This is a genomic window from Dyadobacter luteus (assembly GCF_003383615.1).
GTDB classification, from domain to species: domain Bacteria; phylum Bacteroidota; class Bacteroidia; order Cytophagales; family Spirosomataceae; genus Dyadobacter; species Dyadobacter luteus.
Genome location: NZ_QNUL01000001.1, coordinates 1 through 57,671, shown reverse-complemented (window position 1 = coordinate 57,671; position 57,671 = coordinate 1). Strand labels below are relative to the sequence as shown.

The following is a 57,671-nucleotide window of genomic DNA, read 5'->3' as shown; positions in this document are numbered from 1 at the left end:
AGTCTCTTTTTCTTCTACGAAAGCACCCGGACACCTTTTGGCATACATATTCAATATTGGTTTGATACTTTCTTTCCAGTTCTCTTCGTAGCTTTCATTGAGAGTCCATTCGTCATTACCCTTCGTTTTAATCAAAGCACCATGCTCAGCAATGATATGAACAGGCAAATCCTTGAAATGAATATCCAGGAATCTTCTGTCACGCCCGCTGATGATTACTACAGTATCCCGTTTAGCAATATCAAGAAGCAACTTTCTTATATCTTCGGAAATGATAGCTTTGGCCGGATCCGGAACGATCGGTGCCAGCGTACCGTCATAATCGAAAAACAATATCCTTCTGGATGTAGCTTCATAAGCCTTACGGATATTATCGATTCCTTTATTAGTCAGGAAGACTTGCTTTAATCTCTCGTGTTCTTGTTCTAACATAAGCATTTGGGTAAAAAAATCATTGGTCCATGCAAACACATCGTAGTCATGAATCCGCTCACGCATGGCTTTCATGCGTTTTTGTTGCTCCTCAGGCTCCATCAACAACGCCTCATTGATGGCATCTGCAATGCCCTGGTTATCAAGTGGATTTATAATAAGCGCTTCTCCCAGCTCTTCAGCCGCTCCGGCCATTTCACTTAGAATGAGTACACCCTGTTCGTCCTTGCGACTGGCAACATATTCCTTACATACCAGATTCATCCCATCTCTGACAGGCGTGATCAGTGCAATATCACTGGCAGTGTACATCCCCACCAGTTCATGATAACTCATAGAACGATACTGATAAATGATCGGCTGCCAATAGATATTACCAAAACTTGCGTTGATGGCTCCGACTGTCTGGTCAATTTCCATCTTCATATTTTGGTATTGTTCAATCGTATCTCTGGAAGGAACAACTACCATCACAAAGCAGACCCTCTCATGCCACTCCGGATGGTTTTCCAAAAACCGCATGAAACCTTGTAGTCGATGTAAAATACCTTTCGAATAGTCGAGCCTGTCCACCGAGAATATTATTTTCTCTTTGAGAGAACTTCTCGCTTCCTCCCGGGCTGATATCACCTCAGAGGTGTCATATGCATTATTGAATTGCGCAAAATCAATGCTGATCGGGAACGAATCGACCTTAACAATTCGGTTGCTCATGTTGATATAATGGAGCTTATTTCCATAGCCCGAAACGAGTCTTGCAGCTTTCAGGAAGTACTCGACATAGTCATTGGTATGAAAGCCCACAACGTCAGCTCCAAGAATTCCATCTACAATAGCTTTTCTCCAATTGACTGGAAGCATTCTGAAAAGTTCGTAGGAAGGAAAAGGAATGTGAAAGAAAAAGCCGATTTTGTTTAACGGATGTTGCTGGCGGATCATATCAGGTAATAACATGAGCTGATAATCCTGCACCCATACCACATCTCCCGGTTGGATGATTTCATTTACCTTATCAAAAAAGAGCTTATTGGCAGTTTGGTAGGCGTCGAAGTAGGCATCGTCGAAACGTGCCAGAGAAGGGAAATAATGGCAGAGCGGCCAAATAAGGTTGTTACAGAAACCTTCGTAATAATTTTCGTTAATTTCATCAGAGATGAATACCGGATGAGCCTGGAAAGATTCGTTTGTCATGGATTGCCCTTTCAGTTCTTCAGGAGAATTTTCACTAAAGCCAACCCATTGTATTTTCTCGGTTGCATTGAAGATCGAATCCTCTTGTTCACTCACAAGCGATAATACCGCAGAAACCAATCCCCCCGAGTTTTGCACAAGTCTGGATTTGTCTTCTTCCTGAACAATTTTAAAAGGTAGTCGATAGGCAACAATGATTAGTCTTCCGGAATTTTTTGAATTATTATAATCTTTCATAATGTTCAAAGTGCTTACAGAAGCAGGCACGTTTGATTAGAAATAGGATGAATGGCCCGAAAAGCAAGCTGGACCTTAAATAGAATTTGTTAGAGCGGAATGCACTCAGGTTAGTAACAGCACAAATCGTGCCATGACTATACGCGGCAATCTCAGCTGACTAAATGAAGAATATTAAAAGATTGATTTGTATCGGAATGATACGTTTAGCGCAGCTGTATTTGCTAAGGTCTAAAAGACAAAAACCTGACAAAACTTGCCAGGTTTTTCTTGATGAGCCTCCAGTCGGGATCGAACCAACGACCTACTGATTACAAGTCAGTTGCTCTACCAGCTGAGCTATGGAGGCCTCTATCTTCTTGATAATGAGTAACTTTTGAATCTAAAAAGTAAAAATTTGAGCCTCCAGTCGGGATCGAACCAACGACCTACTGATTACAAGTCAGTTGCTCTACCAGCTGAGCTATGGAGGCCTTTTACTTTTTGATACCGTTTGTTATTCCGTTATCATGGTGCAAAAGTAGGGTAACGGAATAACAAACGCAAGTATTTGAAAGGCTTTTTTACTATTTTTTTTTCGAATTTAGATAGCTTCCTGAATTATAGATAGTTGGTGTTTCAGCTCATTTAGCTGCTCCAGGGCATTATTTATCTTTCTTTCAAAATCTGCTTTCAATTTATCCGACGTTTTCGACTTCGCGAAGAACTCAATATTATTTTGCCATAAAGATATGTCATTTTCAAGTTGCGTAACTTTACGACGTATATCACCTTCTTTACGTACAAGGTTGCGGCTACTATCACCTCCGTCACGAACAAGCTCTACTTCGCTTTCCAGTACAGCCTGCTCCTTCTCTTTTGTTGAAAGTTGTCCAATCGCACTCACATAGGTATTTATTGCCCCAATGTAGCGCTTTTGAATCGTCTGCATATCCTTTTTCGGTACGAATCCTATAGAAGACCATTCGCTCTTGAACGCGGATAAGAGATTTAACGTTGATTCTACTTTATCGTTAGCAGCAGCCTCAATGCGTTCGATCAGGTCAGTTTTCTTTTTCAGGTTTTCTTCAAAGCCTTCTTCAACTTCCTTGTTTTTCGCACGTTTCTGGTCAAAGTAGGCATCGCAAGCCTTTTTGAAGCGATCGTAGATGGTATCCTTGAATTTCTCAGGAACCTGTCCTACTCCTTTCCACCTTTTCTGCAGCTCTATAATTTTTTGCGTGTTGGAAGCGCTGTCTTCGCCGGATGCCAATATAGCTTCAGCTTCTTCACACAATTGATTCTTTTGTTCCAGATTTTGCTCGCGCTTACTTTCCAGCTGACGGAAGAATTCTCCTTTATTGTTAAAGAAGGTTTTAAGACTCGCCCAGAATTTTTTACTCAGCTCCTTGCCTTCTTCTCTTGGCATAATGCCTTTCAACGCCACCCATTGATCCTGAAATGCCATAATTTCTTTTGTTTTGGCATTCCATTCTTTAATACTTCCGGAATTGTATGAGGTAAAAGGAACGATCTGATCATAGATTTTTGCCTTTTGCTCATAGTTTTCCTGCATGGATTTTTTCTGCTCGGCAAATTGCTCACGTTGTGCATCATAAAGCACATCCATAGCTACCTTAAAACGCTGCCATAGCTTTTCCTGATCTTCCTTCGGTGCAGGTCCAAGGTGTTTGTATTCCTCAAAAATATGGTTGGCATCATTAAGGATTTCACGGGACATCGGACGATTTTCCAGTGATTTACCCAGGTCTTCCACTTTCTCACAAAGCTCTGCCTTCAACTCAGCATTTCTTCTGCGATCGAGTTCTTTCAATTCAAAATAGATATTTCTATTCGAAAAGTATCTGTCTATCAATGCATTGTAGGTAGCCCAGAGTGTTCCATTGTGCGGAGAGGCAATATTACCTGCATTCTTCCACTCTTCCTGAATCTTCTTAAACTCTTCCCAGCTCGACTTAAGTCCGGATGCGTCGGTTTCTTTTGAGCCTTCGTCCTCAAGTAACTCACGCAACTTTTGCAACAGCGCAGTTTTTACATTGAAGTTTTTCTCTTTTTCTTTTTCCTGCCCCTGATAGTAAGCATTTTTCAATCCTCTTATTTCTCTTCCCAGCGCATCGATACGTTGTATATCTGCATCGTATTTAAATTCGAAACCATCTTCTTCTCCGTTCTCTTCCACAAATGATTTCAGGGCGTTTTCCCGTTCCGTTTGTTTAATCTGATCAAGTACCGGACGTATTTCACGAACCACGGATTCAGCTTTTTTGAGCAATGCAGGTTTGGAACCTTCACCCTGAACAGCAGCGAGTTCATTCTCCAGTAACTTCACAAGTTGTTCTTTGGATAGTTGACTGTAATCTACATCAGATGCAGATTCTTCCTCGTGTTCCTCAGCCAGCTCAGTGTTAAGATCAATATCGAGGGTATCAATAGTTTTAGGTGTCAGGTCTTCCTGCTCGTTGCTTTCGACCCCTTCGTTTTGTTCTTGTGCCATCGTGATTCGTGTTTCGTAAGTACGTGTCTTATTGATTACAAATCTAATAATCTTTCCAATGAATTGGCTACTTTTGGCATCCTAACATTGAACATATTCATCGGAAATGAACCATAAAATCGCAAATATCAGGAGTGACTACACTTTGAAAGGACTTCAGGAGTCAGATTTAGACACTAATCCGTTAAAACAGTTTGAAAAGTGGTTTGAGGAAGTGCTGGCTTCCGGTTTGGAAGAGCCGAATGCCATGGTGCTGAGTACCGTAAATGAAGGAAAACCATCGGCGCGTATAGTGTTGTTAAAAGACATAGATTCAGGCTTTAAATTCTTCACCAACTATGGAAGCAAGAAGGGCCAGGAAATAGAAGAAAATCCACAGGTGGCTTTAACTTTTTTCTGGAAAGAATTGGAAAGGCAGGTGCGGATCGAAGGGATCGTTGAGAAAGTAAGTGCAGCGGAGTCGGACGAATATTTTAGCAGCCGTCCGAGAGGCAGCCAGATCGGCGCGTGGGTGTCACACCAAAGTGCAGCTATTGCAAGCCGCGAGGTGCTGGAGGCTACCAATGCGGAGCTTGAAGCCAGATTTGAGGGTAAAGATATACCGCGGCCAGCGCACTGGGGTGGTTACAGATTGATTCCTACCTATATGGAATTCTGGCAAGGACGGCCAAGCAGACTGCACGATCGACTTGCGTACACAAAAAAAGAAGAAAATAATTGGAAAATTGAGAGACTTTCTCCTTAAACCGAACTATTGCCCCGGCTCATGCATACCCGGGGCGATGACTTATATTTCCTTCACGGCAAATTCGATGTCTGTTTTCCCGATTGAATTATTAGCAAATGATGTATGATCGGGTATCGGATTGATATTTACATTCTTTGCATCAAAGTATCCCGATTCTGCAAGCGCTTTTTGAGCTAAGATAAGCTTCGACCTGTTGAATGGTTCTCCTTCCTTGATACCGATAAGATTTAGAACCTCATTAGTTGTTATCTTCTGATTTCCTTTTACAATCACTTTACCGATTCTAGCCTTTTGGCCTTCATTTACTTCAAAGATTAGATTCACCTTATTTTGTACGGCACTGTCTGATACATCTACACGGAAAAACAAATATCCGTCATTCATATACCTGGCTGCAATTCCCTCATTGCTGTACGTCCAAATGCGATCATATATCTTCGTAGAATCATAGAAGTCTCCAGGCTTCACACCAAGCATGTCTGATAGCTCTGCCGCAGAAAATTTGGAATTACCCTGCCACGTTATTTTGCCAATTCTCATTGAATTTTCTAAGGCTGAGTTGTTTGTATCAGTTTCGAATGGCTTTTCGCTTTTGGACTCTTCATTCGGCTGCATAAAGGAACAGGCGGCTGTTAACAGTATACCTAATGGTAACATTGCGAGAAATTTGAGCTTTTGCATAGATCTGGATTTTGGTTTAGTTAACATTTCAATACGTTTTAATGTGCTTGTATTTGAAAAGGAGTTGATTACTCCTGGCCCTTTAGACTTCTGTGAGGCAAGTTTCACCAATAGTAAGCCATATTGGGATACAGGTTTTCCGTGCGATGCTATGTGGCTGTCTACCAGATATTCATGCAGTTCTTTTAATGCATCTGACAAATATTTGATTGCCGGATGAAACCATAAAACAATCCCTGTAATCTCATAAAGCAGAATGTCAAGTGTATGCTTCTGTCGTATATGTGTCTTTTCGTGAAGCAGCACGTATTGCTTTTCATGCTCATTGAGTTGTTCTATGTCTTCGTGCAGAAAAATGCTATTGGCAAAGGAAAAGGTAGGAAGTTCGTTCTGCAGGTATATTCGAATCTTGCCTTCGTGTGCGATTAGCCGGGAATTTCGTTGCAGTTCGAGAACTGACTTTAGTGCCGAAAGCAGCATGACCATTTTACGAATTGCCCCGGCAATGTACATTGACAACAGTAAGATTCCTGCAATACCCAGGATATCTGTTTTTAAGGAATGATCGTAATTACTGTCAACAGATAGGTCTGTATCTATATGTACGAGTTGATAAGGATTGATGATCAACTGATAGTGAGATACTGTCTCGTGATTGAAAAGACCAGCCAGTGACGGTAAAGGGATTAGCGGAATTATCAGGCAAAAGATTAGTCCGGCTATCAGTAAAAGGCGATTGAGGTTGAAAAAAGTAAGTTTTCTGAGCAGTAACTCATATACAACTGCGAGCATCCCGATACCCAACGAGGCTTGTAATAACCAGATGCTGTAGCTATTGATCATTTTTCTCTATGTTGTTATCGTTATTTTCCAACATCTTCAGCATTTTCTGAATATCATCAGGATCAATATTTTCCTCTTTCACCATAAATGATATCACATTTTCCGGCGCTCCCTCAAAATAGTTGGAAAGAAACCCTTGAAAGGTAAACTTTCGGTACTCTGCTTTCGAAATAACAGGAAAGTATTCGTGTGTTTTTCCGTAAGCTTTGTGCCCTACAAAACCTTTCTTTTCCAGAATTCTGATGAGTGATGAAATGGTATTATAAGGAGTAGGCTCTCCCAGCCTGTCGATGACATCCTTCACGAATCCGCTTTTCAGATCCCATAAAATCTGCATCACTTTCTCCTCTGTTTTGGTTAAAGCTTCCATATTTCAAATGTATAACGTATTTTTCAGTTATACAACGTATTTATACATTTATTAACTTAAAAATACGTTGATTGAGTAGATTTGAGGTTAATGTATTGAAAAATAAAGAGTTAAAATCAAAAAAAGCGCCCTGAAGATCTCAGGACGCTTTTTCAAGTATTTTGTATTTTTAATTATCTCTCATTGATCGGAATAAACGCTCTTTTTGGAGCTCCTGTATAAACCTGACGTGGACGACCGATTGGTTCCTTGTTGGTACGCATTTCTTTCCACTGTGCAATCCATCCCGGAAGACGGCCTATTGCAAACATCACTGTAAACATATTTGTAGGGATGCCCAAAGCACGGTAAATAATGCCTGAATAGAAATCCACGTTTGGATACAGCTTGCGTGACACGAAGTATTCGTCTTCCAAAGCTGCTTTTTCCAGTTGTTGTGCAATTTCAAGAACCGGATCATTAATACCCAGTTTGTTCAATACATCGTCCGCAGCTTTCTTGATGATACGGGCACGTGGATCAAAGTTTTTATAAACACGGTGTCCAAAACCAAACAGACGGAATCCGCTGGTCTTATCTTTTGCCATATCAATGTACTTCTGCGTATCTCCGCCATCCTGACGAATCGCTTCAAGCATTTCAATTACTTCCTGGTTAGCACCACCATGAAGTGGTCCCCAAAGAGCACTGATTCCGGAAGAGATAGATGAGTAGATATTTGCATGAGAAGAACCTACAAGTCTTACTGTAGAAGTCGAGCAGTTTTGTTCGTGATCAGCATGCAGAATCAGCAATTTGTTTAAGGCTGCTGAGACAACAGGATCTACTTCATAATTGGCTACTGGCAAAGAGAACATCATGTTCAGGAAGTTTGAGCAGTAGTCAAGGTCATTCTTAGGGTAATTAACCGGATGCCCCTGTGATTTTTTGTACGACCAGGTTGCAATTGTAGGAAGTTTAGCAAGCAGGCGGATGATATGAAGCTGTGTTACTTCTTCAGGATCCTGATCTGCATTTTCAGGATAGAAAGCGCTCATTGCACTTACCAGCGACGACAAAACGCCCATTGGGTGCGCATTCACCGGAAACCCTTCAAAAATTTTACGCATGTCTTCGTTAACAAGCGTATGCGTTTTTATTTCATATTCGAAATCAGCAAGCTGCTGTGTCGTAGGAAGTTCTCCGTAGATCAAAAGATACGATACTTCCAGGAATGACGATTTTTCTGCTAGTTCCTCAATTGAATAACCCCTGTAATTCAGTACGCCTTCTTCTCCATCCAGGAAAGTGATTGCACTTTTTGTTGCACCGGTATTTTTGTAGCCGGCATCAATTGTAATATATCCGGTTTGATCACGCAGTTTCGCTATATCAATCGCTTTCTCCTGTTCACTACCTTCTACAATCGGGAATTGGTAAGTTTTACCTTCAAGGGTTAATTCAGCTATTTGGGACATATTAATTAGATAAAATAAAAATGTTAATGTTAATAAAGTGTTGATGATTTCATGGTAAGACAAAGGAATAAAAACTCTGAAAATTACCTGCTCAACAAAATTAAATTTGTGTTAATTCGGATTATCAATACGAATAGAGATGCGGAAAACACAAGCTGCAATATCTTAAAAAACGCTGTACTTTCTATTATTATCTCCGTTTTATTTGTAAAAATTCAAGATGTTAGCAATTTTATTTCACAAATCAAAGGATTAATAATACTATTCTATTGAAAACCAAATTTCGTTCGCTTAACGAATTATGTGTGTGTTGCCAGGTAGCCCGGCCGGTTCCTGTACTTTTTCCTGCTCCGGCTTATTAAAGTTGTCGATAAATGCTTTAACAAGATATCTCGCATACATTCCACCCAGTATTACCGGCAGTAAATGAGCGCCATAGATGAAGGCTTTCCCCGTAATACGATAAGAAAACGTAGAAAACGTGTTGTAAACATAAGCCAGCCAGACGAGAGAAACAATTAAAAACAAGGAAAAACAAATTAACTGCGCTTTAAGACCTGCATACCTGCGAACCCCTTCGCATATTAATAATGAGATGCCTACAACCAAAAAAACGGTCATAAGTGCCGTTGGAAAATTCTTGATATAAGTGTGTTTGTAAATCAAAATACCCAGTCGTCCGATCAGATTTGGATGCGACAGCAGGTAAGCATCAGTTATGGTAAGGAGAAGAAGCAATAGTAAGCTGCTTATTTTTCGGTTCATTGAGTTAAAAATGGATTTTGGTTAAAGTACTTTAATGTAATCGGTTGATTGCTTCTTCATAATGTGAGACGACAAATTCGGACTGTTCCCCTGTCTCCATCATGGCATTGATCCAATGGATGTATAAACCATCTTTTTCCATCTTTCGGAAAAATGTCATTTGCCGTTTCGCAAAACGATGAATTTCTGTTTCCAGTCGGGCTTTCATCTCGGTAAGACTCAATTGACCGGTCAGATATAAGGTAATGTATTTGTATTCAAGACCATAATAAATCAGCTGCGCCGGAGTTAAACCGGAGGCCATCAAACGCTCTACCTCTTCAATCATTCCTTCCGCAAGTCTTGCATTGAGCCGGGCAGAGATTCTTTCTCTGCGAATCTCGACCGGAGGGTTCAAACCATAAATGACGGCTTCTGGTTTTTCTACGGACTGATTCCAGTCCTGAGCTAACTCAGGGTTTTGCGTCAGATATTGTGAAATTTCAATGGCGCGTATTAGCCGTTTATGGGTAGAAGTATCTGCTAATTTTTGATACTCGGTATTATAGGTGTGGAAACGATCGGTCAATTCTTCTTTTGATAAATTAATTAACAGTGATCGGAGTTCCTCATTTACAGGTATAGCGTTAAAAGCGTGGCCGGTCAGTATGGAATGAAGATAGAAGCCTGTTCCGCCGCAGAGCACTGTAGTTGAGCCGCGATCATCTAATTCGGCGTAGGCTTTTGAGAAATCGCGATGGAAATCATTTACATTATACTGTTCACCGGCATCACGAATATTAATAAGATGATAAGGAATATCAATTCTGTCAATCGTGTATTCATGCAGATCCTTTCCCGTTCCGATATCCATACCACGATAAATCTGTCGTGAGTCAACGCTGATTATCTCGCCATGAATAAGCTTGCTAACCTTCACGGCGAGCTTTGTCTTGCCCGAGGCAGTTGGTCCGAGAATGACTAATAATGGTTTCAATTTTTAGTTCTTTTTACAAATTTTTTGCTTCCTGCATTGGTGATGGGTAGAAAGACGCCAGCTGTTACATCGAGATTTGAAGTATGCCGTGTGTGCTCCTGCATGTTCAGGAAAAAAGATATGGCAGTTCTGTGCGAGAAGTACTCAAATCCCAGTTTTTGGTAGGAAGCACCATCGGACCATTCCAGATCTGCGTAGGTCATAATGTCATCCGGTTGGAATTCTGTAACAAACGCTTTGACCATTTTATCAATACCACCCACAACTGTGGTATCACAATGATTGGCGAACCTGATAAGTTCACAGGAACGATGAGAATATCCATCACGTGGAAATATTTTGGCATTACTATATGTTGCTACTGCCACCAGCAGATCGCTGTTAAGATCATTAATACTGAAATCCTCCGGTAACACTCTGAAGTAGCGGACGGGCAGGAATAATCCATACCTATACTTAGAGGATACGTTGCCTTGCAGATGATGTTGATTTAAAAATGAATCTGCCGAGGATTTATCAATGCGCGCCTGATAGGTAAGTCTGCCAGGAATACGTACCGAAATTCCAAGAAGCGCCTTGACTCTTGAAATAACAATCTTTTGAGAGTTAACCCATTGATCTTCCCATAAAATCACAGCGCTTGTCCCTTGTTGCCGTATGCCTGAGACATATTCAAATGCAACCTCATATCTGTTGAGAGCTTCGGAGAGTAACCAGTTATTGTAGTCAATCAGTACAATGGTAAGTACTTTCTTCGAGTGCCTGAACAAGGTAACAGCTTGAAATTTACTTTCCGCTACCGTACCGGATTCCCATGCGAATCCTATTCCGTTGCAGAACTGCGTGACCTGCTCAAAGAATGAACCGGAATGATAAAGATCCCCTTCGAACGACACTGGTGACATAATTGGACTTTCAATAATTGTTGCAGCAAAGGTATATTCCTTTCGTTGATTTGCCCAAAAAGAAAAGGATGCCCACGTTTGAGCACCCTTTTGTGAAAATGACGTTTTTCAGTGTCTACTTTCCTCCCAGACCGAAAATTAATCCGACATTAACACCTCCGAATTTTGAAGTGGATTCAAAATCAATGTTATTAGCCGATCCTGTGTTAGCGCTGTAATTTTTGTTTCCAAACACGAAGTGATAAATCCCCTCTACCTGAATTCCAAGGTTTCCAAAGGCAAATACGAAACCCGCCCGCGGCGCAGCTCCAAAATTGCTGTGTTTTTGTGATTCCAAAATGGTATTGCCGTTGTACTTGGCATCATAGCCTGAAAAGTACACCCCGGCATCGCCTCCGATGTAGGGTCTCACAACGCCAGTTGTGAAGAAATAATCGATGGTACCTGTCACTGGTGTAACCCGTCCCGTAGTTTCGAAGGTTTGACCGGCAAAGGTATACTTACTTCCATCCGCATAAATCTTTCCGGCAACGCCAATTGCCAATTGAGGTGAAGCGAATACACGAAGATTAAGACCTCCACCAGCAATCGTTTTTGAATCTTCAACGTTAGATTTGGCAACTCCGCCTTGTAATCCTATCGAAAACTGAGCGAAACTTGTTGTAGAAACTCCCATAGCAACTGCTGCCATGCACAATGCCTTAATTAGAATCTTTTTCATCTTTTCTGATTTTTGAGTTGATGTCATATTTGTTATATAAAAGTTAATTCCAGGCTGCTGCTAATCCCATTTTAATGATTAAGTAATCTAATAATCAATCATTTGTTATCTCATGATCCGTATCTGCTCATTGGATTATCTGAGTAATTTCTTCCTCAGTTTAGAGCAGAATAGAACAATGGATTGTGAGCTTCAATGCTGTTGAAGAGATTATTTTAGTGTTAAAACCGGAAACTGACAATGTTTTATGTTAATATAACCGTTAGATTACTTTAACTACTAACCACTAATCCAAATCATATGAGCCTTAACCCAAGTGAAACAGCTATTGTGCTGATCGAATTTCAGAATGACTTTACCACCGAAGGGGGTATTTTTCATGGCGCTGTGAAGGGTGTGATGGATGCAACCGATATGCTTAATAATGCAGCAGAAACTGTGAAGGAAGCGCGGGAGGCAGGAATTAATGTAATACATGTACCCATTTCCTTTACCGACGATTACCATGAGGTGACACCCAATCCTTATGGAATTATGAAGGGTGTTGTAGATAACGGGGCTTTCAAGAAAAATACCTGGGGAACCGAATTCGCAGAGCCTCTGGCTCCTTTGTCCGGTGAAATAGTCATCGAAGGGAAAAGAAGTTTCTGCGGTTTTGCGAGTACCAATCTGGATTTCGTGCTTCGCAGCAGAGGTATTAAAAACATTGCACTGGCAGGATATTTGACCAATTGCTGCGTAGAATCTACTATGAGGACTGCATACGACAAAGGTTACAATGTGATATCATTGACCGATTGTTGTGCAACTTTAAGCCAGGAGGAGCACGATAATGCCATCAAAAATGATTTTCCGATGTTTAGTCAGCCTATGACGCATACAGACTTTATAGCGATTCTTAAAAACGAGGCTGCTCTTGACCTGAAAGGCAAAGGTTACGAGTGATGTTACATATAAACCTGGAATGATGCGTTTTTGGAAAACAATGATTGTCGTTACGTTACTGATAGCAGGCCAAAAAAGCTATGGTCAGAATTTCAATGCAGAACTTCGGAAATTGAACGGGCAGATTGATGCCGCCAGGAAATCAGGAAAACTGACCGAAGTCGAGTATGGTAAACTGAAACGAGAACAGGAAATCATCAAACTGGCTATAGAAAAGGCCAATGCTGATAATGTGATGACACCCGCTGAAAAGAATAAAATTCATTCTAAAATTGTCCGCTCTAAGAAACGATTGGCCAAGTACAAAACCAACCGCGAAATATATTGAGCATAAAAAATGGCAGTTCACACAGGTGACTGCCATTTTTTATGAATGCTAGTAATCCTTTTTACCGTCTTTCTTAGCTTTCTTCTCGGCTCTTTTTTCTTTCAGGTTTTTTTCAGGCTCCTTTTTCGTACTGCCTTTATCGAGGTTTTTTCCTTTTGCCATGACCTTTGGTTTAAAATGATTGGTGTAAAAATAACTTAATGACTCCTATTTTGGTATTCCTAATGTGATGTTAATTTGAGTCCGCTCCGGCTTTACATCAACATCATGCTTTCCCGGTGATCATATCTATGATTAAATTGGATCTTATACCCGTTTTTCCTGTACTTACAGCCTGCCCCTTTCCAATGAGTTCTCCTACGATTTGTGTAATAAGTGGTTGTTGAACGTGTTCCGGATACGGAATCTTAAATACTTCAGTTCCTTTTTCAGTAATAACGGTGATATCAAATTTTTCGAAAAATGAGAATATGATTTGTCCTTTGGACCCCATAATTCTTGCTTCATCTTGCCGCTGTTCCCTGCTCACTGTAAAACACCAACTCCCAGTGCCTAGCACTCCCGACTCGAACTCCCAGTTCGCAACAGTAATATCATCTGCGGTATATAACCCTGCCTGATTCGCTGTGATTCCGCTGGCATATTTCACTGGACCAAAGACATATTCCAAGAAATCGAATTGATGAGATGCAAGGTCATGAAAATGCCCGCCACCAGATATCTCCGGATCGACACGCCATCGTGTTTTTACAAGTTTACCAGTTTCTTCTTCATGGGGCTGCCATTGGAGGGAAATGTGGACAAACCTTATATCTCCGATTAAACCACTATCAACAAGTTCTTTTACTTTCTGAAAATAAGGCATTGCACGACGGTAATAGGCAACAAAAAGCGGAACACCTGTCTTTTCGCTTACATCAATCATGCGCTGACATTCAGCAGTATTTCTACCCATGGGCTTCTCTACATAAACCGGCTTACCTGCCTGCATCGCCTTGATGGCATATAGCTCGTGGGTATCGGGCGGTGTAGCGACATATATGGCGTTAACTTCGGGGTCATTAATCAATGCGTCGGCATTATCGTACCATTTGGGCACATGGTGACGACGGGCGTAGTCTGCAGCCAGCCCTGCATCTCTTCGCATAACGGCAACCAACTCCGAATTTTCTACTTTATTAAATGCCGGACCACTTTTTACTTCGGTTACATTCCCGCAGCCAATGATCCCCCATTTTACTTTTTCCATAACAAGCTCGTATTTTTGAACTAATAGTTAAGCACAATTATTATTAATTCTAATGAATTTTACCGTAAATTATATATCAATCAGAAAAAGATGTCGACGCAGCCCAACAATCCTTTACACGGAAAAACACTTGAAACCATCCTGAACGAATTGGTTGACTACTATGGCTGGGAACAAATGGGGTACCATATTAATATAAACAGTTTCAGATTTGAACCCAGTGTGAAGTCGAGTCTGAAGTTTTTGCGCAAAACGCCTTGGGCAAGGAAAAAAGTAGAAGACTTGTACATACAAATGCTTGATAGAAAATAATATTCTTCTGTTCATCATCTTCGTCACTCAACAGCTTATAAACGATGTCATTTGTCGATTACTATCAGATACTCGGTTTGCAAAAAACAGCAACCGATAAAGAAATTAAAAATGCGTACAGGAAGCTGGCAAGGAAATACCATCCCGACCTGAACCCTGACGATAAAGAGGCCCAAAAGAAATTTCAGGAATTGAACGAAGCCAACGAAGTGCTGAGTGATCCTGAGAAGAGGAAGAAATATGATCAGTACGGAAAAGACTGGCAGCACGGCGAGGAATATGAACGCGCCCGTCAGTCGCGGTCGCGTGCTCAGGAGAGTTCCTGGTATTCAGGAAATGAAGGCGGCGGTTTTTCAGATTTCTTCGAATCTATGTTTGGATCATCCGGTGGTTATGGCGGACGTCAGGCCCGGTTCAGAGGGCAGGATTATAAATCTGAGCTTCAGCTTAATCTGGAGGATGCTTATACTTCGCACAAGCAAACGCTTACGGTCAATGGTAAAAATATAAGGATTACGGTTCCTGCAGGAGTTGAAAACGGACAAACAATAAAAGTCGCCGGACATGGCGGACCTGGAGCGAATGGAGGCCCGAATGGTGATTTGTATATCACATTTGTCATTTCCGCGAGCGACAGGTATCGAAGAAGCGGGAATGACATTCATGTAAAAGAAGATATCAGCCTGTATACGGCCGTATTGGGAGGTGAATTGGTGATAGAAACTTTGAGTGGGAAGGTGAAACTTCCTGTTAAGCCGGAAACCCAGAATGGCGCTGTTGTGAGATTGAAAGGAAAAGGATTCCCTGTATACAAACGGGACGGTGAGTTCGGAGATTTATACATCACCTTTAATATTTTGATTCCCACTAATCTTACTGATAAACAGAAGGAACTGTTCACGGAATTATCAAAATCTTAAACCTTCGTAGCAATGGAAAAGGATCAGTTGATTGCCACCGATAAGTTTTGCATATACTACAATGTGAGTGAGCCATTTATAGAGTCTTTGATTTCGATGGGGATGATTGAAACTGTGATTGTCAGCGAGATAAGCTACCTGAAAATCCCTCATTTAACTCAGATTGAAAGAATGATCAGGCTGCATGACGAACTGGATCTGACACCGGAGGGTATTGAGGTTGTTCATATTTTGCTTGAAAAAATTGGCGTTCTGAACGAAGAGTTAATGGCATTGAAAAACCGTATCCGATTTTACGAGCCATGAGGGCATTTACGGATAAACCATAAAATGCCCGATTACAACTGTATCTTTACAGTCTTATTTATCAGATCAGGCGAACACCAATTGCCTGCAAACGTGTTTTTATGAAATTTGAAGATTATCGCATTGCGAGTGAGATAAAGAAAAACCTGGTCGAGGCCGGATTTAAGAAACCCACCGATATTCAGTTTAAAGCTATTCCTGCTATTTTAAAGGGTGAAGATGTACTTGCGATAGCACAGACAGGTACTGGGAAAACTGCCGCTTTTGCCATTCCTATTGTGGATGTTTTGAATAGCAGAAAGGTGTCGTCAAGAGCAGAAGGGATCAAATGTGTGGTGATGGTACCCACAAGAGAGTTAGCTATACAGATTACAGGGGTTTTTGAAAAAATTGCAAAGCATACCAAAGTAAAGGCATTCAGTGTATTCGGAGGCGTGGAACAAGGCCCTCAGATCGCTCAGCTCGAAAAAGGTATTGATGTGCTTATATCTACACCAGGAAGAATGTTTGACCTGGTAAGTCAGGGACACATTAAATTAAATCTGGTTGAAATGCTCGTGCTGGATGAAGCCGATCATATGTTGGATCTGGGCTTTATCAAAGATATTCAGGACCTTGTTAAGCACCTGCCCAAGAACAGGCAAACCCTGTTTTTCTCTGCTACTATCAATGAGAAAATTAAGAAGCTTGCCTATTCGCTGGTGAAGAATGCGATACGTATTCAGATATCCCCTAATAATCCCGTTGCCAGAAATATTACCCATTCCGTTGCTTTCGTGGGTATGGACGACAAACGCTTTTTCCTGGAAAGGGTCATCAAGGAAAATCCGGAAAGCAAGATATTGGTTTTTGTGAGAACGAAAGTGAGAGCTGAAAGGGTATGCAGTGCTTTGGATAGGATGGGATTAAAAAGTGCTACTTTACACGGCGACAAAGAACAGGCAGATCGGTTGACCGCATTAAACGAGTTTAGAAGTGGTAAAGTGAAGGTATTGGTTGCGACGGATATCAGTTCACGCGGAATTGATATTGCCAATGTCGACTATGTGATTAACTATGATTTACCTGAGCAGCCTGAAAATTATGTTCACCGTGTAGGGCGAACAGGGCGAGGCACACAAAAGGGGCTTGCAGTGTCGTTCTGTAGCCCGGAAGAGAAAGCTTTGCTGGAAGAAATAGAAGTTTATCTTGATAAACCTGTGGAAGTAGTTAAAATAACGTCTCAGGATTATTCAGAGACACTAGACTTCACCGCAGATACCACCTACGATCTGAATGCGCTTATGAAAGAAGTGGAAGATTACGAAGGAAGCAGGAAGAAAAAGAAGAAGAAGTAAAACGAAGAAAGGGGCCTTTAAATGGCCCCTTTCTTCGTTTTAAACTCTTGTTGATTTATTCAACCGGAAGAATTTGTCCGCGGTATTCTTTAGTAGGATTCGCTGCCGTAGTGATGTTAACATAAAGCTGACCAACCAGCAAAGCAGTTACTTCAACGTCCGAAAGTGCACGCGTTTTGCCTGTTACCTGAGAAGTTGAGAAACCTGACAGCGGGAACAAAGCAGAACCTCTCTCCCAACCCGGATCAGCTCTGTTGATCGCTACAGCTGTTGGTGTTACACCACTATAAGAAATGTTGTAGGTAAGTTCTTTGGTAACTTTATTGTATTCAAAAGCGCCTGTGCCCACAGCTGGCTGAACGTTGATTGCTGCTGTAAATTTCACAATATCATCCTTGTGAGGTCCTTCCTCTTTGCAGGACATTACAGAACCCAGCACGGCAATACTCATCATAAACAGTAAAAAACTTTTCATCGGCTTTTTCATACATCAATTAATTTAAAAAAAAGTTAACCCTTAAAACTAAATATAAACTTATCAGTTACAAAAATAATACCAGCATCCATAGTTCAGATGCCTAATAGGTCATTTTTACGTATATAAACGATTTTATTGTTCCAAATTACTCTGTTCCAATGGTCCACAGAACCGAACAACGTGAGCTTATGACCTTTTTTTACCACTTCCACCACTCCCGATGCCGATGAAGGCTCCTCTCTGAGAAATGTGTTATCACTGGCGATTACAGCAGTTCTATATAGTGATGGAGCATTTATCATTGCAAGAATGATCAGCAGATACACCAGCGTAGAGACCTTATGAATCCATAAAATTGACTCGTGCCGTTTCGTTTTTAATACCATAATAAAAACGATGTATGCGCCCAAAGTTAGGAGCAATATTGGAATGTACTCCCCATATCGGCGATAAAAAATTATAAAATAATTGTAATCGTCGAATTCATAGCCAGTTAAATTTTGCTCTTTCGCCAAATTATCCATTTTTTCAAAAAGAGCTCTGGAAGGTTTTGTAAGGGCAAGTTTACTTAGGTAATAGAGACAGGAAGTGTAATTATTTCTCTTTTCTGACAGAAAGGCCAGCTTCAAAAGCAGGTTTGGATTATTTTTTTCGTTGTTTTGAAAATTTTTTTTGTACAAAATTTCTGCCTCCGTATACTTGGCCATAGCAAACAGAGAATCAGCAGATTTTAACTCTTTTAAACTAGCTGAAATTACCGGATTTTGGAAAGAAAAAAGGGTAGTCAGGAAGAAAATTGACAGTTTTTTATTGAACAGGATTTGCATTATACTTTTAAGAATTCTACTTTTGCATCGCAATTAAGGAAAACGCAACGGCTAATCCAACAAATTGTGAGATTCATTGAAATAAGAAAAATTAAAAAATGTACTTCTGAATAACAGAAATACACTTCTTCCCTGGCTCAGTCGGTAGAGCAATACAAGTCTGCAGGTAGTTGCAGTGTAGAGGTAAGGGTTCAAGGCCCTTGGGACAGACAACTGTGTTGGACAGCAAATCAACAATGATTCCGTAGCTCAGCTGGTAGAGCAATACACTTTTAATGTATGGGTCCTGGGTTCGAATCCCAGCGGGATCACAAAAACTGAAGTCGAACAGTTTCAAAATAAACCGATAATGATTCCGTAGCTCAGCTGGTAGAGCAATACACTTTTAATGTATGGGTCCTGGGTTCGAATCCCAGCGGGATCACAAGCGCCTCAAAAGGGCGCTTTTTTTTTGAAAGTCTCTCACCGTGCACCCATAGTATTCCCTGGATATCAGATTCAGCTAAGTTTTGGATCAAGTCATAATGTTGTGGAAATTGTTGCATTTATCCATTTGTACACATTCGTGAGAGCTTTTACGACCACAGAGGTTGTCTGTTTATCATATTGTTAGTTATACAATAGGTCTCACAGCGCTGGTTAAAACAAAACGGAGGTTATGATTGGACTAATACCTTGGTATTTTTGAAAATCTATTCAGAAGCTGAAAATATGGATTTTTCTTGCTGGATGCTGCCCTTTTTCTAACGTGAACTTTGCTGTAATCCGTGGGTAACTCTTAGCCTAATCCGGGGTTTCACAGTAGATGCTCTTTCAATTCTTCTCGCAATTTATAATAATATTGTAACTTATTTTCGAGCATCATCTCTTTTGAAATGGTCGGTCGTATCCTGTCGGGAGCATCGAAATCTTGGGTTATTACTTTGATCGTAATAGTGTCCCCTTCCTTCAATTCCTGTTTTACCCATTCCGGATATTCGCCTGAAACCGAATTAAGTCCGGAGACTGTAAGACGTACTTCATCTGGTTCGTTTATCCGGCGCAATGAATCGAGTATGCACGTAACGACGTGGCCATCGGTATCAATTCCCGCCTTGCACAACTGTTCTCCATTTACTTGAACTTCGAAGCCATAGCTTGACATACTGCTCAATTCGGTAAGTTTTTTATTTTTTGAAATAAATATCATCTCAAGAGAATGATATTCCTAACGCCTAACAAAATGGCAATGATTCAATAATATACCGCTTGGCTATTAGGAGCCAGATCTTAATATATCGTCCTAGATTACAAATACCATCCGAAGATCGCAAACCAGCAAGACACTTTTCGGTTTATTGGCAAGCGAGGCATTGTAGTTGTATGGGAGAATTACGTTATCGCCACATCTCCAAAGTGAGCGTCAAAAACGAAACCTTGAGATTACAGGAAATTCTTATCAACTTTGAGTCAGTAAGCACCGATGAATAACTACTCGGCTCTTGAATCGTTTAACTATCCCCTTCGCTATGCGCTGGATATTTCCATCCGACAAAGATTTAAGAAAGAATGATATGTTAGATCGATTCGATCTAATTTTTAAAACACCTTTGAAATGGATATATCTTTTTTTTATCTTATTTGCGTTATTTCTCTATTGGTTAATTTGCCATCTTAATGTCGATGCGACTTTAAGTAGAAAAGGAGACACTCAACTGCATCGTCCTAACACTACTCGGTGAAGCGAGTGTTCACTCCCCTTTTTAACTCTAGCCATCGATGCCAACTTTACCGTCACGGCTGTATTGCAAATTAAGATGCAGTGAAACAATATTCCCGGGCTAAATATATACTGTCAGACGAACACAGGCTGACTGAACAAGAAGTAACGTGTCGACGAAGATAAAAGTACCATCGGTCAAGCTAGTAATTGTTATCCCCTTAATGGTACAACTCAAACAACGATTGCTAATCTCATACCGCTTTTTTCTAATGTTGCAGGATCATGTTTACCCTGCCCGTACCTACAATCTCTGGTAGATAGATTGGTAATGTGCCCTGCTTAAATCATCCTCCACTCCTGCTTGCGGAGACTCTTTTGTACCAACTGTCAATGGCACACATTTTTCTAGGACAGCGAATCAATAGAATTCTACCTTTCACATTTATCTAAAATCTCTAATGAAATCAGTTCGAAATACCTTATTGTGTTCCATCGTGGCCACATCCACAATGACACTGTTCAGCTACAGCATTTCGAAAAAAGAAGGCGAAAATTTCGAAGAGCCCAAGCTGCTTGGAAACTTTGTAAAAAAGACTTTTCAAACAAGCAAAAAAGCATCAGCGTTTTCGGGGTGGGGATTGCATTACCTCACCGGAGTCGTCTTTGCAGTGGTTTACAAATTGCTTTTGGGTTCCGCAAATAAACGACCGTCTGCTGCAAACGGGCTTTTGTATGGCACATTAGCTGGAGGAGCCGGGGTGGTCTCATGGGATATTTTATTCAAAAACCATCGCAATCCTCCCCAAACTGACAGGAAAGGTTTCTATACCCAACTGGTCATTGCGCATATCATTTTTGGATTGACGTTATCGGCTTTCAGAGAAAAGAACAGATAACAAAATGTATCCAATTTTTATCAAAAATAGCAGAATAGCAGATGTGAAGCGGTAACTCTCCTCTTTCAGAAGTACCGCATCAACAGGCGGGCAAATTTGTTTTTCTGACTTTTCGAAATAAGCTGCTGTCCATTCACAATCGCAACTGCGGATTCAAGGTGTAAAACGCGACTGTATTTGCTGGCAAAGTCATGGTCCCAAATACCGGAGTGGTGCCAGATTTCAGTATGATCCCAATCAGGCCGGTCGATAACAGGATACATACAAACGCCCAGTAGTGGTAGATTTCGTTCGAGAAATTTAGCGCATTCCTGAGAAATCATATTAATCCAAAGGGGCCTGTCTTCCTTAGGATGACCTGTTTCTGAAAGCATAAAAGGCTTTTGGTACCTGAGGTAAGCTGCTTGAAGCAACTCAGCAAGGCCACGCCAGCGGGGATCTGGCATGGGCGCATTCCAGCACAAAAACTCATGAAAGCAAATGCAGCCAGCTCATCCATGCAGTCGTAGATGGTCATTGCAGGACCAAACATCCCCGAAAACTCGTAGGCCATTGGTGTGTAATACCAAAAGATAAATTTACTGCAATCACGATGTTCAAAAAATGCCAGCAGCAGTTTATTCATGATGATCACCTCATCAGGTGAGCTGCCAGCAGGCAAATGAGGCAGGCAAACCCATAAGCCTGGCTGTTTTTTCTCAAGGGGAATGTAAGGTGTGTCCGGATTGTCAAACACGGGTTCTTCCAGGAAATAGACATTTCCTCTTTCAGTAAACCTTGTCATCAAATGTTGTGGGCGCTGAAATACAATATCCCACCTGAGGTGGGAAAAACAAAGCAAGTCTTCTGGCGTGGTCGTAGTCATATGTAAGGCAATTATCAGGTAAAAAACCGACATCGCTCAATAAGAATTATGCCAGAAGTCTCTGGTTTGCTTATCCCAGTCCTGTAGTTTGTTTTCACAGCTGTTTTGGTACAAGGGTGGCGTAGTTGATCAGATCTGATCAACTACGCCAATCACATATTCCCCAATGTGAGCAGGTACGATTTTTAGCGATTAGGCGCCTCACTAAAAAGTTAAACGAACATGGAAAATCTGACAGACGCCACACATGGTGAAGGCAAAGTAGCCGAAGCTATTGAAGAACAAACGGCAAAATTACCATCGGATGTATTCCTTTGGGCAGCGTTGGGTGCCATGGGTGCATCGCTCGCTTTGAAAATTGCAGGAAGAAAGCACACCGCTTTATTTGTGGGTCAATGGGCTGCCCCCTTCTTATTGCTAGGGGTTTACAACAAGATTGTTAAGACCCAAGGACACGACAAAGATGATGAATAGATTATGCTGGTCACTTTTTGACTTTGCATAAACGTGACCGAACAAACTTATCGCAACTTGAATTTTTCCCCGCCGTACTAACACATCAGTGTCAATGCGGCGGGAAATTCTATGAGTTAAGTTTCCGCTGAAAAGTTTGGCAAAGCACTAGGATATCGCATAAGAAGTCCTGCTTGCGGCCAACAAAACTCAACACATTAAAAATCACAAATAATCAGCGTTATGGAAAGGCGAATAGAAAATGAACTTTTGGAATCAACAGGGGATGAACAGATAAAAATACTTCCGGGAAAACCATATCCTCTCGGAGCAACCTGGGACGGGAAGGGCATTAATTTCGCTGTTTTTTCGGAGAATGCCGATGGGGTGGAACTCTGCCTTTTTAAAGATAAAAACGCGTCTGATGAGCATGTTAAAATTAAGATTGAGGAGGTGACCCATCATATCTGGCATGTGTATGTTCCTGGACTTACGCCAGGCCAGCTTTACGGTTACAGGGTTCATGGTCCTTACGAACCACAAAACGGGCATCGGTTTAACTCCAATAAATTACTGCTTGACCCCTATGCAAAAGCGATCACCGGGGATATCGAATGGGACGATTCGGTTTTTGGATATCATATTGGAAGTCAACAGGAAGATCTAAGCTTCAATGAGGCTGACAGTGCCGGATTCATGCCAAAAGCTGTGGCTATTAATCCTGAATTTGATTGGCAGCATGACCAGCGTCCGGACACTCCTTATCACAACACTGTCATTTATGAAGTTCATGTGAAGGGGTTTAGTAAACTACATGAAGCTATCCCAGAAGATATTCGCGGCACTTATGCCGCTATCGCCCATCCGACATCCATAAAGTATTTTAAAGAATTGGGCATTACAGCTGTGGAGCTTATGCCTGTTCATTATTTTGTACAGGATAAACACCTGCTTGAAAAAGGACTTACCAACTATTGGGGATACAACACGCTCGGTTTTTTCGCTCCTGACGCCAGGTATAGCAGCAGCCAAGAGCCAGGCGGGCAAGTCGCCGAGTTTAAGCAAATGGTTCGCGAGCTGCATTCGGCAGGAATTGAGGTGATTCTGGATGTGGTGTACAACCATACGGCAGAAGGCAACCACTTCGGGCCAACTTTATCGTTTAAAGGACTGGACAATGCTTCCTACTATCGTTTGGTGCATGACCAGAAGCGCCACTACATGGATTATACCGGTACGGGCAATACACTGAATGTACAGCTTCCCAATGTACTGGCCTTGATCATGGACAGCCTCCGTTATTGGATAACTGAAATGCATGTGGATGGTTTTCGCTTCGACCTTGCCTCAGCACTTGCTCGCACTTTGCACGACACAGATACGCTTAGTTCATTTTTTAATATCATCTATCAGGATCCCATTATTTCACAGGTCAAGCTTATAGCCGAACCATGGGACATAAATGAAGATGGTTACATGGTCGGAAAATTTCCCGTTGGCTGGGGAGAATGGAACGGAATTTACCGTGACCAGATCCGAAACTTCTGGCGGGGCAGAGATATCAAAATGACAACATTTGCAAACCGTTTTACCGGAAGCCCTGATCTGTATCAAAATGATTACCGCCGTCCTACGGCCAGTATCAACCTGATCACCGCACACGATGGTTTCACGCTCAACGACCTTGTGAGCTACGATCAGAAACACAACCAAGCCAATGGGGAGGACAATAAGGATGGCGAAAACAATAACCACTCGTGGAACTGCGGTGCAGAGGGGCCAACCCATGATCCGGATATCAGCGCCCTTCGTGAAAGGCAAAAACGAAACCTGCTGACTACCATGTTCCTTTCACAAGGCGTGCCTATGCTGGTTGCCGGTGATGAATTCGGCAGGACGCAAAACGGAAATAACAACGCCGACTGTCATGATGATGAAATATCGTGGCTCGACTGGCAAAATGCCGATTTAAATCTGTTTGCCTTCACTAAATCCCTGATCCGCTTTTGTCAGGACCATCCTACTTTCAGGCGTCGCCGCTGGTTCCAGGACCAGCCTGTTGCCGGTTCGGATGTAAAGGATATTATGTGGTTTAAACCGGATGGTCACCAGATTCCCGATCAGCAATGGGACGATGATATTGCCAGATCCTTCGGAGTGTTTCTTAATGGAAGAGGTATCAGGTGCGTAGATCCGGAGGGCAACAGAATACAGGATGATCATTTCTTTATAATATTTCACACGGGAGGCGAGGATGTGGATTTTGCCCTTCCAAATGAAGAGTGCGGATCTGAATGGCGTATTGTAATTAACACCGCCGAAAATTTTATTGGTGAAAGCAAGCAGTCAATCTGCAATACCGATACCCTGCCTGTAATTGCCCACAGTGTGGTTGTACTAAAATGTCAGGCTGTTCACTCACAACATAATGATTAAGATATGGAATTTATAGACGGCCTCGGTTTGGTTGCAGGTATTTGCACATCCTCTGCTGTGATACCGCAGCTGGTAACGACGATCAAAAAGAAAAAAGCGAGCGAAGTATCCATGACCATGTTTATTGTTTTGCTCACCGGTAACGCGCTGTGGGTTTATTATGGTTTCGACAAAAAAGATATTCCCATCATCTCAACGAACCTATTCACAATATGCCTCAACATAGCCATGCTCTTTTTGAAATTCAAGTACAAGGACAATAAATAGGTTGCTAAAATGTGGATAGATACTGACCCGGCACGGGAAAATCTCAGGAAAATTGAAGTGTAAATCCTGAATGAAAAATTGTTTTTTATTAATGCAGTCAAAAGGTATTTTACATGTCTTTATGGCACGATAATTTGCTAGTGACGCAGCGATAAATCAACGCTTAACTTTAAAAAATCATTGTATGAAAACGACTAAAAGTAAAACCACCGCAAAAAAACAGATTACAGAACAAGACGGTGAAAAGTTAAAAGAATTGTTCGTAGATGGCCTTAAAGACATCTATTGGGCTGAGAAAAATCTGGCGAAAGCACTTAACAAGCTTTCAAAAAATGCTACTTCGGAAGAATTGAAATCTGCTTTCGATCTTCACAAGACCCAGACAGAGGAGCATGTTGCCACAGTTGAGCAAGTGTTTGAAATAATAGGGGAAAAAGCGCAGGCAAAAAAATGTGCTGCCATGGAGGGACTGATCGCAGAAGCCAACGAAATCATTGAAAGCACGGAAAAAGGAACTTTGGTACGTGACTGCGGGCTGATCATGGCGGCTCAAAAAGTAGAGCATTATGAAATTGCATCTTACGGTACGCTTCGCAACATTGCCCGGACTCTTGGTTACGAAGACGCAGCTACGCTTTTACAGCAAACGCTTGATCAGGAAGGAGAGACAGATCACCTGCTGACTGAGCTTGCAGAGTCGTATGTGAACGAACAAGCGAGTGCAGAATAGGTAAATTAACTAACGAATAGAGCTGGCTGGATTTAGTCAGCTCTATTCGTTAGTTAATTTTAACCTTACTGATGGCATAAGGTTTTCACCCGGGAAGGATCAGTTGCGGAATTACCCTGGCCCCGAAATCGTCAATAAATTTCGACTGATTCAGATTTACATTATGTAGATAAAGCTCCGAAACCCCGGCTTCTATATCCCGGGATAGCCACTCCACATGTTGATCAGCACTATCCGAAATCCGCACACCTGCTTTCATATCCTCGGGCCTCACCATCGCCCCTGCGGCATCAAAGCCAACCGGTGAGCGGATATCCGATAACAGCGAGGACGAAAACACATTATTTTTCCACTGCTGGTGAGCGCCTTCCACCGCTTTATGCATGGTAATGTCATAAGACAGCTGTACCTTAAGATATACAGGCTTGCCCTCTCCTCCACCCTCTCGGAATGCATCTACCATTTGTTTCAGTTCATCCTGCGGACGTGAAGTTGTGATCATCGCATCTGCCCAGCCACCAACCCATCTTGCAGTCTGCGTAGTAAGTGCGGCACCAACAATCGACGGCATGTAACCGGGCAGCGTATATAGTTTTGCGTCATAAACATCCACCATCCCGTTGTGAGTAACAGTCTCACCCGCCCAGAGTGCCCGCATAATATCGACACATTCTTTTAGCCGCTGATTACGATCCATTTTTGAAGGCCATTTTTCAGCGGTAATGTGCTCATTAAGAAATTGCCCGCTGCCCACAGCAATCCAGAAACGGCGCGGAAACATCTCGCATAGCGCGGACACTGCCTGCGCAATAATTGCCGGATGATAACGCTGACCGGGCGCATTCACAACTCCGAAATGAAGGTCAGTCGCTTGCATGGCCGCACCAAGCCAGCTCCATGCGAATGCAGCGAATACAAAAGACTGTAAGCCAGTTCCGGATGTTTCCGGTCGTTGCCAAGCATAGGCGCCATTCTCTGGCGAATCCCCCGGTAGTACAACTGCATATTCTTGTCCGGACCAAACTTTTTGTAAACCTGGTTACGCTGCTTTTCAGTGAGCCGGCCCAGATCGATCTCGTCGTGGTTCCTTAGGAAATGTGCCCATTGAGAAGCTTCCGGTATCGTTTTTGTTTCTTCAATCGCCGTTTTAAATGGTTTCAGATCTCCTGTGGCCAACGCGTAAAACAAGTGCTGGTTAGCATAGAAATTAAACATCATTTGTATACCTTCTCCATTCTTGCCAAAATAATTTTCATTCTCATCAGGCATTACATTCGCTTATCCGAGAATAGCCACATCCGATTTTCGGGATTGGGCAAACTGACGCATATCCTTTAAAAAGTCGAAATCGAGTTTGGGTTTTTCACTGCGCGTTTTGGGCACTTCAATAAGAACGGAACTGCGTCGAGTCTGAAACCCGCAATACCCTGGTTGAGCCAATAGCCGATTATACGCTGACTTTCTTGCATAACCTACGGGTTTGAAAAGTTCAGATCGGGCTGAAAATCATAAAAGCGGTGGTTGTAATATTCTTTAGTCAGCGAATCAATTGTCCATACCTCAGTTTGTACACCAGGGAAAACCATTCCTTTGTCGGCATCCTTCGGGCGATTTTTCGACCACACGTACCAGTCGCGGTATTTAGAGGTTTTGCTTTGTCTGGAGTTTTTGAACCATGGATGTTGATCCGAAGTATGGTTGATTACTAGGTCCATAATCACCCTGATTCCCCACTTTTCTGCCTGATGCATGAACTCCACAAAATCGCCGCTGCTGCCCAGCCTATCATCGACGCCATAATAATCAGCCACATCATAGCCATCATCTTCCCCGGGAGTTGGCTGAAACGGTGCCAGCCAGATTGCGTCAATACCAAGTGCTTTGATGTAATCCAGTTTTTGAATCAGACCATTAAAGTATCCAGGCATTTGAATTACAATTGATGCAGGAGTCACTTTCATTGAATTCGTATTTGACAACCCCACCAACCATACAAGCGCGAGCACCCTCAACAATTTTTTGTGAGAAGCCATTGATACCTTCGTCGCCTGGAGGAAATATCTGTAAACCAGGCATTGGCTCCTCTTTTTTATAGATACTGAAGATACCGCAGGCTTCAAAGTAAACCCGGCCTATCTGACCAAGATTGTAAATATCCTTGCCCCTGAGTGCTGAGAAAAGCTGTTGCTGCGATATCTTCGATTTCGCCATCTCTTCCAATAAAATCACTCCATCCTTTACCACCATGCCCGAAGTTCCCTGGCTGAGCTGCTCAAACTTCTGGCTTTTAAATTCGGCAGAGTTAAGCCCTCGCTGGAAAATCAATGCGCAGAGTAAAATCATCACGCCCATCAGCACGCCAAGTTGCGGGATTTGCATGGCCGGTGAAACAATAGCTCCGAGTGTTACCATAATGGCCAATTCTGAAATCGTTAACTGCCCTCCCATCCTCTTGCCCATTAACCGCACGATGACCAGCAATGCAAGAAAAATGATGCAGGTTCGGATAAATACTTCAGCCATAAATTCCACGGGTGCCTCTCCAAAAATGATCCTGTTCCAGTCCCAGGGTTCGATATCTTCTGTTTTCATTAGCTGTTGATGAGCATGTGTTTAAAAACTTGGATAATGGATAAAAAATAAAAACCAGTTGACAGCGATTCAAATCTCAACTGCGGCTTGGCATTGGACCGGTTGAGTGGATAGATGGGCAAAATGCGATTTGCGCAGCAGCTGATAAAAAGGTATGCCAAATGATTAAGGCCGCAGAAGTGGGATCGCCGGGATTAAGCAAGCAGGCAAATCACTTCCCTACTCCTTAGGCTCCCACTTTGAATTGAGTCCTAATCATCCTTAGATTTCTTCAAGGCAAAGTCGCTGACCGGACGCCGATCGGCAAAGCTTTCTGATTTCAGATCAGATGGTTGGACAAGGTTAGATTTTCATGATGATAGTTAAAACTGTTCTACTGGCTGATAAAATGAGATCAACGAGCACTTTAAAGTGGATTTAACTGTTGACGTAATAAAATTGCAGTATTAAAAGCAGTCAGGTGCACCGAACAGGTACGATTTTATTTCCAGCTTTTGAATTCGCTGGTTTTCACATTTATATAAAACATTTAAAACCCTATGGACATTTTTAGCCAGTCGTTTAGTTTGCAGACTCTAACAATATTGCTGGTAGACGATGACAAAGATGATATTTTGGTATTTACAGAGGCAATTTCCGATTTTCAAATAACAATAGATTTAAAACTGGCTTATAATGGACTGGATGCGATATCATTGCTGACCCAAATCCAGGATGTTGATATTATTTTTCTGGATATCAATATGCACCTTATGAACGGTTTTGAATGTCTTGCAGAAATCCGAAAGCAGCGTTGGACATTGCCGGTAGTGATGTTATCCAGCTCAAATATGGACCACTACGTATCTCAGTCCAGAACGCTGGGTGCAAATGGCTTTATAACAAAGCCGGCATCGCTGACCGAGTATCAGCAAACTGTTAAAAATGTGCTTTCCACAGACTGGGCGAAAAAAGAATCCGAATTCTATTTGGATGTCAGATAACCATATAATTTCACCTGCAAGAGCGCCTATTCGCCTGGTGAAAAAAAATTGAGATTTTGGTTTCGCAATCTGAAAAATTGCCGTTAACAGGAGGTTGATGTGTTCAGTATTGCGACCATTTCACCACGTTCCAGGACTGGCTGGCCGGGTTTTACAATCCATCCAGCCAGTCTTGTGGTTTTCGTATATCTCTCTGAAAATAGGCTGTCACTCACAACAAACTATCAAAGTGAATCGGAAACTGGTTTATTCTTTTTCCCGTGGCATGGTAGATGGCATTTGCAATGGCGGGGGGCATTCCCACAAGTCCGATTTCCCCTACTCCTTTTGTCCCCAACTCATTAATAATAGTATCATTTTCCTCAACAAAAATTACATCCAGATCGTGAATATCGGCATGGACAGGAATATGATATTCACCCAGATTCTGGTTCATATATTTCCCCAAGCCGTGATCAACAATGGTTTCTTCTCTTAATGCTTTACTGATACTCCACACCATTCCTCCCAAAATCTGGCTGCGTGCCGTTTTAGGGTTGATAATCCTGCCGGCGGCCACAACAGTAAGTGCCCTTGTTACATTGACAACGCCAAGTTCCTGGTCTACTTCTACTTCCACAAAAACCGCACTATGTGCAGCACGTGAGTATTTTTTCAGTTTAAAAACATTTGGAACTGAAAGGTTATTTGTCTTGATTTCTTTCCCCTTGTTTGCTAAAATTATATCCCTGAGAGAAACCGAGACTTCCGGATCGTTCTTTAAAATGATATAACCATTATCAAAAATAACTTCACTAATCGGTACTCCCCTAAACGCGGAATTATCCATTAACCCAGCCTTTTTAAGCAACTTTTTACGCAAAGCCTTCCCAGCTGCTTTTATGGCTGACCCTACGGTAGATGTAGTGAACGAACCTCCCTGTATCGGCGCAAAAGGCTTCTTGCTATCCCCATAAGAGAAAACAACGTCTTCCACAGATAAACCAAATTCATCCGCTGCTATCTGTGCCATGATCGTCATCGTTCCTGTTCCAATATCAGTCACTGCACTATTGACCTTCAATTTTCCTTCCTTTGTAATAATCATTTCCGCCTTGGCAGGTAGATGATTTGCTTCCCATATCCCGGTTGCCATACCGTGACCAATCAACTTATTTCCATTCCGCATACTGCCCGGTTCAGGGTTGCGGTTGGCCCAGCCAAACTTTTCTGCACCCTGCAGAAAACACTGCTTCAGCTCCTTACTGCTGTAAGGTCTATCCAGACTTTCGTCTCTGTCGCTGTAATTGATCAGCCTGAGTTGTAGAGGATCAATATTTAGTTTGTACGCCAGTTCATCCATGGTGCTCTCAATGGCATGCAGACCAGTGCTGCCACCGGGTGAGCGCATATCCAAAGGGCTGTAAACATCCAGGTTGACCAGCTTATATTCCATCAGTGTATTGGGTGCCGGGTAAAGCATATGCGACCAGTTCACCACAACCTCTGTATAATCCTCAAACCGGGAGGTTTCAGCAATGGCAGAATGGTTCATAGCCGTAATCTTTCCATCCTTATCAGCCCCAAAACGAGTTGATTGAAGGGTCGGCGGTCTGTGGCCGAAAGTGAACATCTGGCTACGGTCCAATGTTACGCGCACCGACCGTTTCAATTCCAAAGAAGCCATTACTGACATAAACAGTTGATATTGTGGCCTTAAACCAGACCCGAAAGCTCCACCCACAAACGGAGATATCACCCGTACGTCTTTGTATTTTAGTCCAAAAACATTTCCTACATACAGCTGGCTGTTAACCGTCCCTTGTGTTTTGTCATAAATGGTGAGTTTACCATCACCTTCGTAAATGGTCGTTGTAGCAAATAATTCCAGCGGGTTATGGTGCTCAGTACCGTGGGAATAATCGGCGGTTACCTGAGCGAAAGATTCTGCGAATGCAGTTTCGAAATCTCCTGTGGGCTTCGGTGGAGGCGGTTTGAGCATGGTGGCCAGCCCCAAAGCAGGCGTGTGTGCGTCAGCAACATTTTCTTCCAGATTCGTGCTGAAAGTTTCGTTCTCATAAAGCACCTCGACTAACGTAGCAGCATATCTGGCCAGTTCAAAAGTCTCAGCTACCACAAGCCCTATCGGCTGTCCGTTGTACCTTATTTCCCCGTCGTACAAAGGTCTGAACGGCGAGCCCGGCGGAGCATCCATATCGGCATACATCTGATTGAACCAGGCAAGCGACGGTCTGTTTTCATGTGTAAAAACCTGTATCACCCCAGGCAATGCCTTTGCCTTAACAGTGCTGATCTGCGCTATTTTTCCTTTGGTGATGGTGCTGTTGATGACATGCCCGTAAAGCAGTCCTGCGACATTGTAATCGCCGGAGTACTTTGCAGCTCCAGTCACTTTTAAATTTCCTTCGAGACGACTTATCGGCTGACCTATTGATGCTGTAAGGGACATATTTTCAGTTTGATGCGCCAACCAGTTGATGTTGGCAGAGTGACTTTAATATTTTAGCAAGATGCGTGTTGTTATAACCAGTTACCGGGACGGCTGCGCTCCTGGTAATTGTGTTTCGGGGTTTAATGCCATCATGCAATTGCGAACGATTGCCCTTTTTGCCAGTTCAATCTTAAAACTGTTGTATTGGTATCCTGCTGCGCCTGTCAGAATAATCTCTGCAACTCGCGTAAAATTCTCCTTTGTGGCTTCCTTACCTTGTAAAAAAGCTTCTCCCTCTGCTGACCGCCAGGGTTTGTGTGCAACACCACCTAAGGCAATCCGGCTTTCCCTGACAATCCCGTCTTCCAGCTCCAGAGCAGTTGCAACAGAGACGAGCGCGAACGCATAAGAGTTTCTGTCCCGGAGTTTCAGGTATGAATAATTGTCGGAGAAACCTTTCGACGGCAGATCAATGCTTGTTATGATTTCGCCATGGCTCAGGTTGTTATCAATGTCTGGCGTGTTTCCGGGTAATCGATGAAAATCAGTGAAGGCAAGGCTGCGGTCTCCGTGGGGTCCTGAGATATTCACTTTTGCTTCCAATGCAGCAAGCGCCACGCACATATCCGATGGAAAAACGGCAATACAACTTTCGCTGGCACCTAAAATGGCCATAATACGGTTATATCCGCCTATTGCCGAACATCCAGATCCGGGTTCCCGTTTATTACAAGGCGTGTTTACGTCATAAAAATAGTAACACCTGGTACGCTGCAACAAATTACCTCCGTTAGTTGCCATATTTCTGATCTGGGCGGATGCCCCGGCCAGTATCGCGCGGGACAGCAAAGGATACTGCTGTTCGATAATCGGATGGTAGGCCGTTTTTGCATTAGTCATAAATGCACCCAACCGGATTCCACCTTCACCTCTGGCCTCAATAGCGTGATACCCCTCTACATGATTGACGTCTATAAGCGCGTCTGTAGTAATTACGTGGTATTTCATCAGGTCTATCAGATTTGTGCCACCCGCCACAAACTTCGCCTCTGGTCCTTGTTGCACACGATTCACCGCATCTTGTACAGTACTGGCTTTGGAATAAGTGAAATTATTCATATCGTTTCGTTTTTTACTTCCATTATCGCGTCGATTATATTGCTGTTGGCCCCGCAGCGGCAGAGATTTCCACTCATGAGTTCCTTCACATCCTCTCTGTTCTGCGCTTTGCCTTCGTTCAGCATTCCTATGGCACTGCATATCTGGCCAGGTGTGCAATAGCCGCACTGGAAAGCATCATGCGCAATAAATGCCTTTTGCAATGGATGCAACTCATTCTCTGTCCCTACACCTTCGATTGTTGTAATCTCAGCATCCTCTTTCATCACCGCCAGCGTGAGACAACTCAAAATCCGTTCTCCATCGCAAAGCACTGTGCACGCTCCGCATTGTCCATGGTCACAGCCTTTTTTGGTGCCGGTCAAACCGGCATATTCCCTTAGTGCATCCAGAAGGCTAACCCAGGGTCTGAGCTGTAAATTAACCAGCTTACCATTAATTTTTAATGGCACCTCTCGCAACGAAAATTCTTCTTCACAGGAGTTTTGATTTACAATGGATAATATCGCCATGGTGATTGTGTTTTGATTTGAATGAATGTCGGCCTATAATAAGCGTGCCATCCGGGTTCGTCTAAATTGAAAAACGTTAATGTTTACAAAACAAAAAGAACGATAAGTTGTATACGCACTCAAACCTGTCCAAACCGGTAGTACAAATTTTTAATGCCCGCCAGTCGCCTGCATGGGTTTGGATTCATTTCTTACTGTTTGTTAAAATTTTCAGTCTGGCAAGAGTTGTTACCAATACAGCGAGACGCCCATCACTGCTCCTTAGTCAGAGTCGTTCTACCAGCGATTAGACCAACTTTCGGCTCTTTATAAACCCCTGATTTTATCAGGGAAAAATGTACAAGACGCATTGCCTTTTATCCATTCTTCTGACCTGCCAGAACTGCCACCTTTGTAATGTCAAAACGGAACGACAATCTGCTAACGGTTAACAGATTAACTCAAACATTCAAAATTATTGCTCAGATGAAAACTATTGCACTGACTATCGCCTTCATGTTTACTTTTATCCAAAGCCAATTCCTTTTCGCACAAACACGCAAACCCGCATCATTCGGGAGAGAAGAATATATTGAAGTAGAGAAAAATGTAAAACTGCATGTGATCGACCTGGGTGAAGGTCAGCCTGTTGTACTTATCCACGGATGGCCTCTGAACAACGAGATGTACGAATATCAATACCAGTACTTGGTTGAGAAGGGTTTCAGAGTCATCGGCATTTCCCTGCGAGGTTTTGGAAAATCAGACAGACCTTATGGGAAATATGACTTCGACACGTTCTCCGACGACATCAAAGTGGTTTTAGAAAAACTCAAAATTGAAAATGCAACACTCGGCGGATTCTCAATGGGAAGCGCTGTAACCCTTCACTTTGTAACCAAATACAATGGTGCCCACATTAAGAAGTTGGCCTTGTTTGGGGCAACTGGTCCTACGTGGAAACAACGCGACGGCCATCCTTACGGCATTACCGAGCAAGGTGCAACCGATCTGATCAGGCAAACTAAAACCAATCGCGAACAACTTGTTGCAGGTTTTGGAAAAGCATTTGAGGGACAAGAGGGCGGACTTTCGCCAGAATCTATCAAATGGCTGGAAAGTATCAACCTGAATGCATCACCATACGCTACCACACAAGCTATTATGGCTTTGGGTGATCTGGATCTTCGTCCTGTGCTGCCAAAAATCAAAATGCCGGTAGCGATATTCCATGGCGTGAACGACAAATTGTGTGACTTTGTTCAAGCCGAACTGTTAAACAAGGCCATCAAAGGATCTTATATAGTGAAATTTGAAAAAGGCGGGCATGGGTTATTCCTGGAGGAAATGGATAAATTCAATGCTGAGCTTGAAAAATTTGCCAGAAACTAAAAAAATGATCTCACCTGTGAAGCAAATCATCGCTTCTCAGGTTTTTTTCCTATTTTGAGACAAAAAGAAACCTTGCCAGCCACGACCCTGTTTAGCCATGAATACAACCGTTTTCAACAACAATTTAAAGACGTTGGGACTGCTGCATGTAAGTCAGCAGCAAACGGATGTGATCAATGGACCTGCTTACAAGGAATACATCAAAATTCTATATCTGCCCGCTGCCTACAAACTTAAAGTAGACTTTGCCAGTTATCAAACACAGCAGCCGACGCTGTTTTTTATCAGCCCAAATCAATACTTAGAATTAGAAGAGGCTGGTCCCGAAAGCGGATATCTCATTTTTTACAACCGTGATTTTTACTGCATACAGATCCATGATCAGGAAGTTGCCTGTGACGGTTTGCTATTCAACAACATCCGGAACATGCCCAAAGTGGAGCTTTTGGAAGCTGAGAATGCTTTTCTTGGTGGTTTGTTTAAAGAGATGATCCAGGAGTTCCAACTCAATGACAGTTCTCTGGAAGAGATGGTCCGTACTTATCTTAAACAGTTATTGATCAGGGCGACCCGGTCATGGAAAAGACAACATTTGACAAATGAATTGGCTGATCAGCAAAACGATCTTGAATTTTTCCGCAAGTTCACCCGGCTGGTAGAAGAGCATTATAAATCGAAACATACCGTCGCCGACTACGCAGATTTTTTATGTATGGCGCCGAAAACAATTACACACAAGTTCAACCGCCTGGGTTTGCCTCAACCCAATGAAGTGATCAAAAACCGCATTATTCTGGAAGCGAAACGATTACTGGCGCATACCTCCCTTACCGCAAAAGAAATCGCCTACGATCTCGGTTACGACGATCCGGCGTATTTCAGCAGATTATTTCAAAACAAAACGGGTGAATCTCCATCCAGTTTTAGGATTAACTTTTTGGGCTAAGAAGCGTATCTGGCGAAAATAGACGTTAGGATTTTCCATACCTACTATGTATGGTACAAAAAAATATTTTCCTACCCATGCAACCCTGCTTTCTGTTTCCAGTGTCAAACAGCCAGTACCAGAAAAATAGCCCGGCTTATATTAATTCATTCAAATATTTTAATGATGAAAAACTTACTTACACTGCTGATAGCAACAGCTGCTCTGTGGAGTTGTAACAGAGTTACAGACCCAACACCTATAAAGAAGCTGGTGAAAAAATTATTGGTCTTAACCAACAGTCAATTACTCTATTGAGGTGTATGCTCTACCAAGGGATTCATTTTGGGAATTCTCACATAAAAAGTCGTCCCCTTTCCTAATTCGCTCTTATATCTAATTGTTCCACCGTGAGCCTCAACAATTTGCTTTGTAATAGAAAGACCCAGACCAAATGACTCCTCTCCCGAGGTTCCTTTATGCCTTGCGTTTGTGAAAGAATCAAAAATCTGATTTCCGACCTCCGGAGCGATGCCAATCCCGTTGTCTGTAACCTTAAGAACGATTTCCGTATCGGAAGATTCGAGATTAACGACAATGTAAGTGCCTGCTTTACTGAATTTTATAGCATTTGTAATCAAATTGTTAACTGCACGCCACATTTTTTCATAATTAACATGAGCGTAAACAGTAGCAAGTTCAAGAGAAATTTTAAGGTTTTTCTCGTTTGCTCTTACCGAAAGCATATCGGCACACTGTTTTATCAGCAAAGCTAGATCAGTCTTCTCTTTCAATAACTTCTGCTTCCCCGTAAGATTTAAGTGCATAAGGCTGTCTACCAAATGGAACGAGTGAGAACTGGTCCCTCTTATGACGTTGAGTACTTCTGCATCATCACCAGATCTTCCTGGCTCTTCCGACATAATATCTATTAGTGAAGTAATAGCGTCAAGCGGCCCCCGAAGATCATGAGCCACGGTCTTTACAATCCTGGTGTTTTCCTTCTGACTGATCTCCAGCGCACTGAATGCTTTCTGTAGCTGAGCATTCAGGTCAACTACTTTTTCAAGATTTTTCCTAGAGCGCCGGGAATTCAGATACATAACAATTGCAACACCAACGGCCATAACCAGAATAATGGACAGGCTCGTCAGATAATTGGATTTCAACTCATTGTCTTTTTGTAGAAGACGAAGCTGGAAGTTCCTGTGTTGATCGCGCAGAAGCTCTTCTACATCAATGCCTTTTAAACTTCTCTGGACAAAGTCCAACGAATCTTTATGATGAAGGTAATCTTTCATAAAATGTACGGCCCTACTGTAGTCCCCTTTTTGCTCGAAATACTGAGATTGAAGTAAATACCAATCGTTCCATATCTCATGGTGGGACCTACTTTTTCCCCTACCCGCTTTTAAATCCTGCTCTAATTCAGATAAAATCTGCTTGGCATGCGTGGTTTTATTTATTTTAAGATAAAGTCTGGCCAATTTGACCTTTGCGGTCTGCGCATCCTCAATTCCAAAACCAGGTCTGTCATTGAGTGAAATGTTTAGTTTCAAATGTTTTTCAGCCTCTTCAAACTGCCCCATTGATGCATAAGCTCCGCCAAGATTTCCTTCTACTACCGCTCTGGCAACAGTAATGTAATCCTGTCTCGAGGGATGATTCTCTTTTTGCGACAGAATAAACTGTAAAGCTTTTTGATAGTGATGCACTGCTGAGTCGAGTTGCCCTGACTTTTCAAAGCATAGCCCTATTGAATTCCGGATACTTTGGGGCAGAATAAAGGAATATTGAAAAGAGGAAGATTTACAATTTTCAGCTTCGGAAAGCGCCTGACGTAGATAGGGAATCGCCTTGACAAAATCACCTTGTCGAAAACGGATAATGCCAAGAGCATTACTAAAATCACTCAGGCTGCAACTATCCAATACACCCAAAGCAAACGACCGGCCGTTATAGTAATATTTAAATGCTTCACTATATCGCTGTTCATCCTTCAGAACAGATGCCATTTGGTAAAGTGATTGCGCATACTCGGAGCTCATAATTTCCTTGTTGTTTTCACTAACCGAAATCATACTATCAATATATGCCAAACGCAATTTAAAGTCCTGACGGTAGTAAGTGTAGAAGTTCATCTTGGAGTGATACATCTTCCACAGTGCCTGTTCACTTACCTTTGTTCTTGAAGCATATACCGAATCCAGATATTCTAACGACATCTCAGGTTTACTTGAAGACATCATTTTCATAGCATGTTCTGCTGCACTATCGGCCCACGATCCGTCTTCCGGCCCAACAGATACACCAGATTTGCAAGAAAAAAATAGAATTGTAATCAGCAGCGTAAAGATTAATCTCATTAAATTTCTTTTAGGGATGATACGGCCTTTTAGTGGCGAAAATAGAAATAGTTTTATCAACTTCAAGCGAAGGCAGGATCTTGCAAAGAAACTAATTTGTCTATTTGGTTACACTACAAACCTAAATATGATCGGCCAAAAGTACCCCAGAAAGCAATACGGCCATTAAGTGAGCTATCGGGTAACATGTGTTACTTTTAAAATCATTAGATCATAATCCCCGTATTATGCATCTTCCGTGGACATTTGTCTAAAAATCAGTACAGCAGAAGCGTACATCGGTCGAAGTAAATAAACTAATTTCTACAAAACTTACAATGCCATAGTATTAAGCCTATAGTAATGATTTCGAAAGTTCATATCTTGCCGCTACCTCGTTCACCATAGCCCCAAGTTAAACTTTGGAATATTTTTATCAAGCAATAGTTGAGCATTCCCCCAACGGTATGGTGCTTCTGAATCAAGAAGGTCAGGTTGTTTTCATAAATCCAGCCGCCACCAGCCTACTTGGCCTAAAAGCAGCTGCTGTCATAGGTAAAAAGATGGATGGACTCGTTGCATTCCATCATCCAAAAGATGGGGGGATTTATGAACTAACTGAGCTTCCCTACGCAAAAACTCTTGTCACAGGCGCCAACTTTAAAGACGTGACTATGGGCTTGAAGATTGGACAGAATCCGGAAAGGTGGCTTTCTGTAAGCTCTGACCTGCTGCTGAAAGAAAATGAAGAAATACCTCAGGTACTGATTACTATTACAGACGTTACTGCTCATGTACAGGGTGTGCTTAACAGCCAGACGAGAGAAAAGCACTTGCACTCAGTAATTTCGGCAATGGATGATATTTTGTTTGAAATAGCTCCGAGTGGCAAAATACTCAATGGCTGGACCAATTTGCCTGAAAAACTATTCTTCCCATTGGAGCAAATGACTGAAAAATCTGTATACGGGTTATTCCCAGAGGATCTCGCCGATCAGTTCCGATCTACAATTCAAAAGTCTTTTAGGACCAATACAACCTGTGAAATGGAGTATCAGGCTCCATTCACGTCTCATGAAGGAACTTGGTACAAGCTGAAAACAAGACCTATCAGCGCGTCACATGAAAACCTTTTAGTAAACATTTCCGACATTACAGAGGCTAAAAGAGCAAAGGAGCAACTCAAAGCAATGGACATCCGGTGGAAGTTTGTCCTTGAGAATGCTGATTTGTTGCTGTGTGACTGGGACTTGACCAAACACTCGGTTTCCATATCTGGCTCCCTGGCTAAACAATTGGATCTGCATACAACTGAAATTACAATAGATCAAATTAAAAACAGGATACATCCGGATGATCTGGATACGTTCAACTATGTTCTGACAAAATGCCTGAATGGAGATGATAAGTTATATACGCAGGACTACAGGATACAGAGATCTGACGGCAGCTACACCTGGTTGCATGCTAAATCGGTGGTAACCGGCTATGAGTCTGATGGCAAGCCTGACCGTATCCTTTGCATTGGATCGGACATGACCGGATGGATGAATATACTGGAAGAGGTAAGAATTAGTGAAGAAAAATTCAATCAGGCTTTCCAGTATTCCGGGATTGGGAAAGCATTGGTAGATATCCATGGCAGGTTTATGAATGTCAACCAAACACTTTGCAAGATACTTGGATACCCATCAGAAATCCTGGAGAATCTAACATTTCAGCAAATTACCCACCCTGACGATATTTCTACAGATCTGACCTACCTTGCCGAGTTAGTGAAAGGGAATATTGATAGCTATAATATGGAAAAAAGGTATTTGCACAAGCAGGGACACTTTATCTGGTGTTCGCTGACTGTGTCAATGGTTCAGAATGCCGATAAACAACCTGCCTTTTTCGTTTCACAAATAGAAGACATCTCTCAGATCAAACGCCAGCTGGAGATTTTAGAGCATCAGACGTCCGAACTTGACTTGGCCAACAATCGCCTTGAAAACAACCTGCGCCAGCTTGAGGAATTCGATCAGATCGTGGCGCATAATCTGAAAGGCCCGGCAAGTAACATTGCAATGCTCCTACAGCAGATGGAAAACTGTGAAGACACTGAGGAAAAAGAACAGTATTTACAATATTTATCTCAAAGTAGTGACCATCTACTACAGATATTGCAAGACCTTACCCAAGTTTTGGACGTAAGAAAGGCAACAGTTCTTGAATTTGAGCTGTGTTATTTTAAAGATATCCTGCAAGACATCATCGGGAGCCTCTCTAACAAGGGCTATGACTTTGATAAGGTAAAGATTTCAACCGACTTTCAGCTTACCGGAATACAGTATGTGAAGACTTACCTTCAAAGCATTTTTTATAACCTTGTAAGTAACTCACTTAAATACATAAGGCCACAGGTAGATTGCCAGATTCATCTACAGGCATATGAATGCGGTAGTTATATAAAATTGATTTTCCGCGACAATGGAAAAGGCATAGACATGACGAAAGAAGGCCTGCATTTATTCAAATTTAAAACAACTTTCAAACAGAACGACCGGCCAGGCGTGGGGCTGTTTCTTACAAGATATCAAATTGAAAAATTTGGCGGAAACATTGTAGTAGAAAGCCAGTTAGGAGAAGGTACAGTTTTTACTATTGTATTCGAGAAAAACAAATTACACAAGCCCCAGGCATGAAAAATATCAGAGTTACGCTTGTCGAAGACAGCGAGATATTCACTTACATAGTAAGAAAAATGTTAGCCAGCTTTCCTTTTGGCGAGATTGACTTCCAGACCTTTGAAGACGGATTGCAAGCACTGGATTATTTCCGGGAAAACAAATATAGCCCCGAACTGCTTCCTGATGTATTATTTTTAGACATCAACATGCCCGTGATGACTGGTTGGGAGCTTTTGGATGCCTTATCAAGGGATAAATTTGAGTTTGTAAATAACATCCCGGTTTACATTCTGAGCTCTTCAGACAGTATAACAGATACACAGCAAGTTAAAAATTACCCATTCCTGAATGGATACCTCACTAAGCCGTTAAAGAAGGATGAGCTATTCCGTTTAATCCGGCAGGTAGGATAAAGCCATGTTTTAAAAAGCTTACTGAAATACTGAGGGTATCCGAAACCCAGTTCATATGCGATCTCAATAATATTCTTATCACTGCCCAGACGAATCTTTTGAATACAGTCGTAAAGCACCTGCTTTTCCTTCTCAGACAAGTGCAAGGCCTCGGCTGTTTCGTACGAAAAGAAGGTATAGTCTTTCATTTTTCAGCCTAATGCCGTACCACGCACCAGATCCGGATGAAAAAACAGGCCCCACTGACAAATTATTGCAAGAGTGGTTCTAATCTGCCTATGAGGTGAAGTACTTGTAAATTCTGGCAAAGATTTTTTGTGGCATTCCTACTATGTTTCAGACACGTAAACCATTCAAGGTTTATTTAATCTCTTATAGATGACAAACGAAAACGTAGAAAAACACAGACTTTCCCGTCAATGGAGCAACCAGGAAAATTGGTACAAATGGGGTCCTTACCTTAGCGAAAGACAGTGGGGCACCGTCAGGGAAGATTACAGCAAAAACGGTGACGCGTGGCAATCATTCCCGCATGAACATGCCCGCATGCGCACTTACAGATGGGGAGAAGATGGCTTGGGAGGCATTTCAGATCAGACCCAGACACTATGTTTCGCCGTTGCACTATGGAACGGCAAAGATCCTATCCTGAAAGAGCGGTTGTTTGGTCTTACAAATCCGGAAGGTAACCATGGAGAAGATGTCAAGGAGTTATACTATTATCTGGACAACACTCCAACGCACAGCAGCATGGAAATGCTGTATAAATATCCCCAGAACGAGTTCCCATATGCGTATCTGAGGGAACAGAATGCCAACCGCGGTGCAGCAGACCGCGAATTCGAGCTATTGGATACTGGTATTTTTAATAATAAAGAATATTTCGATGTCAATATCAGCTATGCCAAAAAAAATGTCGATGACATATTAATTAAGCTTACGATCCATAACAGGGCAGATCATCCCGCGACACTTCATGTACTGCCGACTCTATGGTTCAGAAACCGTTGGAGGTTTTACCCCGAAACGAGTAAACCCGCCATCAAAAGACTCGCTGGCAATAGAGTTGAGATAACGGATGAAAATCTGGGCTCTTATACGCTAAGCTTTCAGACTCCGGACGCGGTGCTGATGACAGACAACGAAACAAATTCTGAGCGGGTGTTCGGCCAGCCGAATGAATCTGTCTTTGTAAAAGATGCATTTCACGATGCGGTCATCAGTGGCCAATATGCGCCATTTGACCAGCATCTTGAAGGTACTAAGTGCGCACCTGTCTACAAGCTGAATCTGCAGGGCGGAGAGTCTACACAAATCCGGTTACGGCTCAGCAGCAACGGGGAAGTCGTACAAGACGATGAATTCGACAGTATTTTCATTCAACGAAAACAGGAGGCTGATATTTTCTATGGGCAGCTGACCGAAGCTGACACGCCTGATGACGCGCTGATCAAAAGACAGGCCTGGGCCGGTCTGATGTGGTCGAAACAATATTATCATTATGATGTGCACCGGTGGCTTACAGGAGATCCGGGCGGGCAGGTTCCGCCCAATGAGCGCTGGCAAGGCCGTAACTCCGATTGGCAGCATCTGAACGCAAAGCACATTATGATCATGCCTGATAAATGGGAGTATCCTTGGTTTGCTGCCTGGGACCAGGCATTCCAGTCTATTGCTGTCGAAAGCATTGATCTCGAATTTGCAAAGCAACAGCTATACTTGCATACTGACCCGCGCTATCAGGCGTCTGATGGCAGGTTGCCTGCGTACGAATGGAACTTCTCAGATAACAATCCACCGCTTAGGGCAGCGATTGCATGGGTCTTTTACCAACAGGAACTGGAATTTACCGGCAAGAGAGACTACAAATTTCTTTCCGTAATGTTTGAAAGGCTGCAGGCTAATTTTGAGTGGTGGCTAAGCCAAGCCAACGGCAAGCAGGACGGCCTTTTTCAGGGAGGATTCCTAGGCTTGGATAACATTAGTTTATTCGACCGCAGCCATGCTATACCAGGGGGAGGTACATTAGACCAGGCTGATGCAACGGCATGGGTCGCGGCCTATTCTCTATCAATGATGCGTATCGCGGTAGAGTTGGCTCAAAATGACCCTGAAACTTTTCAGCCGCTCAGCTGTTACTATCTGGATCAATACATCCGCATCAGCGCAGGGCTGCAAGACATTGCCAGGCTATGGATTGATGACAACGATCCGGAAAGCAATAATGGTTTTGCTTACGATGTCCTGCATACACCCGAAGGTGAGATGATACCCATCCCTATCCGCTCATTGGTAGGCCTCGCCAATCTATTTGCTGTAATGAATATTGACACTGCGACAGCGCGCGCTTTGCCAACCTTCTACGAGAAAATCCAATACTATCTGCATAAAGAGAAATCGGAGAACGCGTGTTACTGCGTAATTGACGAAGATCAGCACAAAGAATCCATATTGTTCGCCCTGCTGTCAGCAGAGCAACTACAGCGGCTTGGCAAATTTCTTTTTTCCGAGGATGAACTGCTTGCGCCAGGAGGTATCCGTTCACTATCCAAAGTTTATACTGACCCGTTTTCCATGGAGATTGCCGGCACAGTAAACAGTATTCAGTATACTCCAGCAGAATCTGACAATGACATGTTTGGCGGAAATTCAAACTGGAGGGGCCCGGTCTGGTACCCATTTAATTTCTTTATAGTCAGGGCACTGAAAGAATTCGGCAATTATTATCAGGACCAGGTGAAGATAGAACTTCCCGTTGGGAGTGGCAAAACCGGGAATCTTACCGACGCGGCAGCCTTTCTTTCCGACAGACTCTGGCACGCTTTCCGCCCGGATCAAAATGGCGAACGCCCTTGTCATGGAGAGGATAAAATATACGCCACAGATCCTCATTTCAAAGACCTGATTTTATTCTATGAACACTTTGACGGCGATCACTCAAGAGGCCTTGGGGCGAGTCATCAGACCGGATGGACGGCACTAATTACCCGTCTCTAAGAAAGTAACTTCTTAAAAACAAGTTCGTTAAATGATAAACGGACGTTTAAAACAAGGTTTACATCTAACATAATCAAATCTGATAATATGCATAATAACACTCTTTTTGATCAGCAAGTAGCAGTTATTACAGGTGCCAGCGAAGGAATAGGATTCGAGATTGCCAGACAATTGGTTATCAATGGCAGTCATGTCGTCCTGAATAGTCTGGAGCAAGATTCCACCCAAAAAGCCGCAGAGGAGCTTAACAAACTTGGCGCCGGGCGCTGCATAGCTGTACCAGGAGATTCTTCAGAAACAGAAACGATTGAAAGAATTGTAAACAATGCCACCGACCATTTTGGAAGAATCGATTTTGGCATAGCCAATACGGGGATGACTGTATCAGGACCATTTCTTGAATTTAAAGAACAGGATTTAAACCGCATGATGCAGGTAAATATCAAAGGCACTTACATGTTCGCCCAGGCCGTTGCCAACCGGATGCGTGACCGGGGCACAGGCGGCAGTATAGTACTGATGTCATCGGTGAATGCCAAACAGGCCAACCGCCATTTAAGTGCATATGCAATGACCAAATCAGCTATCGTAATGCTAGCGAAAAACCTTGTCATAGAGCTTTCACCCTACAATATCAGGATTAACTGTGTTGCCCCGGGTGCGACGATGACCCAGCGTACGATGGGTGATCAGGAATATGAAAATGCGTGGTCTGATGTCACACCTCTGGGGCAGGTAGCGACACCAGAGGACATTGCTGCAGCAACACTCTTTCTGCTCTCATCGCCGGCCAAACACATTACAGGCCAAACTTTGGTAATCGACGGTGGCTGGACCGCAACCAGCCCCACACCGGGAGGCGAAACACTTTAAGTTGCCTGTCCCGATGCAAACCTGCACGCCACGGGCTGATACGGGCTGATATGCAATAAAGGCGCAACGATCAGCTTATGCAGCCCATCAAAAAGCGCAGCAACATCATATTGTTACTGCGCTTTTTGATTAAGAACCTTTGAAAAATCTATCAGGCCTGTATCTCCTTCATGTACTTTTTATTTTTCATTCTCAGGTATACGCCGTTGGTCCATCCAAACCCTTCCTGCACTTCGTACTCACCTCCCCCGGCGATCAGGTTGGTATCTGAGACATTGTATTTTTCAAGCATCTTACCCGAATGTTTAAATTCTTTCTCAATCAGACCCAGCCATTCGTCTGATATCTGATCCGCCGCCTGGTGAAAGTTATAATTACGTAACCCTTTGTAGGCGATCCACTGCAAAGGAGCCCAGCCATTGGGCGAGTCCCATTGCTGTCCAGAGCCTACGTTTGTGGTCAGAAGACCACCAGACTTCATAAAATTCAACCGTATGTATCCTTTCACAAACCTGGCCTGATGATTGGATGCAAGTTTAAAGAACAAGGGAAATGCGCCGGCAAGAGTTATATGGCTGGTGACACTACGGGTTTTGAAATCATAATCCATATAAAAATGTTTCTGCTCGTCCCAGAAGTAGGTCTCAATTGCCAGCGCACGCCGGGCTGCCTTTTGTTCATATCTCAAATGCATCTTTTTATCGCCTGTATGCAGGTAGGCATCTGCCAGGGTCTTTTCGAGAAAATACATCAGACAATTCAGATCCACGGGTAAAATATCAGTTGTGTGGATCGTAGAAAAGTCGTTTTTATCTGCAAACCAGCGGCTACTGAAATCCCAGCCCGATTCTGCTGCTGCCCTGATATGCCGGTATGTATCCCGGGGCGGCGTTGCGAACTGCTGATGCGCTATTTCCCCCAGCTCTATATCTTCAATGTAGGACTCGGGCCTTGGCGTGTCCATATCATCCCAGTAGCGGTTAAGCAAAGCACCATCCGGCAGTTTCACCAACCGCCGGTAGGCTGTGAAGGGTTCGTCCACCTCCGGGGTTTGCATCCAATAGTCGTATTCCTGTTGCAAATGCGGAAGGTACCGTGAAAGCACGTCCGCTCCTTCGGAGTCTGCATAAAGCTTTACCATCAGCGAGAAGAAGGGAGGCTGCGAACGGCTCAGATAATACGTACGGTTGGCTGTTGGGATAAAGCCGAACTGCTCTATCAGATAAGCAAAGTTCTCTATCATACTTCCCATCAGATCCGTTTTGCCTGATTCCTTCAGACCAAGCATTGTAAAATAGGTATCCCAATAGTAGATTTCCCGAAAACGCCCTCCCGGTACTACATACGGGTTTGGTAATGGTATTAAAGAACCGCCCCTCTCCTGTTGATCAGGTTGTCTGGTTAAAACAGGCCATAACCTGTCTATGTGTTTAGAGACAGATTCTTTCCTATTGGCTTCAAATGTTGATGCTATGTGCTCCGGGATGCGGAAGTGCTGCATTACGAACTTAGCTATTTCGAATCCGGTCTGGCCTTTTTCGCGTTGATACTGTGCGCAAATCTGCTCAGGATCGTTAAGCGGGATTGCATCGGCAAATGTCTTGGAGTCGTCGAAAATATGACTGCACTGAATAGCTTCAAACAGGTCCCCGAAGATCTGATCCGGGGACGCATTCACAAGTTCATGGTTTTCTAAGGTGTTGATATCTTCTGTCAAGTCTGGTAAATTTAGGTCGGCAGGCCGACGTGAAACATAATTTAGCATACCAGTCAGAAGGCTGAAATAATGGTACCAGCTGCGGCGTTCCAGGCACATTTTTAGGCATTTCACAACTATAGAGCCATGAAATCAGAAATAGCGGCTACTGGCGTGGTACGGTCTCAAACACACTTTGATGGGGATGTTTTGCCATGATCTATTGAAGATTTTCCCGATTTAAGAGTCTTTATCAGCTAAGGCTAGTATATTCAAACGGCCTCAGAGCTAAAATCGCTATTGTGAATACTGGTCTCTGTATCGGCTTCATCTGAGCATTTAATAGGCTGCTTGGACTTTTAAATTTTGACAATTTTGAAATGAGGTCAGGCCGGAAACGATGAACCAAACCTATTTTGTTCCTCCCTTAATTTCTTTGTTAATTCTTGCGCACAACGCAGAGTCAATTTTGAAGTGCATCTTCCTGTCCATACGATCATGGCCGTGTAGTCATATTATTTTTCTAAGTCTTTATTCTTTAATTTTGGAGAGGTTCCTGTCGCATTTTAGCAGCTTACATCGGGCACCTTCGGAAAGTTCGAATTGACCAACCTACAATAAAATAAAAACTATGAGTGCTGATTCGCAATTACAAATTGTACCGTTCCTTGTCGTACATGATGCTTTGGCTGCAGTGGACTTTTATGTAAAAGCTATGGGAGCTACTGAGCTTTTTAAGTATACCAACGATGGTAAAACTATGGCGAAGGTGAGTATAGGAAACTCGGTGTTTTGGGTTGGAGATGAGGAAGCGGAGTACGGCAATTATAGTCCGGCAACAATCGGAGGTTCACCTGTACGTATGATTTTAACCACTCCGGATCCTGAGACGATTTTCGATAAAGCTGTGAATTCGGGAGCGATTCAGATTTGTCCGGTAACTCTGGAGGAATCCTGGAAGATCGGGAAGCTGCGGGATCCTTACGGACATATTTGGGAAATAGGCTGTCCTTTGTGAAAATCCAGAAGGAAGATTATACTGTCAAAGTCATCGGATTATTATTAGCTAATTCGAGAGATCATTAATAATTATCGCAACAGGCTTCTTCCAGTTGAACGAGAGAAGCCTGTTTATAAAATTATGGTATTCTAAACATTACCATAAGAGTTGGATTGACCGCCGTCAATGGCAATGATCTGACCGCTAACATAGCTACAGTCTTCGCTGAGCAGAAATACAACTAATTTCCCAACTTCTTCCGGAAGACCCAGGCGTTTTGTCGGATTAGACTGTGCGTAATGATCTTCAGCCTGTTTCGGGTCAGCAGGATTTACCTGTTTGAACGCCTCTGCAACCATAGGTGTCAGAATTGCACCCGGGGCAATTGCATTCGTAAGGATTCCGTATCTTCCATATTCCAAAGCTGCATTTTTGGTAATACCGGAAACGGCATGTTTGGTTGCCACGTAAGGAGTCTGGTTCATCACTCCACGAATTCCTCCCACCGAAGCCACATTAACAATTCTTCCGTATTCCTGTTTTTGCATGACAGGAATAACGTACTTCAAACCATAATAAACACCCATCAGATTAATGTCAACCACTTTTTTGAAAACATCCAGGTCATAATCTACCATAGAAGCCTGTCGGCCTTCTATACCGGCATTGTTGTAAAAACCATCTATCCTACCAAAGGTGGAAACTGTGCTATCGACATAATTTTTTACTGCTGCTTCATCCGAAACGTCCGCCACAGTGGTCAGAACTTTTACTTCCGGATACTGGGTCACAATGGTTGCCTTTGCCTTTTCGAGCGATTCAGCGTTATAATCTATAAGTGATAATTGAGCACCATTTTTTGCGGCTTCAAGAGCGGTTGCATACCCGAGTCCCATAGCAGCACCTGTAGTTACGATTACTTTATTTTCTAGCTTTTTCATGTTACCTCATCTTAAATGTGATGATGTAAAGGTCGGGAAACGCGTTTTCAAACAGGCGCACAATCTGACCGATCGTTAGCACAATTTGAACATTTGATATTATTAGCTGGTGTTCAGACTTACAAATGAGCCTGTCGCCTGAATAACTCCGGAGTGATACCAGTATGTTTTCTGAAAAAACGAGCGAAATAGGATTGGTCGGTGAATCCAAGACTATAAGCAATTTCTTTAATGGAAAAATCACCATGAAACAGCTCACGTTTGCTCTCGATCAGAAGCAATTGGGATACTAATTGATTGATCGTGATTCCCGCCTTCTTCCGTAAGATTTCGTTCATCCGTTTCGGAGTCAAGCCAATCTGACCGGCATAAAAAGAGGCGGACCGGTTTTCCTTAAAATGCTGCTCAACCAGTTGCAAAAGCTTCACAATACGGGTATCCTCACCACTTGCCACAGGGAGCCGGTGCGCTGCGAAGCGGTATAAATGCTGAAGAAATGCGGTGGTATACTTTAATAAGAGTGAGGTATCAGACTGTCCTGCGCATTCCAGCAACATCAATGAAAACAGATTCTGTAGAGGCTGGACCATATCCTCAGGGATTTCAATACCATTATTCTCAAAAGGCAGAAATAGCTGGCGAAGATACATTTCGTCGATCCGATGAAAAAAATCGGTAGAGAAAACAATCACCCTTGCCTTAGGCAGCTGACTTGCAGGAATAGAATGTATCTGGTTTTTCGAGATCAGGTACACCAGATTTTTTCTGACAGGATATGTTTCAAAGTCTATAAACTGCTCACCTTTGTCTTCACTGAACCAAATAATAGCAAAAAAGTTGATCCGATGGCTGGGCCGGTGCTCACCAAAAGCGACTATCTGATCCGAAGCCAGAAACTGTATATCCGGCAAAATATGAAGTGGAATATTGTCAGATTTTTCCTTCATCCGAATAACAAAAATTCATTAAAAACTGATGCAATAATACAGAGCAATGCCTGAACTAAAAAAATCCTGTTGATCTCCCGGGTCTGGTTCTGTTGTCAGGAAATACATGCTTTGCACAAATGCATTTGTCAATAAGTAGCCCGGATTATTGGACACATTTTTTTTCAGTATGTCAAAAAATGCGCGCATGGCGGATGTAATCTTGTCTTAGTGATTAGGCTCGGGCTTGTTTGGCAGTAAGTCGGGCTATCTGCTACATGCTTCAGAGGTGGCGATTTTCATCCTTGTACTCATTGGCCTGGCGGTTATTGCCCTTACCTTATCCGTATACCGCGTGCCGTCAGCAAATAAATAGGGTATTGATTATCCTGAATCTTTGTATCAGATTCCATTCTGTCAATACTCGTAATGAGATGCCATAAAGGATGGACAGGTTTTGTTTTTTGCCCCTTTACAACAAACATTTCGCTTCCATACCATGCTTTGGCTTTTTTCCATATGCTCATTGAGTCTCACTATTCTTTCTATGTTGACAAACGGAATCATAATCGGGAAGTTGCTGCTTCCGATATCCGAATCGAGCTTCATTCTGCATTGAATACCGTTTTCTGTTAGTTCAATTTCCTTGACGGTATCTTTACTCAGATGTAGCGGCTCACAACTATACATTTGCTGACCGAAAAAATAATACCGAGAATGAACAACGTAGTGACCGGAGTCGTCCGCCAGACCTGCCAGAATATTGTAAATTTTGGTTTGAAGTAGTAAATCCATTGTTATATCAAATCTCAGATGATTAAAGCTGTAGCTTGTAGCACTGTTCTGAGCCACAAAAATACGCCATAATCATTTCCTATTAATAAAAATTCTGTGATGAAAATTATTTCAGAAAGGCTGCAACAGGCAGGCTAGTTTTTTGCCGGAAGAGTCGGGCTTTATTTTTTCGGCTAATCTGACATTCTCGGGATAGAGTGCCGTGCTGTCAATTTGAGCAGGAGGCCCGTCATATACAATTGGTTTCCGGGGAGATTGAAATACAAGCCACGACAAGATTCCGATCACCAATAAATACATCCACGCTGTTAACAATACGGTCTTTTTCATAGGAGTAATTTATGAACGGAGTGCAGATCAGCGGATGCACTCCATTAAAATTGTTTGTATATCACATCGCCTTCTCAATCTCAGGCTGAAATGGCTGATTATAGAATCGTTTGCCTTTGTTTTTATACAATGCATTGGCAACTGCACCAAAGACCGGAGGAAACGGAGGTTCTCCCAATCCTGTTGGATCTATGTCATTTTCCACAAAATGAACTTCCACGCTTTTAGGAGCTTCATTGTTACGGATCATACGGTAATTGTGGAAATTGTTTTGTTGTGCTACACCGTCCTTATGTGTCAGCGCTCCGTAAAAGGCATTTCCGATACCATCCACAACAGCCCCCTGCACCATGTTTCTGGCCGCATCAGGATTGACCACAATTCCACAGTCCATTGCACTGAATACTCTTTCCACATACGGTTGTCCATCCCGGGTGACCATATCCACCACGTGCGCAGCGTAGGAATTATGGCAAAAGTAGGCGGCCACTCCGCGATTGTATTTTTCGTTTCCGGGCTTGTTCCAGTTTGACTTTTCGCGCAGCAGTTCCAAAACTCCGGCATATCGCCCCGGATCATATTCATTGTTTTTACCTACCGGATTCTCCTTCGCTCGTTTTAAAAGCTGTAACCTGAATTCTATCGGATCCTTGCCGGCTGCCTCAGCTACTTCATCCAAAAACGATTGTTCTGCGGCCGCATTGAAGTTCGAACGTGGCGCCCTGAAAGCACCGATGGTAATGTTTGAAGGAATTTGCCAGCCTTCTGCCAGATAATTGTCCACGGCACCAGCGGGAAAACGGTTGGCATGTATGGGATGCTCAGGAATTCCCCCACCCTTTACATGGAATGCAATCAGATTCTTTTCTGCATCCAGTGCTGCGCGATATGTGGCGGTATACATCGGCCGGTAAATTCCGTAGGTCATGTCATCCTCACGGGTATAAATCAGTTTAACGGGAGCTTTCACCTTTTTTGAGATCAGCGCAGCTTCAGAAAGGTAATGTCCGTAGGCTCTGCGCCCGAAACCGCCTCCCATACGTGTCATTTGAATTTCAATTTTATCTGCCGGCAAACCCAGCAATTTGGTAAGCGTTGGTTCTATCCATCCCGGTGCCTGCAACGGACCGACAAGCAATGCTTTCTCATCCGTAACATGGGCGAAGAAATTCATGGGCTCCATGGTATTGTGTGCCAAAAATGGAGCATTATAAGTGCGCTCAATCACCTGCGCTGCATTTTTAAACGCCGCTTCAGGATCTCCGTCTTTTCTCAGCAACTGTGCAGGCCTTTTGGCATACTCCTGCATTTGTGACATTTGCGAACCCGAACTTTCCAGTGCTCCCGGAACAACAACCTCCCTTTTGCCGTCCCTGCCAGCCATGGTGTCTTTCACGTCACCCGCAGCTTCCCATTGTACCACCAGCTTTTTACGCGCATTCATCACTTCCCATGTGCTGGCACCTACCACAACCAGCAGATTGTTGAAAGTGCGTGTATCGAAACCGGCCTGTTCAAAACCGTCTGCATATAATTGTATGCTGAAAACATCTTTAATACCAGGCATTTTCAGAGCTTCCGCGGAATCGAATGACTTCAGTTTCATTCCGAAAGCCGGTGGATGCTGGATCATGGCAATGAGCATACCTTCTGTTCTATAATCCAGTCCGAAAAGTGGCTTACCCGTAACGATCTTAGTCCCTTCAACATTCTTCGTCGGCTTTCTTACAATCGTAAAATCCTTCGGTGATTTCAATGGTATATCCTTGGGAACAGGAATCGTTGCAGCCTTACCGGCGAATTCGCCATATGTAGCAGATTTTCCGTTCGGATGTGAAAGCCTGCCCGCTTTCGTTGTTACCTCAGAAACAGGCACATTCCACGTTTGTGCCGCAGCCTCACGTAGCATTTGCCGGGCTGTTGCCCCTGCCTGCCGCAAGGGTTTCCAGTACATTCTCACCGAATTACTACCTCCTGTAAACTGCGCGCCCAATTTAGTGTTGTCATGCGGTCCCATTTCTACTGAAACATTTTTCCAGTCTGTGTCTAATTCTTCTGCCAGTATCATCGGGAGAGAAGTCATCACGTTTTGTCCGAATTCCGGATTGGGACATATAAGTTTGATCTTGTTATCAGCAGTGATATGTATGTAGCCATTGATTTCTGTCCATTGCTCAGTCAGATTCAGTGCCTCCATTTTGTCGGCAGACCTGAAACCCGATAACCAGGTAACGGTCAAAAGCAGTCCTCCTCCCGAAAGCGCCGAAGCTTTAAGAAACGAGCGTCTGTTATAGGTTGTTTTTGAGTTATTCATGGTGAAGTTTTTATTTCCCGGTTTAGGATTATCTATTTCTTAGCTGCCGATTTTACCGCTTCCCTGATCCGCAGATAGGTTCCACAACGGCATATGTTCCCGCTCATCTGGGATTCAATTTCTTCGTCTGTCGGGTTAGGAGTAGCTTTCAGCAAAGAAGCTGCAGCCATCATTTGTCCCGACTGGCAATAGCCGCACTGAGCAACATCATGTTCCAACCATGCCTTTTGTACGGGATGGTCTCCTTTTTCCGATAGACCTTCAATGGTGGTTACTGCTTGCTTGCCCACGACAGACACAGGCAGCTGGCATGACCGCACAGCAACTCCCTCCAAATGAATGGTACAAGCCCCGCACTGCGCAATTCCACATCCGTACTTGGTTCCGGACAGATCCAGATGATCACGTAACACCCAAAGCATTGGTGTTGCCGGGTCTACGTTTACCTGTTTCGTTTTTCCGTTAATTTTAAGATTATATGTAGCCATGGTGATTGAGTTGAAATAGATGTCCGGCTTTTTATAATCAACCGGTACAATTGTAGATTACAAAGATTTATATTCTTTTTATAAAGATTTGTATACAAATTACTGATTTTAATACCATTATTACCGATAATCCGGATTACAGAATTCCAGCAGTTTAAATGGGCCGCTGTTGATATTTTGGGTCAGGGTTCTCGGCGAAGCGAGCTGTTTAAAATGCCATCAGCTCACGGATTTACAGGCAGCTATCAGCTTTCGGGAATCCTGCAACAAATGAAGAAAATGTTGTTGTATTTAATTTATCTTTTCGACGAACTACAGCTTAAATCTCCTGAACAACGAAATTATGCCATGGCGACGGCAAAAGTCAGTATATGGGATAACGAACATGACAAGCCCAAATGCGTGTCAGGGTGTTGAAAGGTAAAGTTACTCAGCTGAATACCAAAACGGAATTGTGGCGATTTCGGTAGGTTTTTGCTTGTCGAGTGGCTGAATGACGATGTTCAGATAGTTCTGACCCGTTTTCAGATTTTTAGGAAAAAGAACAGTTTGCCATCCCTGTTGTCCCGGATTTTCCCGAAGTGTAAAGAGTAATTTCGGATCCGTATACAGTGAATCGTTTATCCTGATTTGCATCAGTTTGTTTATTTGCTCGCTACTCCATGTTGCATATTTCCGTCGTCTTTCCTGTACCGGTCTGCTCCCATCCAGTACCAGTGCCGTGGTCAGTTCTGTTAAAAGTGTATCCAGTGCTTTGGGATAAGCTACGAACAGACGGATAAATGGCTCACGAATTACATCGGATTGAACAGAAGCGGTTTCGATGTAAGTTCCTTCCGCACGCTTATCGTCATACGATTCTGCTTTTACAAATAAGCTATCATAACGTGCAGAGTACAGAAACCGGGTATTGAGTACAGATACTTGCTTGTTTTGTCTTGTAAAATCTGTAAAGAAATTGACGATCATTACAATGATGAAAAGAAAAGTCATCATTCCCATCACACGAAGCATTTTTTTGCTGGGAATATGACTGTAAAAGGTATTAATGATGAATCCGAAAGGCTTAGACAAACCCCAATATAAAAATCGTAACAAATTGGAAAACCTGTAGTGTAGCTCAGCTCCGCGGGGTGTTGACCTCACAGCGGGTAAACTCAATATCGTGGCTGCGGCCATATATACAATTAATAATCCGATCGCTGCCACTTTGATCAGAAAAGCATACTGGTCCGGTATCATAGGCCGGATAACCGTATAACCAATAATACCCACCACGTAGCCTAACGCTACGATAATGAAAATAAAAACGATCAAAAAAGAAACAGCGAATACAATGTTACAGCGTCGGTCCAGATTTATGATATAGTTCTGCAGCGAACCAAATCTGGCAGCCATTTTTTCCTGGGTATACCGGGGAGTGAAAGGGATGCGATCATAGTGAATACCGGTGGGGTATACACTTAACAAACCAACCAGCCCTACCCAGAAAGCCCTCATCACAAAGTTGGTCAGAAACGCTGCGAAAAGTACGTAGCAAATTGCTTTCATGATACTGTAGACCATCGAAGGAAGCAGGCCCAGCATCCCCGTTGTATGACTCAGCATATTGAACCGGAAATAGCCAAATGCAACATCCAGCAAGTCGGGCAGCTGAAGTATGGCAAACATCGCAGCTCCGGAAATCACCAGCTCCAGATTCCAGCTTTGAGAGGTCAAGTCTCTTAATTTTTCTTCCTGCTGGCTATCCAGCTCCGTCGAGTGTAAGGGCTCTTCTGTCATTCTGAAGGGTGTAATAAAGCTGAAAGATACAAAAAGGCGGGGAAAAATATCTTCCGCCTCTGGATTATGGCTATGCGTACTTTCAGGCTTAGCAGCAATCAGGAACTTTTAGAGCAAAATAAGCTTTCTAAACTTGAAATTGATTTTGAAAAAAATCTGAAAGACGCTTAAATGAAGAAAATAGGATTTTTATCGTTCGGGCATTGGTCTAACCATCCGGCTTACAGGGCTCAGACAGCAAGTGATACTTTGCTACAATCTATTGATCTGGCTGTAGCTGCTGAGGAAATCGGTTTAGACGGTGCTTATTTTCGGGTACACCATTTTGCATCTCAATTGGCTTCTCCTTTTCCTTTGCTTTCAGCCATCGGCGCTAAAACAAGCAAAATAGAAATCGGAACTGGTGTCATTGACATGCGTTATGAAAACCCTTTGTATATGGTGGAAGACGCGGGTGCGGCTGACTTGATTTCCGAGGGGCGATTGCAACTGGGTATCAGCAGAGGATCGCCGGAACAGGTGATTGATGGCTGGCGTTATTTCGGTTATGAGCCTGCCGAGGGCGAAACTGACGCGGAAATGGGACGACGCAAAGCCCTGGAGTTTCTTGAAAGACTCAAAGGTGTAGGATTTGCTCAGCCCAATCCCTATCCGATGTTTCCGAACCCTCCCGGCTTACTCCGTCTGGAACCACATTCAGAGGGATTGCGAGAACGTATCTGGTGGGGTGCGGCTTCCAATGCGACTGCAGTTTGGGCGGCTGAAAATGGAATGTACCTTCAGAGCTCTACCCTGAAATACGACGAAGGTGGCAAACCGTTTCATGTGCAGCAAGCCGAACAGATCAGACTTTATAAAGATGCATGGAAGAAAGCCGGCCATGACCGTGAACCAAGAGTTTCTGTAAGCCGGTCTATTTTCGCACTGGTCAATCAGCAGGATCGCTATTATTTTGGACAGGAGTCCGACAGGCGAGATAAAATCGGAATGATTGAACAGGACAAACGTGCGATTTTCGGAAGAAGTTACGCTGCAGAACCAGACAGGCTCATCAAAGAGCTGGCAGAAGACGAAGCGCTTCAGGAGGCAGATACTATTCTTTTGACCATACCCAATACATTGGGAGTTGAGTATAATGTACATGTGCTGTCTTCCATATTAGAGCATGTCGCTCCAGGTTTGGGATGGCGCTAGTCAGATCACGCAAAAAACAAGAAGAGCATCTTTACGTGGTGCTTTTCTTGTTTACGATCCCATTAATGAAAAATACCTGGTTTGGGGGCGGAGTTTGATGCAAGGCTGTAAATAGGGAAAGTGGTCTGGTAGTAAGAGCAGATGCTTGAAATAAAGTATTGATTAACAATTAATGGAATAGATTCGAGTGCCTTCATAAGTAAAAAATGCCCGGTCGTTAGTCGGGCATTTTGAGCGCTGTGCAGCTCTCGGTTTCAGGATTGTATCACAATCTGTCGATTACGTTGTCATCGTGAATCGCTCATATGTAGTTGTGACAGTAATCTGTTTTACGCCTTCGCTGGTGTAAATTTTTCTGTCGGCTGTTACCACTATTTTACCATCATCCAATACAGAAACACTTTTTGGAGATGATTGTAAAAAGATTGGCGCTTCTGAATTGTCAGGTACTACTGTAAGCTGTTTCAAATCTTCGGAAAAATCAAACTTTCTAACGACAACCTTCATGTCATAAGCAAAACTGTAGTTGGGATTGTAAGCAATCATTTCCAGGCCGTCCCATACTTTTCCATTGCCCATTCTCACAAATTGCTGCGGCCAGGCCTGCGTAAAAAGGAAGGATGCCTCCGGATTCAACTGCGATGGCTTATAAATCCTGATCTCTGAGTAAGGATTTGTCAAGCTTCCAATCGTTAGTTCTTCTATTTCAGTGAGTAAATCCGTTGAAGCTTTTCCATCCAGATTCACGTCAACCTCTTCATTGCTCACTGCACTCACTATCCTGTATTTACCATGAAATTGCTGGTAAAGCGCGTCAATATTCCTTGTTTCCTGTTGTGGAATTTGCTCATTGGACTTACATCCTAACATCTGAATGAGTACAAGCGTAGAGATTAGTAAATTCTTCATGAATATGGCTATTTTTTGTGATTACCTGCTACCAAAGTAACCGTTGTTATAATTCCTTAGTGGATAAACACATTATGAAATCGTTAAATCGGTTAATTTTTACTTTTAAAATAAAAGAGGCTGTCTCAAAAGGGCAGCCTCTTTTTGCTTTTATTGGGTTGTTTATTTTTTCGAAATTGATTATCTTTAGAT

Annotated in this window: 54 protein-coding genes and 4 tRNA genes (1 of these 58 running past the window's edge); 24 read left to right on the top strand and 34 right to left on the bottom strand. The window is 42.9% G+C overall.

Features of this window, described 5'->3' with window-relative positions:
• From DSL64_RS00300 to DSL64_RS00285, 4 genes are all read right to left on the bottom strand, one after another.
• Positions 1–1,860: the 5' portion of a bifunctional alpha,alpha-trehalose-phosphate synthase (UDP-forming)/trehalose-phosphatase gene (locus tag DSL64_RS00300; RefSeq protein ID WP_115828649.1), read on the bottom strand. The gene continues 378 nt to the left of window position 1, outside the view; 1,860 of the gene's 2,238 nt are visible here — the first part of the coding sequence; its start codon is at positions 1,858–1,860; its stop codon lies off the left edge, out of view.
• A 276-nt stretch (positions 1,861–2,136) separates the two neighbouring features.
• Positions 2,137–2,209 (bottom strand) — tRNA-Thr (locus DSL64_RS00295).
• A 51-nt stretch (positions 2,210–2,260) separates the two neighbouring features.
• Positions 2,261–2,333: transfer RNA gene (locus DSL64_RS00290), tRNA-Thr, on the bottom strand.
• A gap of 110 nt (positions 2,334–2,443) precedes the next feature.
• Positions 2,444–4,354 carry a DUF349 domain-containing protein gene (locus DSL64_RS00285; protein WP_115828648.1) on the bottom strand — a complete coding sequence of 637 codons (1,911 nt, stop codon included), beginning with the start codon at positions 4,352–4,354 and terminating at the stop codon, positions 2,444–2,446.
• A gap of 106 nt (positions 4,355–4,460) precedes the next feature.
• Here DSL64_RS00285 and pdxH point away from each other — a divergent pair, with 106 nt between their 5' ends.
• The gene (gene pdxH, locus DSL64_RS00280) at positions 4,461–5,099 is read left to right on the top strand and encodes a pyridoxamine 5'-phosphate oxidase (protein WP_115828647.1); all 639 of its coding nucleotides are present in this window, start codon (positions 4,461–4,463) and stop codon (positions 5,097–5,099) included.
• Positions 5,100–5,141: 42 nt separating this feature from the next.
• On the opposite strand, the gene DSL64_RS00275 is transcribed toward pdxH, so the two are convergent.
• The 7 genes from DSL64_RS00275 to DSL64_RS00240 form a co-directional block, all read right to left on the bottom strand.
• Positions 5,142–6,626 carry a M56 family metallopeptidase gene (locus DSL64_RS00275; RefSeq protein WP_115828646.1) on the bottom strand — a complete coding sequence of 495 codons (1,485 nt, stop codon included), beginning with the start codon at positions 6,624–6,626 and terminating at the stop codon, positions 5,142–5,144.
• Positions 6,616–6,996: a BlaI/MecI/CopY family transcriptional regulator gene (locus DSL64_RS00270; protein WP_115828645.1), complete on the bottom strand. Its 381-nt coding sequence runs from the start codon at positions 6,994–6,996 to the stop codon at positions 6,616–6,618. Before DSL64_RS00270 ends, DSL64_RS00275 begins: the two co-directional genes overlap by 11 nt.
• A 173-nt stretch (positions 6,997–7,169) precedes the next feature.
• Positions 7,170–8,453 carry a citrate synthase gene (locus DSL64_RS00265; RefSeq protein ID WP_115828644.1) on the bottom strand — a complete coding sequence of 428 codons (1,284 nt, stop codon included), beginning with the start codon at positions 8,451–8,453 and terminating at the stop codon, positions 7,170–7,172.
• 291 nt (positions 8,454–8,744) lie between these two features.
• Positions 8,745–9,218: a hypothetical protein gene (locus DSL64_RS00255; RefSeq protein ID WP_115828642.1), complete on the bottom strand. Its 474-nt coding sequence runs from the start codon at positions 9,216–9,218 to the stop codon at positions 8,745–8,747.
• A 31-nt stretch (positions 9,219–9,249) separates the two neighbouring features.
• Positions 9,250–10,194 (bottom strand): tRNA (adenosine(37)-N6)-dimethylallyltransferase MiaA, encoded by a 945-nt coding sequence (gene miaA, locus DSL64_RS00250; protein ID WP_115828641.1) that lies wholly within the window; start codon positions 10,192–10,194, stop codon positions 9,250–9,252.
• Complete coding sequence (locus tag DSL64_RS00245) at positions 10,191–11,099, bottom strand: hypothetical protein (RefSeq protein ID WP_115828640.1); 909 nt, start codon at positions 11,097–11,099, stop codon at positions 10,191–10,193. Before DSL64_RS00245 ends, miaA begins: the two co-directional genes overlap by 4 nt.
• A 115-nt stretch (positions 11,100–11,214) precedes the next feature.
• Positions 11,215–11,820: a porin family protein gene (locus tag DSL64_RS00240; protein WP_115829117.1), complete on the bottom strand. Its 606-nt coding sequence runs from the start codon at positions 11,818–11,820 to the stop codon at positions 11,215–11,217.
• Positions 11,821–12,120: 300 nt separating this feature from the next.
• Between DSL64_RS00240 and DSL64_RS00235 the strand changes: the two genes are divergently transcribed.
• Entirely contained in the window at positions 12,121–12,765 is a 645-nt protein-coding gene (locus DSL64_RS00235) for a cysteine hydrolase family protein (RefSeq protein ID WP_115828639.1), read from the top strand.
• A 19-nt stretch (positions 12,766–12,784) separates the two neighbouring features.
• Positions 12,785–13,093 carry a hypothetical protein gene (locus tag DSL64_RS00230; RefSeq protein ID WP_229216898.1) on the top strand — a complete coding sequence of 103 codons (309 nt, stop codon included), beginning with the start codon at positions 12,785–12,787 and terminating at the stop codon, positions 13,091–13,093.
• Positions 13,094–13,358: 265 nt separating this feature from the next.
• Here the strand turns inward: DSL64_RS00230 and DSL64_RS00225 are convergent, their stop codons facing one another.
• Entirely contained in the window at positions 13,359–14,342 is a 984-nt protein-coding gene (locus tag DSL64_RS00225) for a Gfo/Idh/MocA family protein (RefSeq protein ID WP_115828638.1), read from the bottom strand.
• A gap of 90 nt (positions 14,343–14,432) precedes the next feature.
• Here DSL64_RS00225 and DSL64_RS00220 point away from each other — a divergent pair, with 90 nt between their 5' ends.
• The 4 genes from DSL64_RS00220 (at position 14,433) to DSL64_RS00205 (ending at position 17,217) form a co-directional block, all read left to right on the top strand.
• The gene (locus tag DSL64_RS00220) at positions 14,433–14,654 is read left to right on the top strand and encodes a VF530 family protein (RefSeq protein ID WP_115828637.1); all 222 of its coding nucleotides are present in this window, start codon (positions 14,433–14,435) and stop codon (positions 14,652–14,654) included.
• A 44-nt stretch (positions 14,655–14,698) separates the two neighbouring features.
• Positions 14,699–15,574 (top strand): DnaJ C-terminal domain-containing protein, encoded by an 876-nt coding sequence (locus tag DSL64_RS00215; RefSeq protein ID WP_115828636.1) that lies wholly within the window; start codon positions 14,699–14,701, stop codon positions 15,572–15,574.
• A gap of 12 nt (positions 15,575–15,586) precedes the next feature.
• The gene (locus DSL64_RS00210) at positions 15,587–15,880 is read left to right on the top strand and encodes a chaperone modulator CbpM (RefSeq protein ID WP_115828635.1); all 294 of its coding nucleotides are present in this window, start codon (positions 15,587–15,589) and stop codon (positions 15,878–15,880) included.
• A gap of 101 nt (positions 15,881–15,981) precedes the next feature.
• A complete protein-coding gene (locus DSL64_RS00205; protein WP_115828634.1) occupies positions 15,982–17,217 on the top strand; it encodes a DEAD/DEAH box helicase in 1,236 nt (411 codons plus the stop codon).
• A 55-nt stretch (positions 17,218–17,272) separates the two neighbouring features.
• Here the strand turns inward: DSL64_RS00205 and DSL64_RS00200 are convergent, their stop codons facing one another.
• Positions 17,273–17,704, bottom strand: coding sequence for a CHRD domain-containing protein (locus tag DSL64_RS00200; RefSeq protein WP_115828633.1), 432 nt, complete (start codon positions 17,702–17,704; stop codon positions 17,273–17,275).
• An 83-nt stretch (positions 17,705–17,787) separates the two neighbouring features.
• The gene (locus DSL64_RS00195) at positions 17,788–18,522 is read right to left on the bottom strand and encodes an SH3 domain-containing protein (protein ID WP_229216897.1); all 735 of its coding nucleotides are present in this window, start codon (positions 18,520–18,522) and stop codon (positions 17,788–17,790) included.
• A 238-nt stretch (positions 18,523–18,760) separates the two neighbouring features.
• Between DSL64_RS00195 and DSL64_RS00190 the strand changes: the two genes are divergently transcribed.
• Together DSL64_RS00190 and DSL64_RS00185 are read left to right on the top strand one after the other, a co-directional pair.
• Positions 18,761–18,833: transfer RNA gene (locus tag DSL64_RS00190), tRNA-Lys, on the top strand.
• 40 nt (positions 18,834–18,873) lie between these two features.
• Positions 18,874–18,946, top strand: a tRNA-Lys gene (locus DSL64_RS00185).
• A 372-nt stretch (positions 18,947–19,318) separates the two neighbouring features.
• Here the strand turns inward: DSL64_RS00185 and DSL64_RS00180 are convergent.
• Positions 19,319–19,711, bottom strand: coding sequence for a hypothetical protein (locus DSL64_RS00180; RefSeq protein WP_115828632.1), 393 nt, complete (start codon positions 19,709–19,711; stop codon positions 19,319–19,321).
• A gap of 971 nt (positions 19,712–20,682) precedes the next feature.
• Between DSL64_RS00180 and DSL64_RS00175 the strand changes: the two genes are divergently transcribed.
• A complete protein-coding gene (locus DSL64_RS00175; protein WP_147300309.1) occupies positions 20,683–21,120 on the top strand; it encodes a hypothetical protein in 438 nt (145 codons plus the stop codon).
• Positions 21,121–21,185: 65 nt separating this feature from the next.
• Here the strand turns inward: DSL64_RS00175 and DSL64_RS00170 are convergent, their stop codons facing one another.
• Together DSL64_RS00170 and DSL64_RS00165 are read right to left on the bottom strand one after the other, a co-directional pair.
• Positions 21,186–21,443: a hypothetical protein gene (locus tag DSL64_RS00170; RefSeq protein ID WP_147300308.1), complete on the bottom strand. Its 258-nt coding sequence runs from the start codon at positions 21,441–21,443 to the stop codon at positions 21,186–21,188.
• Positions 21,440–21,985: a glycosyltransferase family protein gene (locus tag DSL64_RS00165; RefSeq protein ID WP_147300307.1), complete on the bottom strand. Its 546-nt coding sequence runs from the start codon at positions 21,983–21,985 to the stop codon at positions 21,440–21,442. The genes DSL64_RS00170 and DSL64_RS00165 overlap by 4 nt, the downstream gene beginning before the upstream one ends.
• 222 nt (positions 21,986–22,207) lie before the next feature.
• On the opposite strand from DSL64_RS00165, the gene DSL64_RS00160 reads away from it, so the two are divergent.
• The 4 genes from DSL64_RS00160 to DSL64_RS00145 all read left to right on the top strand — a co-directional run bounded on the left by DSL64_RS00160 (position 22,208) and on the right by DSL64_RS00145 (position 25,871).
• Complete coding sequence (locus tag DSL64_RS00160; RefSeq protein WP_115828628.1) at positions 22,208–22,459, top strand: hypothetical protein; 252 nt, start codon at positions 22,208–22,210, stop codon at positions 22,457–22,459.
• A gap of 222 nt (positions 22,460–22,681) precedes the next feature.
• Positions 22,682–24,874 carry a glycogen debranching protein GlgX gene (glgX, locus tag DSL64_RS00155; protein WP_115828627.1) on the top strand — a complete coding sequence of 731 codons (2,193 nt, stop codon included), beginning with the start codon at positions 22,682–22,684 and terminating at the stop codon, positions 24,872–24,874.
• Between the two features lie 3 nt (positions 24,875–24,877).
• Positions 24,878–25,141 (top strand): SWEET family sugar transporter, encoded by a 264-nt coding sequence (locus tag DSL64_RS00150; RefSeq protein WP_115828626.1) that lies wholly within the window; start codon positions 24,878–24,880, stop codon positions 25,139–25,141.
• 184 nt (positions 25,142–25,325) lie between these two features.
• A complete protein-coding gene (locus tag DSL64_RS00145; protein ID WP_115828625.1) occupies positions 25,326–25,871 on the top strand; it encodes a YciE/YciF ferroxidase family protein in 546 nt (181 codons plus the stop codon).
• A gap of 85 nt (positions 25,872–25,956) precedes the next feature.
• Here DSL64_RS00145 and DSL64_RS00140 read toward each other — a convergent pair whose 3' ends face one another.
• The 4 genes from DSL64_RS00140 to DSL64_RS00130 all read right to left on the bottom strand — a co-directional run bounded on the left by DSL64_RS00140 (position 25,957) and on the right by DSL64_RS00130 (position 28,463).
• The gene (locus DSL64_RS00140) at positions 25,957–26,748 is read right to left on the bottom strand and encodes an LLM class flavin-dependent oxidoreductase (protein ID WP_115829115.1); all 792 of its coding nucleotides are present in this window, start codon (positions 26,746–26,748) and stop codon (positions 25,957–25,959) included.
• Positions 26,715–27,140, bottom strand: a complete 426-nt coding sequence (locus tag DSL64_RS29450) for an alpha-amylase family protein (RefSeq protein WP_310587812.1) — start codon at positions 27,138–27,140, stop codon at positions 26,715–26,717. The genes DSL64_RS00140 and DSL64_RS29450 overlap by 34 nt, the downstream gene beginning before the upstream one ends.
• Before the next feature lie 203 nt (positions 27,141–27,343).
• Positions 27,344–27,799 (bottom strand): alpha-amylase family glycosyl hydrolase, encoded by a 456-nt coding sequence (locus DSL64_RS29445; RefSeq protein WP_510185881.1) that lies wholly within the window; start codon positions 27,797–27,799, stop codon positions 27,344–27,346.
• Positions 27,783–28,463 (bottom strand): DUF421 domain-containing protein, encoded by a 681-nt coding sequence (locus tag DSL64_RS00130; RefSeq protein WP_115828624.1) that lies wholly within the window; start codon positions 28,461–28,463, stop codon positions 27,783–27,785. The genes DSL64_RS29445 and DSL64_RS00130 overlap by 17 nt, the downstream gene beginning before the upstream one ends.
• A gap of 539 nt (positions 28,464–29,002) precedes the next feature.
• Between DSL64_RS00130 and DSL64_RS00125 the strand changes: the two genes are divergently transcribed.
• Complete coding sequence (locus tag DSL64_RS00125) at positions 29,003–29,446, top strand: response regulator (protein WP_115828623.1); 444 nt, start codon at positions 29,003–29,005, stop codon at positions 29,444–29,446.
• A gap of 211 nt (positions 29,447–29,657) precedes the next feature.
• On the opposite strand, the gene DSL64_RS00120 is transcribed toward DSL64_RS00125, so the two are convergent.
• From DSL64_RS00120 to DSL64_RS00110, 3 genes are all read right to left on the bottom strand, one after another.
• A complete protein-coding gene (locus DSL64_RS00120; RefSeq protein ID WP_115828622.1) occupies positions 29,658–31,895 on the bottom strand; it encodes a xanthine dehydrogenase family protein molybdopterin-binding subunit in 2,238 nt (745 codons plus the stop codon).
• 81 nt (positions 31,896–31,976) lie between these two features.
• Positions 31,977–32,996, bottom strand: coding sequence for an FAD binding domain-containing protein (locus DSL64_RS00115; protein WP_115828621.1), 1,020 nt, complete (start codon positions 32,994–32,996; stop codon positions 31,977–31,979).
• Positions 32,993–33,508, bottom strand: coding sequence for a (2Fe-2S)-binding protein (locus tag DSL64_RS00110; RefSeq protein ID WP_115828620.1), 516 nt, complete (start codon positions 33,506–33,508; stop codon positions 32,993–32,995). The genes DSL64_RS00115 and DSL64_RS00110 overlap by 4 nt, the downstream gene beginning before the upstream one ends.
• A 465-nt stretch (positions 33,509–33,973) precedes the next feature.
• Between DSL64_RS00110 and DSL64_RS00105 the strand changes: the two genes are divergently transcribed.
• Both DSL64_RS00105 and DSL64_RS00100 read left to right on the top strand, forming a co-directional pair.
• On the top strand, positions 33,974–34,879 hold the full coding sequence (locus DSL64_RS00105; protein WP_115829114.1) for an alpha/beta fold hydrolase: 906 nt from the start codon (positions 33,974–33,976) through the stop codon (positions 34,877–34,879).
• A gap of 97 nt (positions 34,880–34,976) precedes the next feature.
• A complete protein-coding gene (locus DSL64_RS00100) occupies positions 34,977–35,825 on the top strand; it encodes a helix-turn-helix domain-containing protein (protein WP_115828619.1) in 849 nt (282 codons plus the stop codon).
• 290 nt (positions 35,826–36,115) lie between these two features.
• Here DSL64_RS00100 and DSL64_RS00095 read toward each other — a convergent pair whose 3' ends face one another.
• On the bottom strand, positions 36,116–38,170 hold the full coding sequence (locus tag DSL64_RS00095; protein WP_115828618.1) for an ATP-binding protein: 2,055 nt from the start codon (positions 38,168–38,170) through the stop codon (positions 36,116–36,118).
• A gap of 401 nt (positions 38,171–38,571) precedes the next feature.
• On the opposite strand from DSL64_RS00095, the gene DSL64_RS00090 reads away from it, so the two are divergent.
• The 4 genes from DSL64_RS00090 to DSL64_RS00065 all read left to right on the top strand — a co-directional run bounded on the left by DSL64_RS00090 (position 38,572) and on the right by DSL64_RS00065 (position 45,104).
• On the top strand, positions 38,572–40,836 hold the full coding sequence (locus DSL64_RS00090; protein ID WP_262512399.1) for a PAS domain S-box protein: 2,265 nt from the start codon (positions 38,572–38,574) through the stop codon (positions 40,834–40,836).
• Complete coding sequence (locus DSL64_RS00085) at positions 40,833–41,234, top strand: response regulator (protein ID WP_115828616.1); 402 nt, start codon at positions 40,833–40,835, stop codon at positions 41,232–41,234. Before DSL64_RS00090 ends, DSL64_RS00085 begins: the two co-directional genes overlap by 4 nt.
• Before the next feature lie 378 nt (positions 41,235–41,612).
• Positions 41,613–44,231 carry an MGH1-like glycoside hydrolase domain-containing protein gene (locus DSL64_RS00070; RefSeq protein WP_115828615.1) on the top strand — a complete coding sequence of 873 codons (2,619 nt, stop codon included), beginning with the start codon at positions 41,613–41,615 and terminating at the stop codon, positions 44,229–44,231.
• A gap of 87 nt (positions 44,232–44,318) precedes the next feature.
• On the top strand, positions 44,319–45,104 hold the full coding sequence (locus DSL64_RS00065; protein WP_115828614.1) for an SDR family NAD(P)-dependent oxidoreductase: 786 nt from the start codon (positions 44,319–44,321) through the stop codon (positions 45,102–45,104).
• A 151-nt stretch (positions 45,105–45,255) separates the two neighbouring features.
• Here the strand turns inward: DSL64_RS00065 and treA are convergent, their stop codons facing one another.
• The gene (treA, locus tag DSL64_RS00060; protein WP_229216896.1) at positions 45,256–46,821 is read right to left on the bottom strand and encodes an alpha,alpha-trehalase TreA; all 1,566 of its coding nucleotides are present in this window, start codon (positions 46,819–46,821) and stop codon (positions 45,256–45,258) included.
• 610 nt (positions 46,822–47,431) lie between these two features.
• Here treA and DSL64_RS00055 point away from each other — a divergent pair.
• Positions 47,432–47,818 (top strand): VOC family protein, encoded by a 387-nt coding sequence (locus DSL64_RS00055; RefSeq protein WP_115828613.1) that lies wholly within the window; start codon positions 47,432–47,434, stop codon positions 47,816–47,818.
• 131 nt (positions 47,819–47,949) lie between these two features.
• Here the strand turns inward: DSL64_RS00055 and DSL64_RS00050 are convergent, their stop codons facing one another.
• The 6 genes from DSL64_RS00050 to DSL64_RS00025 all read right to left on the bottom strand — a co-directional run bounded on the left by DSL64_RS00050 (position 47,950) and on the right by DSL64_RS00025 (position 53,594).
• A complete protein-coding gene (locus tag DSL64_RS00050; protein WP_115828612.1) occupies positions 47,950–48,741 on the bottom strand; it encodes an SDR family oxidoreductase in 792 nt (263 codons plus the stop codon).
• 119 nt (positions 48,742–48,860) lie between these two features.
• Entirely contained in the window at positions 48,861–49,688 is an 828-nt protein-coding gene (locus DSL64_RS00045) for a helix-turn-helix domain-containing protein (protein ID WP_115828611.1), read from the bottom strand.
• A gap of 396 nt (positions 49,689–50,084) precedes the next feature.
• Entirely contained in the window at positions 50,085–50,462 is a 378-nt protein-coding gene (locus tag DSL64_RS00040) for a hypothetical protein (protein WP_147300306.1), read from the bottom strand.
• Between the two features lie 111 nt (positions 50,463–50,573).
• The gene (locus DSL64_RS00035) at positions 50,574–50,792 is read right to left on the bottom strand and encodes a hypothetical protein (protein ID WP_115828609.1); all 219 of its coding nucleotides are present in this window, start codon (positions 50,790–50,792) and stop codon (positions 50,574–50,576) included.
• Positions 50,793–50,853: 61 nt separating this feature from the next.
• Complete coding sequence (locus DSL64_RS00030; protein WP_115828608.1) at positions 50,854–53,106, bottom strand: xanthine dehydrogenase family protein molybdopterin-binding subunit; 2,253 nt, start codon at positions 53,104–53,106, stop codon at positions 50,854–50,856.
• 32 nt (positions 53,107–53,138) lie between these two features.
• On the bottom strand, positions 53,139–53,594 hold the full coding sequence (locus DSL64_RS00025; protein ID WP_115828607.1) for a (2Fe-2S)-binding protein: 456 nt from the start codon (positions 53,592–53,594) through the stop codon (positions 53,139–53,141).
• A gap of 213 nt (positions 53,595–53,807) precedes the next feature.
• Here DSL64_RS00025 and DSL64_RS00020 point away from each other — a divergent pair, with 213 nt between their 5' ends.
• Positions 53,808–54,011 carry a hypothetical protein gene (locus DSL64_RS00020; RefSeq protein WP_115828606.1) on the top strand — a complete coding sequence of 68 codons (204 nt, stop codon included), beginning with the start codon at positions 53,808–53,810 and terminating at the stop codon, positions 54,009–54,011.
• Positions 54,012–54,020: 9 nt separating this feature from the next.
• Here the strand turns inward: DSL64_RS00020 and DSL64_RS00015 are convergent, their stop codons facing one another.
• The gene (locus DSL64_RS00015) at positions 54,021–55,376 is read right to left on the bottom strand and encodes a hypothetical protein (protein WP_115828605.1); all 1,356 of its coding nucleotides are present in this window, start codon (positions 55,374–55,376) and stop codon (positions 54,021–54,023) included.
• 171 nt (positions 55,377–55,547) lie between these two features.
• Between DSL64_RS00015 and DSL64_RS00010 the strand changes: the two genes are divergently transcribed.
• Positions 55,548–56,570 (top strand): LLM class flavin-dependent oxidoreductase, encoded by a 1,023-nt coding sequence (locus tag DSL64_RS00010; RefSeq protein WP_115828604.1) that lies wholly within the window; start codon positions 55,548–55,550, stop codon positions 56,568–56,570.
• Between the two features lie 279 nt (positions 56,571–56,849).
• Here the strand turns inward: DSL64_RS00010 and DSL64_RS00005 are convergent, their stop codons facing one another.
• Positions 56,850–57,479, bottom strand: coding sequence for a hypothetical protein (locus DSL64_RS00005; RefSeq protein WP_147300305.1), 630 nt, complete (start codon positions 57,477–57,479; stop codon positions 56,850–56,852).
• Positions 57,480–57,671: the final 192 nt, after the last annotated feature.

Bases quoted from the DNA above. Each gene is read 5' to 3' on its own strand.
- DSL64_RS00110 (WP_115828620.1), bottom strand. From the start codon at position 33,508: ATGGCGATATTATCCATTGTAAATCAAAACTCCTGTGAAGAAGAATTT.
- DSL64_RS00175 (WP_147300309.1), top strand. From the start codon at position 20,683: ATGAAATCAGTTCGAAATACCTTATTGTGTTCCATCGTGGCCACATCC.
- DSL64_RS00125 (WP_115828623.1), top strand. From the start codon at position 29,003: ATGGACATTTTTAGCCAGTCGTTTAGTTTGCAGACTCTAACAATATTG.
- DSL64_RS00020 (WP_115828606.1), top strand. From the start codon at position 53,808: ATGCCATCAGCTCACGGATTTACAGGCAGCTATCAGCTTTCGGGAATC.
- DSL64_RS00025 (WP_115828607.1), bottom strand. From the start codon at position 53,594: ATGGCTACATATAATCTTAAAATTAACGGAAAAACGAAACAGGTAAAC.
- DSL64_RS00095 (WP_115828618.1), bottom strand. From the start codon at position 38,170: ATGAGATTAATCTTTACGCTGCTGATTACAATTCTATTTTTTTCTTGC.
- DSL64_RS00005 (WP_147300305.1), bottom strand. From the start codon at position 57,479: ATGAAGAATTTACTAATCTCTACGCTTGTACTCATTCAGATGTTAGGA.
- DSL64_RS00265 (WP_115828644.1), bottom strand. From the start codon at position 8,453: ATGTCCCAAATAGCTGAATTAACCCTTGAAGGTAAAACTTACCAATTC.
- DSL64_RS00160 (WP_115828628.1), top strand. From the start codon at position 22,208: ATGGAAAATCTGACAGACGCCACACATGGTGAAGGCAAAGTAGCCGAA.
- DSL64_RS29445 (WP_510185881.1), bottom strand. From the start codon at position 27,799: ATGCCTGGATACTTTAATGGTCTGATTCAAAAACTGGATTACATCAAA.
- DSL64_RS00055 (WP_115828613.1), top strand. From the start codon at position 47,432: ATGAGTGCTGATTCGCAATTACAAATTGTACCGTTCCTTGTCGTACAT.
- DSL64_RS00115 (WP_115828621.1), bottom strand. From the start codon at position 32,996: ATGAATAATTTCACTTATTCCAAAGCCAGTACTGTACAAGATGCGGTG.
- DSL64_RS00285 (WP_115828648.1), bottom strand. From the start codon at position 4,354: ATGGCACAAGAACAAAACGAAGGGGTCGAAAGCAACGAGCAGGAAGAC.
- pdxH (WP_115828647.1), top strand. From the start codon at position 4,461: ATGAACCATAAAATCGCAAATATCAGGAGTGACTACACTTTGAAAGGA.
- DSL64_RS00200 (WP_115828633.1), bottom strand. From the start codon at position 17,704: ATGAAAAAGCCGATGAAAAGTTTTTTACTGTTTATGATGAGTATTGCC.
- DSL64_RS00270 (WP_115828645.1), bottom strand. From the start codon at position 6,996: ATGGAAGCTTTAACCAAAACAGAGGAGAAAGTGATGCAGATTTTATGG.
- DSL64_RS00245 (WP_115828640.1), bottom strand. From the start codon at position 11,099: ATGTCACCAGTGTCGTTCGAAGGGGATCTTTATCATTCCGGTTCATTC.
- DSL64_RS00105 (WP_115829114.1), top strand. From the start codon at position 33,974: ATGAAAACTATTGCACTGACTATCGCCTTCATGTTTACTTTTATCCAA.
- DSL64_RS00045 (WP_115828611.1), bottom strand. From the start codon at position 49,688: ATGAAGGAAAAATCTGACAATATTCCACTTCATATTTTGCCGGATATA.
- DSL64_RS00170 (WP_147300308.1), bottom strand. From the start codon at position 21,443: ATGATTTCTCAGGAATGCGCTAAATTTCTCGAACGAAATCTACCACTA.
- DSL64_RS00130 (WP_115828624.1), bottom strand. From the start codon at position 28,463: ATGAAAACAGAAGATATCGAACCCTGGGACTGGAACAGGATCATTTTT.
- DSL64_RS00195 (WP_229216897.1), bottom strand. From the start codon at position 18,522: ATGCAAATCCTGTTCAATAAAAAACTGTCAATTTTCTTCCTGACTACC.
- DSL64_RS00240 (WP_115829117.1), bottom strand. From the start codon at position 11,820: ATGAAAAAGATTCTAATTAAGGCATTGTGCATGGCAGCAGTTGCTATG.
- DSL64_RS00040 (WP_147300306.1), bottom strand. From the start codon at position 50,462: ATGGATTTACTACTTCAAACCAAAATTTACAATATTCTGGCAGGTCTG.
- DSL64_RS00255 (WP_115828642.1), bottom strand. From the start codon at position 9,218: ATGAACCGAAAAATAAGCAGCTTACTATTGCTTCTTCTCCTTACCATA.
- DSL64_RS00100 (WP_115828619.1), top strand. From the start codon at position 34,977: ATGAATACAACCGTTTTCAACAACAATTTAAAGACGTTGGGACTGCTG.
- glgX (WP_115828627.1), top strand. From the start codon at position 22,682: ATGGAAAGGCGAATAGAAAATGAACTTTTGGAATCAACAGGGGATGAA.
- DSL64_RS00275 (WP_115828646.1), bottom strand. From the start codon at position 6,626: ATGATCAATAGCTACAGCATCTGGTTATTACAAGCCTCGTTGGGTATC.
- DSL64_RS00070 (WP_115828615.1), top strand. From the start codon at position 41,613: ATGACAAACGAAAACGTAGAAAAACACAGACTTTCCCGTCAATGGAGC.
- DSL64_RS00050 (WP_115828612.1), bottom strand. From the start codon at position 48,741: ATGAAAAAGCTAGAAAATAAAGTAATCGTAACTACAGGTGCTGCTATG.
- DSL64_RS00120 (WP_115828622.1), bottom strand. From the start codon at position 31,895: ATGTCCCTTACAGCATCAATAGGTCAGCCGATAAGTCGTCTCGAAGGA.
- DSL64_RS00225 (WP_115828638.1), bottom strand. From the start codon at position 14,342: ATGGAAAAAGTAAAATGGGGGATCATTGGCTGCGGGAATGTAACCGAA.
- DSL64_RS00180 (WP_115828632.1), bottom strand. From the start codon at position 19,711: ATGATATTTATTTCAAAAAATAAAAAACTTACCGAATTGAGCAGTATG.
- DSL64_RS00235 (WP_115828639.1), top strand. From the start codon at position 12,121: ATGAGCCTTAACCCAAGTGAAACAGCTATTGTGCTGATCGAATTTCAG.
- DSL64_RS00205 (WP_115828634.1), top strand. From the start codon at position 15,982: ATGAAATTTGAAGATTATCGCATTGCGAGTGAGATAAAGAAAAACCTG.
- DSL64_RS00085 (WP_115828616.1), top strand. From the start codon at position 40,833: ATGAAAAATATCAGAGTTACGCTTGTCGAAGACAGCGAGATATTCACT.
- DSL64_RS29450 (WP_310587812.1), bottom strand. From the start codon at position 27,140: ATGCCTGATGAGAATGAAAATTATTTTGGCAAGAATGGAGAAGGTATA.
- DSL64_RS00030 (WP_115828608.1), bottom strand. From the start codon at position 53,106: ATGAATAACTCAAAAACAACCTATAACAGACGCTCGTTTCTTAAAGCT.
- DSL64_RS00215 (WP_115828636.1), top strand. From the start codon at position 14,699: ATGTCATTTGTCGATTACTATCAGATACTCGGTTTGCAAAAAACAGCA.
- DSL64_RS00010 (WP_115828604.1), top strand. From the start codon at position 55,548: ATGAAGAAAATAGGATTTTTATCGTTCGGGCATTGGTCTAACCATCCG.
- DSL64_RS00210 (WP_115828635.1), top strand. From the start codon at position 15,587: ATGGAAAAGGATCAGTTGATTGCCACCGATAAGTTTTGCATATACTAC.
- DSL64_RS00230 (WP_229216898.1), top strand. From the start codon at position 12,785: ATGATGCGTTTTTGGAAAACAATGATTGTCGTTACGTTACTGATAGCA.
- DSL64_RS00165 (WP_147300307.1), bottom strand. From the start codon at position 21,985: ATGACTACGACCACGCCAGAAGACTTGCTTTGTTTTTCCCACCTCAGG.
- DSL64_RS00145 (WP_115828625.1), top strand. From the start codon at position 25,326: ATGAAAACGACTAAAAGTAAAACCACCGCAAAAAAACAGATTACAGAA.
- DSL64_RS00150 (WP_115828626.1), top strand. From the start codon at position 24,878: ATGGAATTTATAGACGGCCTCGGTTTGGTTGCAGGTATTTGCACATCC.
- DSL64_RS00220 (WP_115828637.1), top strand. From the start codon at position 14,433: ATGTCGACGCAGCCCAACAATCCTTTACACGGAAAAACACTTGAAACC.
- DSL64_RS00140 (WP_115829115.1), bottom strand. From the start codon at position 26,748: ATGCAAGCGACTGACCTTCATTTCGGAGTTGTGAATGCGCCCGGTCAG.
- DSL64_RS00065 (WP_115828614.1), top strand. From the start codon at position 44,319: ATGCATAATAACACTCTTTTTGATCAGCAAGTAGCAGTTATTACAGGT.
- DSL64_RS00035 (WP_115828609.1), bottom strand. From the start codon at position 50,792: ATGAAAAAGACCGTATTGTTAACAGCGTGGATGTATTTATTGGTGATC.
- DSL64_RS00015 (WP_115828605.1), bottom strand. From the start codon at position 55,376: ATGACAGAAGAGCCCTTACACTCGACGGAGCTGGATAGCCAGCAGGAA.